Genomic DNA, 52,870 nt, shown 5'->3' on the forward strand with positions numbered 1-52,870 from the left:
GGACAATTCAACAGGTTAGCGCCGACGTCTGAGCCTGGAGGCTTGTGAAGCGCCGCATCTTCGGCCTTCGGCGCATAGTATAACACGCTGTTTTGGCTGGCGTTTATGGGTTTCTTTCCAGGCACTATATAGGCAAATCGACCCGTGCCTGCAACTCGCACCGGGGTCGCGATCAGGGCCGCGACCCGCCGTAGCCTGCACGGGGCCTGCACGCGGGGACGAGGGCATCGAGGGGCCCCGGCGGCGGCGAGACCTCAGGACTTGGGGCAAAGCCCGCGCTCGACGGCAATCACCGCCGCCTCCACGCGCGAGTGCACCTCGAGCTTACGCAGGATCGACTTCACGTGGAGTTTGACGGTCCCGTCGGAAATGCCCAGCTCCCGGGCGATGACCTTGTTGCTCTGCCCGGCGGCCAGGTGGCAGAGAATGTCCATTTCCCGCCGGGTCAGGGTCGAGAAGGACAGCCGGCCCGGGTGCGGTGGGGTGTCCTTCTGGAGGGCCCGGGCCAGGACTCCAGCCATGTCCGGGGCGACCACGGTCCGGCCGCCCACCACGTCGTGAAGGGCGCTGACCAGCTCGTCCGGCTCCATGTCCTTCAGGAGATACCCCTGGGCCCCGCTGCGCAGGCTCTCCACGAGGTCACGCTCCTCGTGGCTGGTCGTCAGCATGACCACGGGGGCCGAGAAGCCGGCGCGCCGCAGTTCGTGGATGGCCGTGAGGCCGTCCATCCCGGGCATGCGCAGGTCGAGGAGGACCACGTCGGGCAACAGCTCGGCGGCCAGGCGGCATCCTTCGTCGCCCGCGCCGACGGCGGCCACCACCTCGATGCCCCTGCGCTGCAGCAGCTCACGCAGCCCGCCGCGAAAGAGCGCGTGGTCGTCGATGATCAGGATTCGCACGTCGGCCCCGAGTCTCCGTCTGCACCAGTCCCAGACACCCCGCGCCCGGCGACCTCTTGGAAGGCGCTGGTCATCGCGCGCGGGCGTTGCTGAAGTTTAGCTCGACCCGCGTCCCCTCCGCCGGCTCGCTTTCCACGCTGAGCTCACCTCCGAGGCGGCGCGCCCGCTCCTGGAGGATGGCGAGCCCGAGGTGCTCACCGGCGTCGGCGGCCTCGACCTCTTCGCCAAACCCCACTCCGTCGTCCTCCACCATCACGTGGTAGTGGCCTTCGGGGTCGCAGCGCAAGAGGATGCGCACGGCGTGGGCGTGGCTGTGCTTGCGGATGTTGGCGAGGCACTCCTGGACGATGCGCACCACCTGCATCTCCTGGCTCGCGGCGAGCTCGGCGTGGGCGCACTCCTTCTGGAAGAACGTGACGATCCCGGTCTCGCGCCGGAACCGCTCCACCAGCCCCTCCAGCGCGGCCAGCAGCCCCCGGCGGTCGATGGGGGCGCGAAACTGCTCCAGCAGCCCCCGCAACTCCGCGTTCGCCTCCTCCAGGCTGTTCTGAATCCGGTCCAGCTCCCGCCGCGCCTGGGCCGTGCTCCCCTGGGCAAGGGTGTCGTCCAGCATTCGCACCTGGAAGCGCAGGCTCGCGAGCGTCTGCGCCAGAGAGTCGTGCAGCTCGTGGGCCAGGAGGTTGCGCTCCTGCATGATGGAGAGGCGCTGGGCCTGGGCGTCGACCCGGACCTTCTCCACGGCCATGCCCAGGTGCCGGCCGATGCTGGTGAGAAGGTCCCGCAGATCGCCCCGCTCGGCGAGCTCCGCCTGCTCCACGAACAGGTCGTAGACCCCGAGCGTCTTGCCGTGGTAACGCAAGGGCACCGAGATGGTGTGCAGCCCCTCGACCATGAGGGGCGGCGGACCATCGGGCAAGGCGGCCTCGCCCCCCTCCTCCCGCGCGATGACGGTGGCCCAGGCCGGGGGACCCCCGGGCGGCGGGGGCTCCCGGGCAGGCCTCTGCTCCGAGAGCCCCACGCTCGCCACCAGGCGCATCTGCCCGTCCTTCTCCAGGAGCCGAACGGTCGCGGCCTGGGCTTTGACCACGTCGATCAGGGTGTGCAGGAAGCGCGTCAGCAGGTCGTTCAGGTCGTTGAACAGGTTGACGCTGGCGGCCACGTCGTAGAGGACTTGCAGCGAGCGGGTCTTCTGCGCCAGCGTTTCCGTGTGGCGGTGGACCTCCTGGTCCATCCGTTCGCTCAGGCGCTGCAGCGCGTCCCCGAGGTCGTTGATGTCCTCGGCGACCCGCTGGAACTCGCCCCCGGCCGGCACCGGGAGGCGCGCGCCGAGGTCTCCCCCGCGCATCCGCCGCGCCCAGTCCCGCAGCTGCGCCAGGGGGCCGAGGAGCTGCCGGTCGACCCTGCGATAGAGCAGCGACACCAGGCCGAGGGCTCCGCCGAGGACCACGAGCTGGGCCACGAAGAGGGGACGCGGCCCCGCCCCGAGCACCAGAGCCCCCGCAGCGCAGGCAAGGCAGAGACCGAGCAGAGCCAGCAGCGCGGCAAGGGGTCGGCACACCGGTCCGCCGAGAAAGCTGACCGGGCGGCCGAGCGCCCGCAGCAGGCATGCGACCCAGCGCTGCAGGGGCGAGCCCGCACCCGCATCGACCAACCCGCAACCGTCGTCCGGGCGCACCGTCTCCTCTAGACGCAGCCAGTCGGCTTCGGCAGTCCGGCGTACTTGCACGCGAGCTTGCCCGGACCGTAGGGGAAGAGCTCGTAGAGGTACTTGCTGTTGCCCTTTTCCGGGCCGAGCTTCTTGCCCACGGCCTTCGTCAGGACCCGCACCGCCGGGGCGATCTGGTACTCCCGGTAGTACTCCCGGAGGAAGTGGATGATCTCCCAGTGGTCCGGGGTGAGGGTGAGATGGTCCTCGGCCGCCATGGCCTCGGCGACCGCAGGCGACCACTCCTGCATGTTGCGAAGGTATCCCTCCTCGTCGGTATCCAGAAGCTTCCCATGGACTTCGATGGGCATGTAGCTCTCTCCCGCTTTTCGTGATGACAGGTCTCGCTCACCTAGACCCAGGCCTGGACCTTGTCGTTCTCCACCGCCAGATCGACGAAACCGCCGTAATCGACGACACCGATGCCTTCGATCAGCGCGCCCTCCTCCAGGCCGCGCGCCTGAAGGTCCGGACCGAGGACGTGGACCCTGAGCCGGCGGGCCGCCTCGCGCATCCTCTCCTCCAGGACCGTGCCTGTAACCGCCGCGTACACGGCGTCCTCCAGGAGCAGCAGCGCACTGCCCGGCTTCGCCAGGCGCAGTGCGCTCTCCAGCGAGCTCTTCTCGAAGGGTGACCGGTTGACGGTATGCAGCATGGCTCCCCCGGTCAGAAGCTGAGGATGACGTCCTGCTGGTCCATCAGTTCCGCGACCTCCTGGGCCCCCAGCACCCGCACGGGGACGAGCAGGTCCCGCTCGCCGAGCCCCCGGGCCTCGAGCGACTCCCGCTCCACGTAGAGCTTGTCCACGTCACAGGTCGCGAGCGCCCCGTAGGCCGGGGAGCAATTCTTCACGCCAATGGCCCGCGTGTCCTGCCCTTTCTTGATCTGGTACACGCCGTCGTCCACGAACAGCACGCTCACGTCCTGATCGAAGGCCGCGGCAATAAGCACGGCATCCAGCGCCTCCAGGGCATAGGCGGTGCCCCAGGGTGCCCGGCGGTTCACGAAGAGGAAGCGCTTGACCGTGCCGACCCCCTGCGTCCCGTCCTCCACGCCCCGACCCTCCTGCGCTCAATCGCCGAAGACCACCAGGCGGTCGGACTCGATGGCCGCCTCGATCAACTGACCGAGGCCCGAGATCCGGAACCGCGGCGCCAGATTGGTCGCGTCCTTGCCGTGCCTTCCGGCCTCGTCGGCGTCGACGATCCCGCGGCGCTGGGCCGCCGCCACGCAGACCACGAGGTCCAGGTCGTAGCGCTCGGCGAGCTCCGACCAGCGTTGCCCCACGTTGCGGTCGTCCTGCGGCGGCGACGCGAGACGGGTCGCGTTGTTCACGCCGTCGTGGAAGAAGAAGACCCGTACCACCTGGTGGCCCTTCTCCAGCACCGCCCGGGTGAATTGGTACGCCGAATCCGAGGCCTGGTGTTGGTACGGACCTTCGTTGACCTGGATCGCGAACTTCATCGGAGCGCCCATGCCTCCAAGAATAGTGAATAATGTCGCATCTGGGCGAGGCCTTCCGGCCCGGCGGCTTCGCGTCCCGTCAATCCCGCATCGGCCGAGAGCGGTGTCTGGGCCGGGAGGGCACGTCCATGAAGGGGAGCGGGCGTCACACCGTCCCGGAGGCCGGCGAGCCGGGTCAGCGGCTCGACAAGTGGCTCTGGGTCGCGCGGTTCTTCAAGACCCGGTCGCTCGCGACCGAGGCGGTCGAGGGCGGGCGGGTGCACGTGGACGGCCTGCGCGCCAAGCCCTCGCGGCTGGTCCGGCCCGGGAGCCGGGTGCGAGTGGGCAAGGGCGACGTGGAGTTGGAGGTCATCGTGGTCAGTCTTGCGACCCAGCGCCGGCCCTTTGCCGAGGCGTCACGGCTCTACGAGGAGACCCCCGCGAGCCGGGAGGCCCGGGAGCGCGCGGCGGCCGAGCGCCGCGCCGCACCGATCCGCGACGCCGGCGCCGGGCGGCCCACCAAGCGCGACCGGCGCCAGTTGGACCGGGTCGCCGGAAAAGGCTGAGGGCACCCGAGGAGGCCATCGATGCGCTCGCCCCTTCACGCGCTGCTCGACGAGCCGGACTTTCCGGAGGGGCAGGTGTGGCGGCGCGCCGGTTTCGGGCCGCGCGACACCATCGTCCACGAGGGCGAACAGGCCAGGGACGTGTTCCTCATCCTCTCGGGCACGGTCGAGGTGAGGGGCACGGTGGAGCTCGAGGACCAGCGCCGCGTCCACCCCGGGTTCTGCGAGCTGCACGCCGGTCAGGTCTTCGGGGAACTGTGCCTGTTCGACGACGAGCCGCGGAGCGCCACCGTCGTGGCGGTGACCGACTGCGAGATCGCCATCGTGGACGGCCAGTCGCTGCTCGCTTATCTGGACCTGCACCCGGCCCAGGGCTACTTCGTCCTGCGCCACATCGTGCAAACGCTGGTGGAGCGCCTGCGCACGGCCAATCGCCGCTTCCTGTCGGTGTTCAGCTGGGGCCTCAAGGCCCACCAGATCGATCGGCACCTGTGACGGGCCGCGGCGGCGGTCGAGCGGGGACGGCGCCGCCGGACCTCGCTCCGAGGCCCGGCAGCCGCGGGCCGGCCAGGGGGTCGGTCCGTGGTAGAATTGAAAGAAATACAGGGCCCAAGGCATGAGCACTCCCCATCGTCCACCGTACCGCACCGAGGACGTGCGCATCGCGTCGATCGACGCGGTCAGCACGCCCGCGGAGGTGCACGCGGAGTGCCCGGGCTCGGAAGCCGCGCTGCGCACGACCTTCGAGGCCCGGCAGGTCATCCGGGAGATCCTCCTCGGGCAGGACGACCGACTGCTGGTGGTGGTAGGGCCCTGTTCGATCCACGACGTGAACGCAGCGCGGGAATACGCCGGGCGGCTGCTGCCGCTACGGGAGAGGCTCGCCGACGCCCTGTACGTCGTCATGCGGGTGTACTTCGAGAAGCCGCGTACGACGGTCGGCTGGAAGGGGCTCATCAACGACCCCGACCTGGACCAGACCTTCCGCATCAACAAGGGGTTGCGCCTCGCCCGTCACCTGCTCGTGGACATCAACGAGAAGGGGATACCGGCGGCCACCGAGTACCTGGACCTGATCACCCCGCAGTACGTGAACGACCTGATCAGCTGGGGCGCCATCGGCGCCCGGACCACGGAGAGCCAGGTCCACCGCGAGCTCGCCTCCGGCCTGTCCTGTCCCGTGGGGTTCAAGAACGGGACCGACGGCAACGTGCGAATCGCCATCGACGCCATCCGCTCCTCCTCCCGGCCCCACCGCTTCCTGTCCTACACCAAGGCAGGGCACTCGGCGATCTTCGCCACGCGGGGCAACGAGGACACCCACATCATCCTGCGCGGCGGGCGCAAACCCAACTACGACAAGGCCGCGGTCGACGACGCCTCCCAGCAGCTGCGCAAGGCCGGCCTGCCCGAACGGGTCATGATCGACTTCAGCCACGCCAACAGCGCGAAGGACCCGCGCCTGCAGATCGCCGTCGCGGAGGACGTCGCCCGCCAGATCGCCGCCGGTGACCGCAGGATCGTCGGCGCCATGATCGAGAGTCACCTCGTGGGGGGGCGTCAGGACGTGGTCCCGGGTCAACCGCTGGTCTACGGCCAGAGCATCACCGACGCCTGCCTGGCCTGGGACGAGACCGTCCCGGTGCTGGAGACCCTGGCCCGGGCGGTGCGCGAGCGCCGCGAGGGCTGAGCGCCAAACCGCCTGCCTACCTGCGCTCGGGGTGGGCGTCCTCGCGCGCCAGCAGGGCGCGCACCGCCTCGCGGGGATCGAGCCCCTCGTAGAGGACGCGGTAGACGGCGTGGCAGATGGGCATCTCGGCGCCGTACCGGCTCGCCACCCGCTCGACCTCCCGCGTCGTCCCGACCCCCTCCACCACCTGGCCGATGGCGGCCTCGGCCTCCTGCACCGAGGCGCCGCGGGCGAGCGTCAGCCCCATGCGCCGGTTGCGCGACTGGTCGTCGGTGCAGGTGAGCACCAAGTCCCCGAGCCCCGCGAGGCCCATGAGGGTCTCGCGCTCCCCGCCCATGGCGACCCCGAGCCGCATCATCTCGGCGAGCCCGCGGGTGATCAGGGCGGCCCGCGTGTTCGCGCCGAAACCGAGGCCGTCCGCGATCCCGGCGGCGATCGCCAGCACGTTCTTGACCGCGCCCCCGACCTCCACGCCCACCAGGTCGTGGCTCACGTAGACCCGGAAGGTGGGGCTGTGCAGGGCCAGCGCGAGGTCCCGGGCGAAGGCTTCGTCGGGCGAGGCGACCGTGAGGGCGGTGGGCAGACTTCGGGCCACCTCCCGCGCAAAGGTGGGGCCCGAGACCACCGCGACCGGGACATCCAGGCCCAGGTGCTCGCCGACCACCTCGTGCAGCGGTCTCGCCGTCTCGGGCTCGAGACCCTTGGTCGCCCAGGCGACCCGCGACCCTGGCCGCAGCGCCGGGCGCACGCGCTCCAGCACCTGACCGAAGAACTGACTCGGTACGACCAGCAGCAGGTCGCCGGCCCGGGCCAGGACCGCGCCGAGGTCGGCCGACAGACCCAGACTCTCCGGAAGGGGCACCCCCGGGAGGAACTCGACGTTCTCCCGGTCGCGGGCGAGACGCCCCATGTGGGCGGGGTCGTGTCCCCACATGTCGGTGGGGACACCGTTGCGGGCGAGGAGGACGGCGAGCGAGGTCCCCCAGGAGCCCGCCCCCAGGACCGCGATGCTCACGGCCTCAGTTCGGCGCGGCAGAGGCTGCCTGGGCCCCCTGCTGGCGCAGGTGCTGCGCGTACAGGGCCTCGAAGTTGACCGGCGCCATGAGGAACTGGGGGAAGCCGCCGCGGGTGACCAGGTCCGACACGGTCTCCCTCAGGTACGGGAACAGCACGTTGGGGCAATAGCTCCCGAGGATCGGGCCCATCTCGGCGTCGCTGAAACCGACGACCACGAAGACCGCGGATTGCTTGACCTCCACCAGGAAGGCGGTCTCCTCGCCCGACTTCACGGTGACGGTCGCCGTCAGCGTGACCTCGTGCTGGTTCGGCCCGACAACGCGGCTCGCGGTCCCCAGGTTCATGCTCACCTCCGGGCGCCACTCCCGGCTGAAGACGTTGGGGGCGTTGGGCGCCTCGAAGGAGATGTCCCTCACATAGATCCGCTGGATGGCCAGTTGCTTCTGGGCCTGTCCGCCAGCGGCGGCCTCTTCCGGTGCTGCCATGGCTCGTGCTCCCGATCGTGTTGGGTTTGAGGTACGCCTTGGGCCTGAGGTGTGCCTTATTTTCCTCGAACCAGCGGCAGGTTGGCGTTCTGCCAGGCCAGCATCCCACCCCGCAGGTTGTAGACCCGGGTGAAGCCCCCTCGCGAGAGGGTCGCGCAGGCCGCCTGCGAGCGGCTCCCCGAGCGGCACCCCACGATGATCGGCCGCTCCCGGTACTTCTGCAGCTTGCCGAGGCTGTCCTTGAGCTGGCCGACGGGGATGTGGACGGAGCTCAGGATGACCCCGTCCTTGACCTCGCTCGGCTCGCGCACGTCCAGCACCACGGCGTCCTCGTGGTTGATCAGGAGAGTCGCCTCGGCGGGCCCGATGGACCGGACTCCCCCCAGGCGGCCCTGCAGCCCGGTCCAGGCCAGAATGGCCAGGATGATGCCAAGGGCCGCGAAGAGGCCCAGGTGATGACTGGCGAACTCCAGCAGTTGCTCCACGGTGGCCGGTGCCTCTTACAGTCCGCCGGCCTGCACGCCGAGCTTGCGCAGGATCATGTCGAGCGGGCAGAACCGCGTGAAGCCGCTCTGGAGGAGATTCAGGCCGATGAACGCGGTGAACCAGAGCCAGTACTGGCTGGCGAAGATCGGGCTGCCCGGCAGCCCGAGGCCGACCGTTAACAGAATCATGAGTCCCGCGACGATCCGCACGATGCGCTCGGTGGTCATCGAATCCTCCCCCGTCCCGTAACGAAGCGCCTGGCCCGGCCCCTGCGGGCGGTCGCCCGGCACGAACATCGCCGACCGGGCATTTCCGGCCGGCGTCCCTACCGGCCGTGAGGATACCCGTGTCGCGCAGGATCGCAAGCCGAGCCACGACTTGCCGCCGGTCACGGGGTGTGGACCGGGAGAGGCCGCGGCACCTGCCGCGCGGCCCTCCCGGCCAGGCCCGTGGTAGGCTGTCGCCCCCTGGACATGCTTTCGGAACGGCAGGGCGGCGTGAATCGAGGGCTCATCGTGGTCGCCGTCGCGGCGGCGGTCCTCGCCACGGCGGAGCTCCCTGGCGCTCCCCCCCCTCCCCCGCCCCCCCCGGCACCCCCGGGACGCGAGGCGCGGGAGGCGGAGCTCGGCGGCGTGCGCCAGCGCATCGAGGAGGTCCGCGGCCGGCTCGAGGAGACGCGCACGGTCCGCGAGGGCCTGCAGGAGGAGCTTCGTGCGGCGGAGCTCGCCGGCTCCCAGCTCGCCATGGAGCTGCGGCAGACCGAGAAGGCCATCGGCGCGGTCCGCGCCCGGACCGATACGCTGGCGCGCGAGCGCGAGGGCCTGGAGAAGGCGCTGGCAGCCCAGCGCCGCCTGCTCGCACGGCTCGTCCGCGCCGACTACGCCGGCGGACGCCACGACTACCTCGCGCTGCTCCTCAACCAGAAAGACCCGTCCCGCCTCTCCCGGATCCTCACCTACCACCGGCAGGTGGAGCGCGCCCGCGCCGCGGAGGTGGAGCGCCTGCGCGCGCAGCTCTCGGCCCTCGCTCAGGTCGAGGACGCCCTCGCCCGGGAGGAGGAGAGCCTGCGGGCGCTCCAGGCCGAGAAGACGGCGGGCCAGAGGGAGCTGGCGGAGCAGCGCCGGGCCCGCCAGGCGGTCCTCGCGCGCCTCGCCGCGGAGCTGCGCGCATCCGGCGCGGAGCTGGAGCGCCTCACCACCAGCGCGAAGCAGCTGGAACGGGTCATCGCGGGCCTGAGCCAGGCGCTCTCGGACATCCCCGAGGGAGCCGGCGAGCGCCGCCGCTTCATCGACTCCCGGGGCAGCCTGCCCTGGCCCGCGAGCGGGAGGGTCCGCGCGGGGTTCGGCGCCCCGCGCGCGGGCGGGCTCACCTGGCAAGGCGTCGTGATCGAGGCCCCGGCCGGCTCGCCGGTGCTCGCCGTTCACCCCGGACGGGTGGCGTTCGCGGACTGGCTGCGCGGCTTCGGGTTGCTGCTCATCGTGGACCACGGCGAGGGATTCATGACGCTCTACGGCCAGAACCAGGGCCTGCTGCGGCAGGCCGGGGACTGGGTGGAGGCGGGAGAGGCCGTGGCCACGGTGGGCGACACCGGGGGCTCGAGCGAGACCGGACTCTACTTCGAGGTCCGGCAGAAGGGCACTCCGCTCAATCCCGCCCTGTGGTGTCGGGGCAATCCCGGCCGCGGCTGAGCGGGCTCCCGCACCGCGCACGTCCCCTTTGACGCTGGGGAGCGGGGGGGTATGCTTCCCATCCTCTCTTGCCGAATGACCGGCGCAGCGGCGCCGTGAGCCACGATGAAAAACGCCATGCGCAATCTGCCGGTCCTGCTCGCGGGTCTCGTTCTCGGCGGGCTTCTGTCGCTCACCCACGGGGTGTCCGCAGAAAAGAAGGAGCCCGCCCAAGCGCTCCCGCTGGAGGACCTGCGGGCCTTCTCCGAGGTGCTGGAGAAGATCAAGAGCGACTACGTCGAGGCGGTCGACGACAAGACACTCATCGCCTCGGCGATCCGCGGCATGCTGACGGGGCTCGACCCCCACTCCACCTACCTGGACCCAGACGAGTACAAGGACCTGCGGGCGGGTACCACCGGCGAGTTCGGCGGACTCGGGATCGAGGTCAGCATGGAGGACGGCTTCGTCAAGGTGGTGACCCCGATCGACGACACGCCGGCCGCGCGCGCGGGGGTGAAGGCGGGTGACCTGATCATCCGGCTGGACGACACGCCGGTGAAGGGCATGACCCTGAACGAGGCCGTGAAGCTCATGCGCGGCAAGCCGGGGACCACCATCACCCTGACCATCATGCGGGAGGGCCTGGAACAGCCATTGAAGATCGCCATCGAGCGTGACGTGATCAAGGTGAAGAGCGTCAAGAGCCGTCTGCTCGAGCCCGGTTACGGCTACGTTCGCATCACCCAGTTCCAGTCCCCCACGGACGACAACCTGCGCGAGGGGATCGACCAGCTCAAGAGCCAGAGCGGCGGCGAGCTCAAGGGCGTGGTGCTCGACCTGCGCAACAATCCGGGCGGCGTCCTGAACGGTGCCGTCGCGGTGGCCGACGCCTTCCTGGAGAAGGGCGTGATCGTCTCGACCCGCGGCCGCGGCAACGAGGCCGAGATGAAGTTCAACGCGAAGCCTGCGGACATCCTCAAGGGCGCCCCGATCGTCGTGCTGGTGAACGGCGGGTCGGCCTCGGCGTCGGAGATCGTCGCCGGCGCGCTGCAGGATCACCGGCGCGCGGTCGTCCTCGGCAGCAAGACCTTCGGCAAGGGCTCCGTGCAGACCATCCTGCCGATGGACAACGGGGCGGCCCTGAAGCTCACCACCGCCCGGTACTACACGCCCTCCGGCCGCTCCATCCAGGCCGAAGGGATCACCCCCGACATCGCCCTCGAGGCCATGAAGTTCGAGAAGGTCGACGAGGGGGTCGAGGCGCTCAAGGAATCCGACCTCTCGCGCCACCTGAGCAACGGCACGGCACCGAAGCCGGCGAAGAAGCCCGAGGGCAAGGACGCGAAGGACGCGAAGGACGCGAAGGACGGGAAGGAGGCCAAGGAGAAGCCGGGCAACCTCGCCCGCGAGGACTACCCGGTGTACGCCGCACTCACCTTGCTCAAGGGCCTCAGCATCCTGAAGGCCCCCCAGGATTGAGTGCCATGTCGGGTTCCCCGAAGGTGCTGGTCCCGCTGGCGCAGGGCTGCGAGGAGCTCGAGGCGGTCACCATCGTCGACCTCCTGCGCCGGGCGGGGGTCACGGTGGTCACGGCGGGGCTCGATCCGGGGCCGGTGCGCGCCAGTCACGGCGTGGTCCTCGTCCCCGACACCGACCTGGACACCGCGCTCGGAGAGGACTACGCCATGGTCGTGCTGCCCGGGGGCCTGCCGGGGACCGACCGCCTGGACCGCGACCCGCGGGTGCGCGCACTGCTGCGGACGATGGCGGACAGCGGGCGCTTCACGGCGGCCATCTGTGCCGCGCCCCGGGTGCTCGCGAGCGCCGGCCTGCTCGCCGGCAAGCAGGCCACCGGCTATCCGGGCGTGCTCGACGCCATCGCTCCCGCGGGCGCCACCCTGAGCGGCGACGCGGTGGTGGCCGACGGGAAGGTGATCACCTCCCGCGGTCCGGGCACGGCGATGGATTTCGCCCTCACCCTGGTGGAGCAGCTCGTCGGCCGGGCGAAGCGCGAGGAGGTCGAGGCCTCCCTCGTCCGGTAGCGCAGGCGGCCTATTCCTCCGACACCGCCACGGCGAGGAGGAACCCGCCGAGGGCGCCGAGGACCCACGTGGCGACCGGGATCCGGCCCCACATGGGGGGCGTGAAACCGTCCAGGCCGTAGATGACGGCGGCCGACACGAGCAGGGCCGCGCCCACGATCGCCAGCACGCTGCGCCGGCTCGCGCGGCGGACCTCCTGGCGCAGCTCCGCGAGCTCCCGCGAGGTCCACTCCACCCGCAGGCGGCCTTCGTTCGCCTGGCGCAGGAGGTCGTAGGCGAGCCCCGGCACCTGGGGCACGATCTCGCCGAGGCGCGGCGCGTTGGCCTGGGCCTGCCGGACCAACCCCCGCACGCCGACCTGCCCGCTCATCCAGCGCTCGAGGAACGGCTTGGCGGTGGACCAGAGGTCCAGGTCCGGGTAGAGCTGCCGGCCGAGCCCCTCGATGTTCAGCAGTGTCTTCTGCAGCAGCACGAGCTGCGGTTGGACCGCCATGTCGAAGCGGCGTGCGGTCTGGAACAGGCGCAGCAGCACCATGCCGAAGGAGATCTCGCGGAAGGGGCGCTCGAAGATCGGCTCGCAGACCGTGCGGATGGCACCCTCGAACTCCTCGACCCGGGTCTCCGGCGGGACCCAGCCCGAGGCCACCTGGACCTCCGCCACCCGCCGGTAGTCCCGGTTGAAGAAGGCGATGAAGTTCTCGGCGAGGTAGCGCTGGTCCCCCGACGACAGGCTCCCCATGATGCCGAAGTCCACGGCCAGGTAACGGGGCGCCTGGGGTGGGCGGTCCCGGTCGACGAAGATGTTCCCGGGGTGCATGTCCGCGTGGAAGAAATTGTCGCGGAACACCTGGGTGAAGAAGATCTCCACCCCCCGCTCCGCCAGCGCCTTCAGGTCCACCCCCGCCGCCTTCAGTGCCGCGAGGTCGCTCACCGGGATCCCCGAGATCCGCTCCATCACGAGGACGTTGCGCCGGCAGAGTGGCCAGAACACCTCCGGCACGTAGAGGAGCTCCGAGCCGGAGAAGTTGCGCCGCACCTGGGAGGCCGAGGCCGCCTCGCGCAGCAGGTCGAGCTCGTCGAAGATGGTCTTGCGGTATTCCTCCACCACCTCGCGGGGACGCAGCCGCCGGGCCTCGGGCCAGTGGCGCTCCGCCAGATCGGCCAGGGTCGCGAGGAGGTCCACGTCCTGGGTGATGACGCGTTCGATGTCGGGCCGCAGGACCTTGACGACCACCTCCCGGCCGTCCGGCAGCCCGGCCCGGTGCACCTGCGCCACCGAGGCGGAGGCCATGGGCGCCTCCTCGAAATACCGGAACACCTGCTCCAGGGGACGGCCATAGGCCTGCTCCACCAGGCGCCGGGCCTCGGGGCCGGGGAACGGCGGGACCTGGTCCTGGAGCTTCGCCAGCTCCTCGGCGAGGTCGTCGGGAAGGAGGTCGCGCCGCGTGGAGAGGATCTGCCCGAACTTCACGTAGATCGGGCCGAGCTCCTCCAGCGCCCTGCGGATACGGACCGCGGGGGGCGGGAGCGCCCCTCGCAGCCAGTAGGACGGCGTGAGGTAGCGCAGGACGCGCACGGGGCGCATCAGCCGGGTGGCGGGCAGCAGCTCGTCGAGCCCGTTGCGCAGCAGGACCCGCTGGGTGCGCCACAGGCGCAGGGCTCGTACTGCCACTACGGCTTCCAGCCGCGATGCACGGCCACGATGCCGCCCGTGTGGTTCAGGTAGTCGCAGTGCACGAAGCCCGCTGTCTCCATCATCCCCTTGAGCGTTTCCTGGTCGGGGTGCATCCGGATGGACTCGGCCAGGTAGCGGTAGCTGTCCGCGTCTCCGGCCACCAGCCGGCCCATCAGCGGCAGTCCGTGCAGGGAGTAGAGGTCGTAGAGCGGGCGCAGGGCAGAGACGGTCACGTGGGAGAACTCGAGCACGAGCAGCCGCCCCCCGGGGCGCAGGACGCGCAGGGTCTCGGCGAGCGCGGCCTCCTTGTGGGTGACGTTGCGCAGGCCGAAGGCCATGGTGACGCAGTCGAAGCTGCCCTCGGCGAAGGGCAGCCGCTCCGCGTTCGCCTGGGCGTAGGTGACGTTCCCCACCAGCCCCCGCCCGTCCAGGCGCTCGCGCCCCACCCCGAGCATCGAGGGGTTGATGTCCGCGACCACCACCGAGCCCTTCCGGCCGACCCGCCCGGCCAGCAGGGCCGCCACGTCCCCTGTCCCGCCCGCCAGGTCGAGGATCCGCTCGCCCTCGTGCACCCCGCTCACGTCGACCGCGAAGCGCTTCCACAGCCGGTGCAGGCCGAAGGACATCAGATCGTTCATCAGGTCGTAGCGAGTCGCCACCGAGTCGAAGACCTGGGCGACCCGGCGGACCTTGTCCTCTTCCGGAACCTTCTCGAACCCGAAATCGGTGGTGCTCACGCGGGACTCCTGCCGCTCACTCGGCCGCCTTGCGCTGGTGCCCCGCGTCCTTCAGGGCGTGCAGGTAGGCCTCCCAGTACGGCTCGTAGTTGCGGCCCAGGTCGTAGAGCGTCTCCCAGGAGTAGATGCCGGTGTCGTGGCCGTCGTCGAAGCGCAGGCAAACCGCGTAGTTCCCCACCGGCTCGACCTCCACGATGTTCACCGACTCCTTGCCCACCTGCAGCGTCTCCTGGCCCGGCCCGTGACCCCGCACCTCCGCCGAGGGGGAGCAGACCCGCAGGTACTCGCAGGGCAGGTGGAAGTGCGAGCCGTCGTCGAAGGCGACCTCCAGCACGCGGGACTTCCGGTGCAGGCTGATCTCGGTCGGGTTGGGGGTCTTGGGGGCCATGGGCTCAGTCTCCGGGGAAAAGCATTGTCCGGGGCCGCCGCGTCCCTGTCACGGACGTCAGAGGATGTAGCGGCTCAGGTCCTCGTTGCCGGCGAGGTCCGCCAGGCAGCGGTCCACGTAGGCGCCGTCGATCACCACCCGCTCACCGGCAAGCTCGGGGGCCCCGTAGGACACCTCCTCCAGGAGCTTCTCCAGCACGGTGTGCAGGCGCCGCGCCCCGATGTTCTCGGTGCGCTCGTTGACCTGCCAGGCCACCTCGGCGATGCGCCGCAGCCCGTCGGGGGTGAACTCGAGCGTGACCCCTTCGGTGGAGAGCAGCGCCGCGTACTGCATCGTGAGCGAGGAGTCGGGCTCGGTCAGGATGCGCACGAAGTCCTCCACCCCGAGGGCATCGAGCTCGACCCGGATGGGCAGGCGGCCCTGGAGCTCCGGGATCAGGTCCGAGGGCTTCGAGAGGTGGAAGGCGCCGGAGGCGATGAACAGGATGTGGTCGGTGCGCACCATCCCGTACCGGGTCGAGACCGTGGAGCCCTCCACGAGCGGCAGGAGGTCGCGCTGGACGCCCTCGCGCGAGACGTCCGGCCCCGCGAGCTCACCCCGGTGGGCGACCTTGTCGATCTCGTCGAGGAACACGATCCCGTTCTGCTCCACGTCCTGCACCGCGCGGGTCTTCAGCTCGTCCTCGTTGACGAGCTTCCCGGCCTCTTCGTCGGTGAGGAGCTTGAAGGCCTCGCGCACCTTGAGCCGCCGCGAGCGGGTGCGCCGCCCGGCGAGATTCTGGAACATGCCCTGGAGCTGACCCGCCATCTCCTCCATCCCGGGCGGCGTCATGATCTCCACGCCGCCGCCGGTGACGGCGAGCTCCACCTCCACCTCCCGCTCGTCCAGCTTCCCCTCGCGCAGCATCTTGCGGAAGCGCTGGCGGGTCGCTGACTCGTCCTCCCCGGCGGGGGCAGAGGGCGCGAAGCCCACGTCGGCGCGCGGGGCGGGCAGGAGCGCGTCCAGCAGGCGGTCCTCCGCGGCGTCCTCGGCACGGTGGCGCACCCTGGCGACGGCGTCCTCGCGGCGCATCTTGATCGCGACGTCGACCAGGTCCCGGATGATCGACTCCACGTCGCGCCCGACGTAGCCCACCTCCGTGAACTTGGTCGCCTCGACCTTGATGAACGGGGCGCCCGCGAGCCGCGCGAGGCGACGCGCAATCTCGGTCTTGCCCACCCCCGTCGGGCCGATCATCAGGATGTTCTTCGGGGTGATCTCGGCGCGCAGCGGCTCGCCGACCTGGGACCGGCGCCAGCGGTTGCGCAGGGCGATCGCCACGGCGCGCTTGGCCTGGTCCTGCCCCACGATGTGCTTGTTGAGCTCGTGGACGATCTCGCGAGGGGTCATCTGGGACATGGGGGAAGGTTGCGACGCGGGCGGGCGGCGGCGAGGGGCCGGGGACGACCACTCAGCCTGCGGTCAGCTCCTCGACGGTGATGTGTTGGTTGGTGTAGATGCAGATGTCCGCGGCCACGGCCAGGGCCTTCTCGACGATGGTCCGGGCGTCCAGCTCGGTGTTCTCCAGCAGCGCCCTCGCGGCGGCCTGGGCGTAGGGTCCGCCGGAGCCGATCGCCATCAGCCCGCCCTCGGGCTCGATCACGTCGCCGGTGCCCGAGAGGATCAGCGAGGCCTGGGCGTCGGCGACCACCAGCAACGCCTCCAGCCGGCGCAGCATGCGGTCGGTGCGCCAGTCCTTCGCCAACTCCACCGCCGCCCGCACCAGGTGCCCCTGGTGCTTCTCGAGCTTGCCCTCGAAACGCTCGAACAGCGTGAAGGCGTCGGCGGTACCTCCCGCGAAGCCGGCCAGGACCCGATCGTGATAGAGCCGCCGGACCTTGCGGGCATTGGCCTTCATCACGGTGTTCCCGAGCGTCACCTGGCCGTCGCCGCCCACGACGACCGTGCCCCCCCGGCGGACCGAGAGGACCGTCGTACCGTGGAAGCTCGTCATGGAACCGTCCTGCGCCACACCGCCATTCTACCCCACCCCGCGCCGGCGCTTCGCCCGGGGGTGGGCCTGGTCGTAGACCCGGGCCAGGTGCTGGAAGTCCAGGTGGGTGTAGACCTGAGTCGTGGAGATGTCCGCGTGGCCGAGCAGCTCCTGCACGGCCCTCAGGTCGCCGCTCGACTCGAGGAGGTGGCTCGCGAACGAGTGGCGCAGGGTGTGCGGGTGGACCGCCGCGCCGAGGCCCTGCCCGCGGGCCCGCCGCTTCACGACGTACTCCACGGCGCGCGCCCCCAGGCGCCGGCCCTTGCGCCCCACGAACAGCGCCGCCTCGTCGGCCGGCGCCAGGCCCCTGCGCACATCGAGCCACCGCCCCAGGGCCTCGCGGGCGAGCCGTCCCACGGGGACGATCCGCTGCTTGCGGCCCTTGCCCAACACGTCGACCGTCCCTTCCTCGAGGTTCAGCCGGTGCAGGTCGAGCCCCACCAGCTCGGCGAGGCGCAGCCCCGAGGAATAGAACAGCTCGAGGATCGCCCGGTCGCGCACGGCCAGCGGGTCGTTGCCGGAGGGCGCCTCCAGCAGGCCCGCCACCTGGTCGGGGTCGAGCGTCTGGGGCAGGCGGCGCGGGGATTTCGGGGCGGCGACGCCCACCGCGGGGTTGCGCCGCGCGGCGCCCTCGCGGATCAGGAACCGGTAGAAGGCCCGGATCGCCGAAAGGGCCCGCTGGATGCTCGGGCCGCTCGCGCCGTTGCGGTGGCGCCAGGCGGCGAACCCCCGCACGTGCTCGTCGTCCAGGGCCTCCCAACCCGGGAGGCCCCGGTCCGCACGGTAGCGCGCCAGGTCCGCGAGATCGCGCCCGTAGGACCCCGCCGTGCGGGGCGAGAGACCCCGCTCCTGCAGGAGGTGGCTTTCGAAACGCGCCGCCCAGGGGTCCCCCCCGGGCACCGGCGCGGCCCGCTCCACCCGTTCCCGGGCGGCCGGCGCGCTCAAGGCAGGGGCACGGCCGAAGCCTCCGCGGCAGAGGCCTCCGCGCCCGATCCTTCCTCCGTGGGCCCGCCCTCGCCGCCGAGAACCTGGTCCGCCGGCAGGACGAGAAAGCGCTGCATCACCTCGCGGGCCACGTCCGCGAGCTGGCGCAGGAAGGTCGTGGCCATGCCGGGCTGGTAGCGGGCCTCGTCGGAGCTCCCGATCGCCAGCACGCCGATGCGGCCTGCGCCTCCGAGCGGCAGCAGCGCCGCGGAGCGCACCCGGTCCCCCACCTCGCCGAACAGCGCCCGCGCCTGCTCAGCCGGCACGCGCCCGCAGAGAGGGGTCCCCATCCCCAGGATCGGAGCGAGGAGCCGGCGGCTGCGCTCGTCGGGCCCCAGGACCTCGGGCAGCGCCGCGTCGGCGGGCTGCGCCGGTGCGGCGAAGAGGCGCACCGCGGCGTGCTCGGCGCCGAAGCTCGCGCGCAGGGCCCGGTACAGGGTCTGCAAGGCCTCCGGCAGCGTGCGGCAGGCGACGAGGTCCAGGGTCAGCCCGTGCACCCGCTCGCTCAGCTGCTCGTTCTCGCGGGCGGTGACCAGCAGGTCCTGGAGCCGGCGCCGGAGCTGGTGACTCTGGTCGCGCAGGACGGTCACCTGGTACTCGATCAGGGACACGGCCCGGCCACAGGGGTGGAGCACCTCCATCTCCCCCACCAGGTCCCCGTGGCGCATGAAGAAATCCGGGTGTTGCCGCAGGTAGTCGGCCACGACCTGCTCGAGCCCCGACACCCCGGCGCCCTCCGTGCTCGCCGCGCTCATAGTTCGACCTCTCCCTCGAAGACCGTCACCGCCGGACCCGTCATCCACACCGGCCCCCCCTTCCCGTCCCAACGGATCCGCAGCCGCCCCCCGGGCAGGTCCACGTCCACGCTCTCCTCGAGCAGCGACCAGCGCCGCCCCGCCGCGACTGCGGCGCACGCCCCGGTGCCGCAGGCGAGGGTCTCACCGGCGCCCCGCTCCCAGACCCGCAGACGGACGTGGCGTGGGTCGACGATCTGCAGGAATCCCGCGTTCACCCGGCGGGGAAAGCGCGGGTGATTCTCGATGCGGGGCCCCAGGGTGCGCACGGGGGCCTCGTCCACGTCCGCCACCCGCAGCACCGCGTGGGGGTTGCCCATGGAGACGGCCCCCACCCGCACTTCCTCCCCGTCCACGTCGAGGAGATACTCGTCCGCGGTCGCCTCGGCGAGGAACGGAAGGGCCCCCGGCTCGAACCGCGGCGGCCCCATGTTGACCGTCACCTCGCCGTCGGCCTCGACCCGCGGGACGATGATCCCGGCCCGCGTCTCGACCCGGATCTCGCTCTTGGAGGTGAGGCCCTTCTCCCGCACGTAACGGGCGAAACAGCGGGCGCCGTTCCCGCACTGCTCCACCTCGCCGCCGTCGGCGTTGAAGATCCGGTAGCCGAAGTCCGCGTCGGCCCCCGAGGGGGGCGTCACGAGCAGGACCTGGTCGCAACCGACCCCGAAGCGGCGGTCGGCGAGCCACCGGATCTGCTCCGGAGTGAGATCCAGCGCACGGCGCGTCGCGTCGAACACGACGAAGTCGTTGCCGAGGCCGTGCATCTTGGTAAAGGAAAGACGCATGCTGCCGTTAGGTTAGCCGTACGTGCCGGGAGTCGAAGCGCGCGGGGTCTCTGGCGCCCCACCGCCGCAGCCCGGTCGAGGAAACCCGTTCCTCCTGGTTTTCAGTTAATTATCGAATACACTTACCACGTTGGTGGAGATGATGGCAAGGGCGCGTCGGCGATGCCGGCTCAGGGTGCCCGGGGCCGCCGAGGAGACGGGGACCGACCAGGACGCGATTGATGTCCCTGCGAGGAAAGCTGGAGATGGCCGGGGTCACCGACGTGGGCCGCAGGCGCGACCACAACGAGGACACTATCGTGACCGACGCGGGCCTCGGCCTTGCCGTCCTGGCGGACGGCATGGGCGGCTACAAGGGGGGCGAGGTCGCCAGCGCCCTGGCCGCGAACGTCCTGATGGAGGAGGTCCGCCGCAAGCTGAGGTGGCAGGAGGTCGCCGCGGTCGACGAGCGGACCGGCTATACCCGCGCCTCGCTCCTCATCCGCGATGCCATCAACCGGGCGAACGACTCCATCTATCGGACCGCCCAGGAGCAGCCCCACTGCCAGGGCATGGGCACGACGCTGGTCTCCCTGCTCTTCTACGACAACCGCCTGAGCGTGGGCCACGTCGGAGACTCGCGGCTGTACCGGGTGCGCGGAGAGGAGATCGAGCAGCTCACCGTGGACCACTCGCTGATGCAGGAGTTGGTCGACCGGGGGTTCTACACGCCCGAGCAGGCGCGCCGCCGCGTGCAGAAGAATCTCGTGACCCGGGCGGTGGGGGTCGACCCGACCGTGACCGCGGACCTGCAGGAAGAGGCGGTCCTGCCGGGGGACATCTACCTCGCCTGCTCCGACGGGCTGTCGGACCTCGTGGAAGATGGCGACATCCACTTAACCCTGACCCAGTACGGTGCTAACCTCTCCGAGGCCGCGCAACGTCTGGTCGAACTGGCCAACGCCAGGGGCGGGACCGACAACGTGTCGGTCATCCTCATACGGGCGCTGCGGCCGTTCCCGGCCCATCACCGTAGCCCATGGCGCATGAAGGTACTCCACTGGTTCACCTGAGGCGTAAGGACGGACCGACCATGACCGCAAAGCTGGTTCTGAGTCTGAACGGTGCGGTACTGCGCGAGTACCCGTTGAACAGGGAGCGCACGACGATCGGCCGGCGCCCCGAGAACGACATCCACATCGACAACCTCGCCGTGAGCGGCCAGCACGCGCTCGTCATCACCATCCTGAACGACTCGTTCCTGGAAGACCTGGGCAGCACCAACGGGACGTACGTCAACGGGAGGCTGGTGAAGAAGCACGCCCTGCAGCACGGCGACACCATCGCCATCGGCAAGCACGAGCTGCGTTACATCAACGAGCAGGCCTCGACGCACGACTCGGACTTCGACAAGACGATGATCATCCGGCCGGGGATGGTGACCCAGCCCGCGGTAGCGTTGCGCGGCGGCGGGGCTGCGGCGGCACTGGCCGAGAGGCCCACGTCCACGATTCACCCCCAGCCGGCAGCGGCCCAGCGGCCAGTCGCAGCGCTGCACACTGAGCCCCCCCCCGCCCCGGCGGCCCCACCTCCCGCGCCCCAGAGCGACGTGCAGCTGCCCCTCGCCCGCGTCCAGGTCCTGAACGGGCCGGCGGTGGGCAAGGAGCTGGAGCTGAAGAAGGCGCTCACGACCCTCGGCAAGCCCGGCGTGCAGGTCGCCGTGATCACGCGCCGCGTGCACGGCTACTTCATCACGCAGGTCGAGGGGCCCGGGCCGCTCGTGAACGGCCAGGCCATCGGGGCCCAGGCCCACCCGCTGCTCGAGAACGACGTCATCGAGCTTGCCGGCGTCAAGATGGAGTTTTCCTTCGTCGACTAGGTTTTCGAGGCCCGGTCACGCCGTCCCTGGCTGACCCGGCTTCCCCGACTCCTTGCGGTGCTCGCAGAGGTCCGCGATCAGGCAGCCCTGGCACTTCGGGTTGCGGGCGGTGCACACGTAGCGCCCGTGCAGGATGAGCCAGTGGTGCGCGCGGCGCAGGTAACGGGGCGGGACCACGGCGAGGAGCCCCTGCTCGACCGCGAGCGGCGTCTTGCCCGGCGCGAGGCCGGTGCGGTTCGCGACCCGGAAGATGTGGGTGTCGACCGCGATGACGGGCTCGCCGAAGGCGGTGTTCAGGATGACGTTGGCGGTCTTGCGGCCGACCCCGGGCAGGGCCTCGAGGTCCGCGCGGTCGCGCGGCACCTCGCCGCCGTGGCGCTCCAGCAGCAGCCGGCAGGCCTCGAAGATGTTGGCGGCCTTGGTGTTGTAGAGGCCGATGGTCTTGACGTATTCCTTCAGACCTTCGAGCCCGAGGGCGCGGACCGCGGCGGGGGTGTTCGCCACCGGGAAGAGCCGCGCGGTGGCCTGGTTCACGCCCTTGTCGGTCGCCTGGGCGGAGAGCACCACCGCCACCAGCAGCTCGAAGGGCGTCGTGTGGCGAAGCTCGCCCTTCGGCTCCGGGCTCGCCGCCTCGAAGCGGGCGAAGACCTCGGCCACCTGGCGAGGGTTCAGCACACCGCGTATCTCCGGGACCAAGGGGCGCCCGGCCGGCGTCCTCAGGCCGTCACGGCGTGGCCCGCCGCGGGGGCGGCAGCCGCCACGCGCGCTGCCCGCCGGCGGTCGATGGCGTTCTTCGCCGCGATCAGGAGACCGAGCCCGATGAAGGCCCCCGGCGGCAGGATGGCCGCGAGGAACCCGGGGTGGTCGGGGAACAGGGTCAGGGTCATCCAGTCGGCCCACCCGCCCAGCATGGCTCCCGCCTGGGCCATCAGGGTCCCCTGCCCCGCGAGCTCCCGCATCGCCCCGAGCACGAAGAGCACCGCGGTGAAGCCCGCGCCCACGGCGAGCCCGTCCACCAGCGAGGGCAGCGGGGGATTGCGCGAGGCGAACGACTCCGCGCGCCCGAGCACGTTGCAGTTCACCACGATGAGCGGGATGAAGATCCCCAGCACCGCGGCAAGGGCGGGGAAGTAGGCCTTCATCAGCAGGTCGATGACGGTGACGACCGCGGCGATGACGAGGACGTAGACCGGAATACGGACCTCGGGCCGGACGAACGGGGCGATCAGGGAGATCACCACGTTCGTCGTGGCCAGCACCGCGAGCGTGGCGACCCCGAGCCCCAGGCCGTTCACCGCCGAGGAAGTCACCGCCAGCGTGGGGCAGAGACCGAGCACGGCCACGAGGGCGGGGTTGTTGGTCCACAGCCCGTCGCGGACGATGGATGCGTACGTCGTGGAGCTCACCTCAACACCTCCGTCGGGCTCCCTCGTTCCTCACGGCGCGGCAGGGCTGGCGCCCGGCGCCGGCGCGAACAGCTCGGCGCGGTGCGCGCCGACGTACTCGAGGGTGTTCTTCACGGCCTTCACCACCGCCCTGGGCGTGATGGTCGCCCCGGTAAACTGGTCGAAGGCGCCGCCGTCCTTCTTCACCTTCCAGCGCTCGGGCGCCGGGTCCGCGAGGGAACGCCCGGTAAAGCGTGTGACCCAACTGGAGCGCCGCTCCTCCACCAGGTCCCCGAGCCCCGGCGTCTCCCGGTGCGCGAGCACGCGCACCCCGGCGAGCGTCCCGTCGTGGTTGACCGCCACCATCAGCTTGATGCTCCCCGCGTAGCCGTCCGGCGCCGAGGGGGTCAGGATGACCGCCACCGGCGCCCCGGCCCGCCGCGCCCGGTAGGCGGGCACCGGCGCCTCGGTGCCCAGCAGCCGGGCGTCGCGGACCTCGATCACGTCCGCCACGGGGTCGTTGTCGTGCGCCTCGGGGCTCACCACCGCGTGCAGGCTGAGCAGCAACGCCTGCCGCTCGACCTCCGCGATCCGCTCCCGGGTCGCGGCGTGGGTGAGCGCGATCAGCAGAACGCCCGCCGCCGCGAACACGGCGAGCACGGCGGCGGCCCGGGTCATCGCTCGCAGGACCACGCCTCACGCCCTCCCGTGACCGAACACCCGCGGCTGGGTGTAGTGGTCGATGGTCGGAACCACGATGTTCATGAGCAGCACGGAAAAGGCCAGCGCGTCCGGGTAGCCGCCCCAGACCCGGATCACGTACTCCAGCACGCCGATACCGCCGGCATAGACGATCCGCCCGAGGGGGGTGGTCGACGCGGTGACCGGATCCGTCGCGATGAAGAAGGCGCCGAGCATGGCCCCCCCCGCGAACATGTGGAAGAGCGGTGAGGCGTAGCGGGCCGGGTCCATGAGGTGGAAGACCAGGGCGATCGCGAACAGCGTGGCCATCATGGTCACGGGGATGTGCCAGGTGATCACCCGCCGGTAGATGAGCCACAGCCCCCCCAGGAGGAACCCGATGCTCCCCCACTCCCAACCCCGGCCGGCGAGGGCCCCGAAGACCGGACTCGTGCTGGCGTCGCCGACGCTCACGCCCGCGCCCAGCTTGACCTTCAGATAGTCGAGCGGGGTCGCCCCCGTCAGGGCGTCGAAGGGCGCGCTCTCGGGGGTACCGGAGAAGATCATCCCGACGCTGTCGAGGAAGCCCACGGGGTGGCCGCTCACGACGTCGGCCGCCGGCCAGACCGTCATGTACTTCGGGAACGACACGAGGAGCAGCACGTAGCCGATCATCGCCGGGTTGAACGGGTTGTAGCCGAGCCCCCCGTACAGGTGCTTGGCGACGACGATGGCGAAGGCCGCCCCGACCGCGGTGACCCACCAGGGCGCGACCGCGGGCAGCGCCACTGCGAGCAGGGCGGCGGTGACCACCGCGCTGCCGTCCCCGAGGAACTGGCCCACGGGCCGGCCGCGCAACACGAGCATGAGCCACTCGCTCGCGAGGGCCACCACCGAGGCGAGGGCGATGTTGACCACCACACCCCAGCCGAAGAACCACACGTACGCCGCGACACCCGGCACGAGCGCGTAGAGCACGTCCAGCATCACCTTCCGCACGCTCGCCTCGCCGTGCCGGTGGGGCGAGCTCGGTGTGATCAGACGTGGGGTCACGACCCTGCCTCCGTATCGGACTCGGCCTTCGCGGCCTGTTTCGCGCGGGCCCGCTCGATCGCCGCCTGGGCCGCGGCGCTCTTCGGGTCTTCGCTCGCGGCGCCCGGCGCTGTCCCCGCGGGCGCCTTCTTCTTCTGCTGCAGGCGCTCCTCACGCTCGCGCTTCTCGGCCTCGAGCCGCTCGACGCGGCGGGCGTGCCGGCTCTTCGCGAGGTCGGCCCGCTGGCGGTCGCGGTCCAGGGACAGGATCTCGCTCTTGGCGAAGCGGAAATACTGCACGAGCGGGATGTGGCTCGGGCAGACGTAGGCGCAGCAGCCGCACTCGATGCAGTCGAAGAGGTTGTATTCCCGGGCCCGGTCGAAGTCCTTCGCGCGGGAGTACCAGTACATCTGCTGGGGCAGGAGGCTCATGGGACAGGCCCGGGAGCAGGACCCGCAACGGATGCACGGCAGCGCCGGCTCGGCCGGGACCGTGGGCACGTCCACCAGCACGCAGTTGCTGGTCTTCACCACCGGCACCGCGTCGTCGTGGAGCGCGAAGCCCATCATCGGGCCGCCCATGACCAGGGCGCGGGCCTGGGCCGGCCTCGGGTCGCACTGGGAGAGCAGGTGCGCGACGGGGGTTCCGATCGCGACCTCCAGATTGCGCGGGCGGCCAACGCCGGGGCCGGTGACGGTGACCACGCGGCTGACGAGGGGCTCGCCCCGCTCCAGCGCCCGGTGCATCGCCGCCACGGTGGCGACGTTCTGCACCACCACACCCACGTCGAGGGGGAGCTTTCCGCTCGGGACCTCGCGGCCCGTGAGGATCCGGACCAACTGCTTCTCGCCGCCCGTCGGGTAGAGCGTCGGGACCAGCTCCACCTCGACCCCGTCGCCGGCCGCCCGGCGCAGTGCCTCGTAGGCCTCGGGCTTGTTGTCCTCGATGCCGATGACGCAGCGCCGCGCCTGCACCGCGTGGCGGGCGATGCGTGCCCCGGCCACCACCTCCTCCGGGCGCTCGCGCATCAGGCGGTCGTCGGACGTGATGTACGGCTCGCACTCGGCGCCGTTCACGATCACGGTGTCGACGACCTTGCCCGGACCGGGGCTGAGCTTGATGAAGGTCGGGAACCCCGCTCCCCCCAGGCCGACGATCCCGGCCTCGCGCACGGCGCTGCGCAGCCGGCTCGGTTCGACGGACTGCCAGTCCGGCAGGGGCACCCGCTCGCCCCACGCGTCCTCGCCGTCCGGCTCGACCACGATGCAGGGCGCGCGTAGTCCCGAGGGGTGCGGCACCGGCCGATCCTCGATCGCCACCACCCGGCCGGAGGTCGAGGCATGGACGGGGACGCTGACGTAGCCGCCCGCCTTCGCGACCACCTGCCCCTTGAGGACCCGGTCTCCCACGCGGACCACCGGTTCCGCAGGCACGCCGATGTGCTGTTGCAGGGGGAAGACTAGCAACTCCGGCAGCGGCGCCGGAGCGATGGGCTCCCCGTTCGACAACTCCTTGAAGCCGGGCGGGTGGATCCCCCCGGGGATTGCGAAGGGCTTCGGGCTCACGCCGCCTCCCGTGCCGGGGCGGGGTAGACCCACTTCCAGGTCCGCAGGTCTTCCGGCACCGTCTCCATGCGGATGCAGGACACCGGGCAGGGATCCACGCAGAGCGCACAGCCCGTGCACTCGGAGCGCAAGACGGTGTGCAGGTGCTTGGCCGAGCCGACGATGGCGTCCACCGGGCAGGTCTGGGCGCAGACCGTGCAGCCCACGCACCAGGGCTCGTCGATCACCGCCACCTGCCGGCCCTTCGGGCCTTCGGCGGCGTCGGCAGACCCGGGGTCGCGCCCCAGGAGGTCGGCCAGCGACTTGACGACGTTGGCGCCGCCGGGGACGCAGAGATTGATCTCCGCCTCGCCCCGCGCGACCGCCTCGGCGTACTGGCGGCAGCCGGGGAGGCCGCACTGCCCGCACTGCATCTGCGGCAGCAGGCCTTCGATCTGTTCCACGACCGGGTCTCCCTCGACCCGGAAGCGCACCGACGAGTAGCCGAGGATGAGGCCGAAGAGGCCTGCAAGCAGCGTCAGGGCGGCGACCGCGGTGATCACGGGCTTAGGTCCTCACCAGTCCGGCGAACCCCATGAAGGCGAGCGACATCAGCCCCGCGGTGACGAGGGCGATGGACACGCCCTGGAAAGGCGCGGGGACGTCCGCTGCCACCAGGCGCTCGCGGATGGCGGCGAACAGGACCAGCACGAGGGAGAAGCCCACCGCAGCCCCGAACCCGTACAGCGCGGAGCCGAACAGGCTGTGCTTCTCCTGCACGTTCAGCAGCGCGACGCCGAGCACGATGCAGTTCGTGGTGATGAGCGGCAGATAGATCCCGAGCAGACGGTAGAGCAGCGGACTCACCTTGTGCACCACCATCTCCGTGAACTGCACGGCCACGGCGATGACGAGGATGAAGGCGATGGTGCGCAGGTAGTCGGCCCCGAGCGGAACCAGCACGAAGGTATCGACGGCGTAGCTCAGAACCGCGGAGAGCGTGATCACGAAGGTCGTCGCGAGGCCCATGCCGAGGGCCGTGTCCACCTTGCGCGACACCCCCATGAAGGGGCAGAGGCCGAGGAACTTGACGAGCACGAAGTTGTTGACCAACACCGTGCCCACGAGGAGGAGGAGGTACTCGCGCATCGTTCAGATACTCCACACGGGCGCAGGCCGGGGGAATACCACGAATGGGCTAGAGAGGCCGCCAAGAAACATAAATCAGGTCCCGGGAATGTAAGGGAATTTTCCGGGGGCACCGGCGCTACTTGACGCGCATCCCCGGCACGGCGCCCTCGTCGGGGGAGAGCAGGAAGATGTCCGCCCCGCCCGGTCCGGCGGCGAGCACCATGCCCTCGGAGACCCCGAAACGCATCTTGCGGGGCGCGAGGTTCGCCACCACCACCGTGAGCCGTCCGACCAGCGCCGCCGCGTCGTAGGCCGACCGGATCCCGGCGAACACCGTGCGGGTCTCCCCGCCCAGGTCGAGCGTCAGGCGGAGCAGCTTGTCCACCCCCTCCACGGTCTCCGCGGCGAGGACCCGCGCGACCCGGAGGTCGACCTTCGCGAATTCCTCGATCCCGATGACGGGGGCCGGGGACTCCCCCGGAGCGCCGCCGGCCGGAGCCGGGGCCGGGGCCGGACTCGCCGCAGTCGCGCGAGCGGGAGCCCCCCCGGGGGCCTGGGCCTGGGCCTGAGCGGGGGCCGGGGCTGGGCGAGGCACCGAAGCAACAGAAGAAGAACCCGGAGCAGCCTGCGGCTTCGAGGCCTCCACCAGCGCGTCGACCCGCTCGCGCTCGACCCTCGTCATCAGCGGGGTGAAGGGCCGCACCCGGTGCCCCAGCAAGGGGCGGTCGAGGTCAGCCCAGGCGAGCGGCGGGACGTCCAGGAACGACTCCACCTTCTCGGCCATGCGGGGCAGCACCGGCTTCAGGTAGGTCGCCAGCACCCGGAAGAGCTCGAGCCCGAGGCTGCAGATCGCCTGCAGGTCGGCCTCCCGGCCGGGCTCCTTCGCCACCTGCCAGGGCTTGCGCTCGTCGATCCAGGCGTTGGCCTGGTCCGCGAGCTGCATCACCTCGCGCATCGCCCGGCCGTACTCACGGGCCTCGAAGAGCTCCGCGATGGCCTCGCCCCGGTTGACAAAGCTGGAGAACAGGCCCGGGTCGGCGAGGCGGTCGGCCAGCCGGCCCTCGAAGCGCTTGCCGATGAACCCCGCGCAGCGCGAGGCGATGTTGACCACCTTGCCCACGAGGTCCGCGTTCACCCGCTGGACGAAGTCCTCCAGGCTGAGGTCGATGTCGTCGATGCCCGCCCCGAGCTTGGCCGCGAAGTAGTAGCGCAGGTACTCCGGGCCCAGGTGGTCGAGGTAGGTGCGGGCGCTGATGAAGGTGCCGCGCGACTTCGACATCTTCTGCCCGTTGACGGTGAGGAAGCCGTGGCAGTAGACGGCGCTCGGCGTGCGGAAGCCCCCGCCCGTGAGCTCGGCGGGCCAGAACAGGGTGTGGAAGTAGGCGATGTCCTTGCCGATGAAGTGGTAGACCTCGGCGGTGCTCCCCGGGGCCCAGAAGGCGTCGAAGTCGAGGTCGGGGCGCCGGTCGCAGAGGTTGCGGAAGCTCGCGAGATAGCCGATCGGGGCGTCGAGCCAGACGTAGAAGTACTTGTCGGGCCTGCCCGGCATCTCGAATCCGAAATAGGGTGCGTCGCGGGTGATGTCCCAGTCCTGCAGCCCGGCCTGGAACCACTCCTCGAGCTTGTGGACGATCTCGGGCTGCAGCGCCCCGCTCCCGGTCCACTCCCGCAGCATCGGCTCGAAGTCCGCGAGCCGCACGAAGTCGTGCTCGGTCGCCCGCTCGACCGGGGTCGCCCCGGACAGGGCCGAGACCGGATTCTTCAGGTCCGTGGGGCTGTAGGTCGCGCCGCACACCTCGCAGCTGTCGCCGTACTGGTCCTGCGCGCCGCAGCGCGGGCACTCGCCGCGGATGAACCGGTCCGGCAGGAACATCTCCTTCACCGGGTCGTAGGCCTGGCGGATGGTGCGGGTGACGATGTGCCCGCCGGCCCGCAGGCCCTCGTAGATCCGGCTCGCGAAGGCCCGGTTCTCCGGCGAGTGCGTCGTGTAGTAATGGTCGAACCCGATGGCGAAGTCGGCGAAATCCGCCCGGTGCTCCGCGCCCACCCGGGCGATCAGCGCCTCGGGAGTCACGCCCTCCTGCTGGGCCTTCAGCATGATCGGGGTGCCGTGCGCGTCGTCCGCGCAGACGTACAGACACTGGTGTCCGCGCATGCGCTGGAAGCGCACCCAGATGTCGGTCTGGATGTACTCGACCAGGTGGCCGATGTGGATGGGGCCGTTGGCGTACGGCAGGGCGCTGGTGACGAGGATGGTGCGTTCGGCGCTGGGCATGGGGCGGCTCCGGAGGCTCGCGACTACGTTACCACCGCGCTCCCCCGCCTGCACCGGGACGCCGCGGCCACGCCCGCCCCGGGGCCCGGGAAGACGGGGCGGCCACCGCCTGGTATAGAATGGCCGGCCAATCGCCACACGACGTGGTTCATCGGCAGCGGCGCGCGGCCCGGGAATGGGTGTCTCCGGGACGCGGGCGCGGCCGGCGCAGAGGCAATCTCGGACAGGCATTCTCGGGAGGCAAGGCCATGCCAGCAGTGACGCGCGAGCAGGTGGAGGGGGCCCTGCGGGAGGTCGTCGACCCCTTCCTCGAAACGGACCTGGTGTCCACCCGGAGCGTGAAGGACATCGAGGTCGCCGACGGCAAGGTGACCGTCCGGGTCGTGCTGGGCTACCCCGCGAAGAGCCACTTCAGCGCCCTCGCCGACCTGGTAAAGGCGCGCGTGGCCGCCCTCCCGGGCGTCTCCTCGGTCGCCGTGGAGGTGACCAGCAAGGTCGTCTCGCACGCCGTGCAGAAGGGCGTGCAGCCGATGAAGAACGTCAGGAACATCATCGCCGTGGCCTCTGGCAAGGGCGGGGTGGGCAAGTCCACGGTCGCCGTCAACCTCGCCCTCGCCCTCTCCCAGGAAGGGGCGCGGGTCGGGATCCTGGACGCGGACATCTACGGCCCCAGCCAGCCGCGCATGCTGGGCATGCACCAGAAGCCCGAGTCGAAGGACGGTCAGAGCCTCGAGCCGATCGTCAGCTACCAGATCCAGTCCATGTCGATCGGCTACCTGATCGACGAGGAGACGCCGATGATCTGGCGCGGCCCGATGGTCACGCAGGCCCTGGAGCAGCTCCTGAAGGACACCAATTGGCGAGATCTGGATTACCTGATCATCGACCTGCCGCCGGGCACCGGTGACATCCAGCTGACGCTCGCGCAGAAAATCCCCGTCTCGGGTGCGGTCATCGTCACCACACCCCAGGACATCGCCCTGCTCGACGCCCGCAAGGGCCTCAAGATGTTCGAGAAGGTGCACGTCCCCGTGCTCGGCGTGGTGGAGAACATGAGCGTCCACATCTGCAGCCACTGCGGCCACGAGGAGCCCATCTTCGGCCAGGGCGGCGGGCTGCGCATGGCCCAGCAGTACGGCGTGGACTTCCTCGGCGGCATTCCGCTCGACTCCCGCATCCGCGAGGACACGGACCTCGGAAGCCCGACCGTGGTCCGCGAGCCCGACGGGCGGGTCGCCCAGATCTACCGCGACATCGCGCGGCGCGCGGCGGCGAAGCTCTCGCTGAAGAGCAGGGACTACACGGTGAAGTTTCCGAGCATCGTCGTGAAGAACGACTGAGGGTCATCCCGAAGCCGCGAGACCCCCTGGCGCAACCGTTTCGGCGAAACAACGAGACATGTCCGTAAAGTCCGACAAGTGGATCCGGCGCATGGCAGCGGAGCACCGGATGATCGAGCCGTTCGAGCCGCACCAGGTGCGCGAGAACGCGACCGGCCGCGTCGTTTCCTACGGCACGTCGAGCTACGGCTACGACATCCGGTGCGCGAACGAATTCAAGATCTTCACCAACATCAATTCCGCCATCGTCGATCCGAAGAACTTCGACTCCAACAGCTTCGTTGACCTGGTCGCGGACGTCTGCATCATCCCGCCCAACTCCTTCGCCCTCGCGCGCACCGTCGAGTACTTCCGCATCCCGAGGAAAGTGCTCACGATCTGTCTCGGCAAGTCCACCTACGCGCGCTGCGGCATCATCGTCAACGTGACCCCGCTCGAGCCGGAGTGGGAAGGGCACGTGACGCTGGAGTTCTCCAACACCACTCCGCTGCCGGCGAAGATCTACGCCAACGAGGGCGTCGCCCAGGTCCTCTTCTTCGAGTCCGACGAGGAGTGCGAGACCTCCTACCGGGACCGGGCCGGCAAGTACCAGGGGCAGCGGGGGGTGACGCTCCCCAGGGCCTGACGCCCGGCCGCCCCCAGAGAGCATCGGCGAATCCCAGCAGAAGCGGATACCACCCCCGACAGCGAGAAGCCCATGAGCGAGCGGATCGACTTCGGCGTCAAGACCGGCGCGCCCGAGCGTATGAAGACCGGCCTCCTCGCCGTGGGGGTGTTCGAGAAGCGCAGGCTCTCGCCGGCGGCCGAGTCCCTGGACGGCGCCTCCCAGGGCTACCTGGCCGACGTCCTCCGCCGGGGCGACCTGGAGGGCAAGGTCGGGCAGACACTGCTGCTGCAGCGCGTCCCGGGGATCAGCGCGGAGCGCGTGCTGCTGGTGGGCTGCGGACGCGAGCGGGACCTGACACCCGCCCCGTTCGCAAGAGCCGCCGCGAGCGCGGCCAGGGCCATCGCCGCCACCGCTGCGAGCGACGCGCTGAGCCTGCTGCCCGGCCTCGCCGTGCGCGACCGGGACCTCGCCTGGAGGGTCCGGGAGACGGTCGTCGCGACCCGCGGCGCCACCTACCGGTTCGACCGGATGAAGAGCGAGAAGGAGGGACCGGCGCGGGCGCTGCGCCGGGTCACGCTGGGGCTCCCCGGGCGCCGGGACCTGCAGGCGGGGCAGCGGGGACTGCGCGAGGGGGTCGCCATCGCCGACGGTGTCGAGCGCGCCCGGGACCTCGCCAATCTGCCCGCCAACGTGTGCACCCCCGCCTTCCTGGCCGAGCAGGCACGGGCCCTCGCCGGGGAGCACCCCGCCTTGCACGTCGAAGTCCTGGACGAACGGGACATGGAGAAGCTCGGCATGGGGGCGCTCCTCGCGGTCGCCCGGGGCTCGCGTCAGCCCCCGCGCCTCATCGTGCTCGAGTACCGCGGCACCGAGAAGAAGGACCGCCCCGTCGTGCTGGTGGGCAAGGGGGTGACCTTCGACGCCGGAGGGATCTCCCTGAAGCCGGGCCAGGGCATGGACGAGATGAAGTTCGACATGAGCGGGGCCGCCGCCGTGCTCGGCGTGCTGCACGCCGTGGCGTCCCTCGCCCTGCCGCTGCGCGTCGTGGGGGTGGTGCCGGCCACCGAGAACCTGCCGGACGGCAACGCCATCAAGCCGGGCGACATCGTCACGAGCCTCTCGGGGCAGACCATCGAGGTGCTCAACACCGACGCCGAGGGCCGTCTCATCCTCTGCGACGCCCTCACGTACGTGGACCGCTACGACCCCGCCGTGGTGATCGACGTCGCGACCCTCACCGGCGCCTGCGTCGTGGCGCTCGGGCGGGTGCCGAGCGGGCTCTTCGCGAACCACCCGCCGCTCGCGCGCGACCTCCTGGCCGCGGGCGAGGTGAGCGGCGACCGGGTGTGGGAACTGCCCCTGTGGGAGGAGTACCGGGAGCTCCTCAAGAGCAACTTCGCCGACGTGGCGAACATCGGGGGTCCCGAGGCGGGCGCAATCACCGCGGCGACCTTCCTCGCCCGATTCACCCGCAAGTATCGCTGGGCACACCTGGACATCGCGGGCACGGCCTGGCTCACCGGCAAGGAGAAGGGCGCCACGGGCCGACCGGTGCCGCTCCTGACCCGGTACCTGCTGGACCGGGCCCCCCGGGGCTGAGGAAACGGGGCGCCGCGTGCCGAGGGTCGACTTCTACGTCGTCGCCGACTCCGCCCCCGGAGCCGCGACCCTGCTGGCCTGCCGCCTGGCCGAGAAGGCCTGGCTCGCGGGCCACCGGGTCTACCTGCACGCGGCCGGCGCGGCCGAGGCGGCGAGAGTGGACGACACCCTCTGGACCTTCCGCCAGGACAGCTTCGTCCCCCACGGGCGATATCCGGAGCAGGCGCGGGAGGGACTGACCGTGCTGGTGGGCTCGGGCGGCGACCCCGAAGGCTTCGGCGACCTCCTGATCAACCTGACCCGGGAGGTGCCGCCCTTCCACGCGCGCTTCGAGCGGGTGCTCGAGATCGTCGCCGCGGACCCGGAGGCCCGGGAGGCCGGCCGCGCGCGATATCGGTTCTACAGCCAGGAAGGGTATCCTCTGCAGAGCCACAACGTATGACGCCTTGCCGGCCGGCGGAGCACCCTGCGCCCCGGTGGCCGGGCGTCGCCGCGGGGTAGACCCCGCAAGGGGCATCCCCGCCGGAGCCCGCAGAGCACCGCACCCTGAGGCACGCAAATGGGAACGGACAATCGCGACAGCTCGACGCAACGGCCGCCGCCTCGGGAGCCCGTGGCGGCCCTGGACGGGGCCCTGGACGCCCTGCAGGGCATGCTCGAGCGCCAGCGCGTGGTCCCTCCGGACTCCGACCCCGAGGGGGCCGACCTCGCCGAGGACCTGCCGGTCCTCGATCAGGTGGTGATCCCGGGGGCGGGCGCCCGGGGCGCGAGACCGGCGCCGCCTCCCGCCCGGGAGCCCGCGCCCGAGCGCCCCTGGCCGACCCCTCCCCCTGCCCTTCCCGCCCACGATGACCTGCTGAAGCGGCTGACGAGCGAGGTCGAGGTCATCATCGAAGAAACCCTCTCCGAGGCACTCGCGCGGTTGCGCAAGGAGATCCGCGCGCGTGTGAAGCAGCACCTGGACATCGTGCTCCCGGAGGTGCTCGAGGAGCTGATGAGCCGGACCCGCCGCGGCCCCTGAACTGGAACCCCATGGACAAGACCTACGACCCCCACGCCATCGAGCAGCGCTGGTACGAAACCTGGGAGGCCCGCGGCCATTTCGCGCCCCGGGGCGAAGGCCCCGCCTACTGCATCCTGATCCCGCCGCCCAACGTGACGGGGACGCTGCACATGGGCCACGCGTTCCAGGACACCATCATGGACGCGCTCGTGCGCTACCACCGGATGCAGGGGCACGCGACCCTCTGGCAGGCGGGCACCGACCACGCGGGGATCGCCACCCAGATGGTGGTGGAGCGTCAGCTGAACGCCGCGGGGCGCACCCGCCACGACCTGGGCCGCGAAGCCTTCCTCGCGCGCGTGTGGGAGTGGCGTGCCCATTCGGGCGGAACGATCACCCGACAGCTGCGGCGCATGGGCGCCTCCCTCGACTGGGAGACCGAGCGCTTCACCATGGACGAGGGCCTCTCGCGGGCGGTGACGGAGGTCTTCGTCCGGCTCTACGAGGAGGGGCTGCTCTACCGCGGCAAGCGGCTCGTCAACTGGGACCCGGTGCTGCACACGGCCGTCTCCGACCTCGAGGTGGTGTCCGAGGAGGAGGAGGGCTCCATGTGGCACATGCGCTATCCGCTCGTGGACGGCTCGGGGCACCTCACGGTCGCCACCACCCGCCCCGAGACGATGCTGGGGGACGCGGCGGTGGCCGTTCACCCCGGCGACGAGCGCTACCGGCACCTGGTCGGCCAGCACGTCGAGCTGCCCCTGACCGGCCGCCACATCCCGATCATCGCCGACGAGTACGTGGACCCGGAGTTCGGTTCCGGGGTGGTGAAGATCACCCCCGCCCACGACTTCAACGACTACCAGGTGTGGCTGCGGCACCGGGACACCACCGCCCTGCGGGAGGTGCCCCAGAACGGCCTCATCAACATCTTCACGGTGGACGCCCGGGTGAAGGGCTCGCCCCTCGAAGACCGGGCCTGGGGGCACCGGGCACCCGACACCGCCGGGGTCGTACCCTCCGACGCCGAGGGCGTGGCCGGCCCGCCCACCGCGGAGCTGATGCCCCCGGCCTACCGAGGGCTCGACCGCTACGAGGCGCGGGCGCGGATCGTGGCCGACCTGGAGGCCCTGGGGCTGCTGGAGAAGATCGAGCCCCACCGGCTCATGGTGCCCCGGGGCGACCGCTCCCATGCGGTCATCGAGCCCTACCTGACCGACCAGTGGTTCGTGAAGGCGGGCCCGCTCGCCGAGGCCGCGGTGCGCGCGGTGGAGGAAGGCCGCATCCGCTTCGTGCCCGAGAACTGGTCCCGGACCTATTACGACTGGATGCGCCACATCCAGGACTGGTGCATCAGCCGCCAGATCTGGTGGGGGCACCGCATCCCGGCCTGGTACGACCACGAGGGCGAGGTCTACGTGGGCCGCAGCGAGGCAGAGGTGCGCGCGACCCACGGGCTCGGCGGGGGCGTGACGCTCACCCAGGACCCGGACGTCCTCGACACCTGGTTCTCCTCGGCGCTCTGGCCCTTCTCCACCCTCGGGTGGCCCGAGTCCACCGAGCGCTTGCGGACCTTCTACCCTACCAGCGTCCTCGTCACGGGCTTCGACATCATCTTCTTCTGGGTGGCCCGGATGATCATGATGGGCCTGAAGTTCATGGGCGACGTTCCGTTCCGCGACGTCTACATCCACGGCCTGGTGCGCGACGCCGAGGGCCAGAAGATGTCGAAGTCCAAGGGCAACGTCCTGGACCCGCTCGACCTCATCGACGGCATCGACCTCGAGACCCTGGTCGCCAAGCGCACCCGGGACCTGATGCAGCCGCAGATGGCGAAGGCCATCGAGAAGGCGACCCGCCAGCAGTTCCCCGACGGGATCCCCGCCTACGGCACCGACGCCCTGCGCTTCACCTTCGCCGCGCTCGCCACCCAGGGGCGCGACGTGCGCTTCGACCTCGGCCGGGTCGCCGGGTACCGCAACTTCTGCAACAAGCTGTGGAACGCGGCGCGCTACGTCCTGATGAACACGGAAGGCCAGGACTGTGGCCAGGACGGCGGCGCCCTCGCCCTGTCCACAGCGGACCGCTGGATCCTGTCCCGGCTGCAGAAGACCGTCCGGGCGGTGCGCGAGGGCTTCGACGGCTACCGCTTCGATCAGGCCGCCCAGGCCCTCTACGAATTCACCTGGAACGAGTACTGCGACTGGTACCTGGAGCTGTCCAAGCCCGTGCTCACCGCGAGCGCGAGCAGCGACGCCGAGCGTCGCGGGACCCGGGGCACGCTGGTGCGGGTGCTCGAGACCCTGCTGCGCCTGGCCCACCCGCTGATGCCCTTCCTGACCGAGGAGGTCTGGCAGCGGGTGGCCCCCCTGGCCGGCGCGGCGCGGGGCGAGACGGACCCCACCGTCATGCTCGCCCCCTATCCCGTCCACGACCCGGCACAGGTCGACGAGGACGCGGAAGCGGAGATGCGCTGGGTGATGGGCGTCATCCTCGGCGTGCGCCGGATCCGGGGCGAGATGAACATCGCGCCCTCGAAGCCGCTGCCCGTCCTGCTGCACCACGGTGGGGACCGGGACCGGACCTACCTGGAGCGCCACCGGCGCTTCGTGGAGAACCTCGCCCGGGTGGAGTCGGTGACCTGGCTCGAGCCGAAGGACGTCGCGCCCGAGTCCGCGACCGCCCTGGTCGGCGAGATGCAGGTGTTGATCCCCCTGGCCGGCCTCATCGACAAGGCGGCGGAGAGCGCCCGGCTCGGCAAGGAGATCGAGCGCCTGCGCCGGGAGTTGGAGCGCGCCGAGGCCAAGCTCGCCAACCCGAGCTTCGTGGACCGCGCGCCGGCCGAGGTGGTCCTGAAGGAGAAGGACCGGGTCACGGAACTGAGGGGATCCATCGAGAAGCTGGAGGGCCAGCTCGCCCGCATCCGCGCGCTCTAGGCGCCGCCCTGCGGGCGGGCGCGACCGCAGGGGGACGATTCATGCGCCGTCCCCCGCGGGGCGTCACTCCTTCAGCTTGATCGTGAGCTGACCGTCGGTGACGCTGATGTGCTCGATGCCCGCGGCGAAGGCGCTCCAGAAGCCCTGGTCGCCGCCGAACTCGCCCACCAGGTCCACGTGCTTCAGGCCGCCCAGCCACGCATTGGGGATGGGCACGCCCCAGAGGCTCACGCCCGTCAGTGCCACCACCGGCTTGTTGCCGGCGTAGCGCAGCTCCAGGCCGGCGTTGAGCTTGAGGGTCTTTCCCCCGAGGACGGGGAACTCCGGGTCCACCGGCACCAGCAGCTTGACGCTCGCCATGTCCTGGGAGAGGTCGATGGCGAGCCGCTGGGCCATGTCGGTGTTGCTGGCGAGCAGCGCGTTCAGCTCCCGGGTGCTGAAGCTGACCTCACGCTTGGCCCCCGCCTCGCTGTAGCGCTCCGGCTCCAGGCGCGCCGGGCCTCCCGCCGTGTCGGCCTTCGGGCCCGCGGGCTTCGGGGCCTTCTCCGCGTTCGTCGCCTTTTCGGCGGCGGGCCGGACCCGGGGGCCGTGCCCTGCGGGGTCCAGCCGGTCCAGCTTCTGGTTCAGCGCCACCTCTTCCCTGGCGCTGAGCTGCACCGGTTTGAACTCCCTCGGGAACACGTAGTGCGTCATGACCCAGACGGTGACCCCGGCGGTCAGGACGACGACGAGGAGGATGAGCAGGACAATCCTGCCCCAGCCCATCCCACCCTCCCGCTCCACGGGTGCCACGGGCGCCGCACGCGCCGGTTGCATCTCCATCGTCCTTTCCTCCGGGCTCACGCCCGGGGGGATGAGCACCCCCCGGGCGCCACGTCGGTTACGCCAGGTTCTTCGCGGCGAAGCCCCAGTTGACGAGCTTGTCCAGGACCGCCTGGACGTAGTCCGCCCGCTTGTTCTGGTAGTCCAGATAGTAGGCGTGCTCCCACACGTCGATGGTGAGGAGCGGCTTCATGCCCTTGGTGGTGGGGTTGTCGGCGTTGCCGGTCTTCACCACGACGAGCTTGCCGCCGTCCATCGCGAGCCAGGCCCAGCCGCTGCCGAACTGGCCGAGCGCGGCCTTCTTCAGCTCGTCCTTGCACGCGGCCACGCTGCCGAACGACGCCTCCATCAGCTTCGCCAACTCCGCGGGGGGCTCACCGCCGCCGCCGGGCTTCAGGCTCATCCAGTAGAAGTCGTGGTTCCAGACCTGGGCCGCGTTGTTGAAGATCGCGACCTTCTCGGCGTTGCCCGCGGTGGCGGCGACAACCTTGGCGAGCGGCTTGTCGGCGAGGTCGGTGCCCGCGACCAGCTTGTTCAGGTTGTCCACGTAGCCCTTGTGGTGCTTGCCGTAGTGGAAGCCGATGGTGTTGGACGAGATCACCGGGTCCAGCGCGTTGTCGGCATAGGGCAGCTTCATCAGGCTGAACGGACCCGCGGCAGGGGCCGTCTGGGCCCGCGCAACGCGCGACAGACCGCCGAGACCCGTGGCGACGGCGAGACCCGCTGCACCGAGCAGGAAGTGGCGGCGGCCGACGGAACGAGACGACTCATCACGGTCGATGGGGCTCATGGTGTGCTCCTTCTCTCCTTGGGGTACCGGCCGGACGCGTGCGGCACCCTCGTGCGCTCCGTGCCCGGGCCTTTTGTGAAACCGCAGAGCATACTCTGCCAATGCCGGGACGGTGGCAAGGCCCCGCGCCGGCTGCCGGAACCGGGCGAAACCCGGCCTGCGGGGGCGCGTTGCCGGAGGCCCCGCGGGTGATACTCTGCCCTGCGCCACCCCACGACGCCCCGGTCCCCGTATCGTGCTCAGCTACCGCCACGCCTTCCACGCCGGCAACCCTGCCGACGTCCTCAAGCACGCCGTCCTGGTCCGCCTGATCGAGTCGCTGGCGGGCAAGGAGACGCCCTTCTTCTACCTGGACACGCACGCCGGGGCGGGGCTCTACGACCTCGAGGACACCCGCGCGAGCAGGCTGCGGGAGTGGCGCGAAGGAGTCGGAAGACTGTGGGACGCGACCACCGTGCCCGCACCCCTCTCCGGCTACCTGCGCCTGGTGCGCGAGGCCCAGACGGACCCGGCCGCACCACGCCCGCGCCGCTACCCCGGCTCGCCCTGGCTCGTCCGCCGGCTGCTGCGCCCGGGCGACCGGATGGTGCTCTGCGAGCTGCACCCCGCCGACCACCCGGCGCTCCGGGAGCGCTTCTCGGGCGATCGGCAGGTCGCCGTCCACCACCGGGACGGCTACGAGGCCTTGAAGGCCTTGCTGCCCCCGGCCGAGCGCCGCGGGCTGGTCCTGCTCGACCCGGCCTACGAGCTCCCCGGCGAGTGGGAACGGGCCGCCGAGGGGCTCGCGAACGCCTGGCGGCGCTGGCCGACGGGCGGGCTCGCGCTCTGGTATCCCCTGCTCGCCCACGGCCCCGAGGTCCGCCTGTACCGGAACGTCGAGGAGGCGGGCCTGCGCAAGGTCCTGCGGGTCGAGCTGCGGGTCCGGCCCGCCGATAGCCCCGCGGGGATGAACGGCGCGGGGCTCCTGCTGGTCAACCCGCCCTGGCGGCTCGACGGGGAGCTCGCCGGTTGGCTGCCGTGGCTCCGCCGGCAGCTCGCACCCCAGGGCCAGGGCGGCGAGTCGGTGGATTGGCTCGTGCCGGAGTGAAGACCGGGCAGGCTCCCGGCGCGGCCGATCAGCGCGCGGCGGCGCGCGCCCAGGACTCGGGCGAGCGGTCCTCGCAGAGCGCGACGGCGAAGCGGAAGGCCGCCTCCAGGTTCGCGCGGGCGGCCTCTCCGATGGGCTCGCCCAGCTCGAATTCGTAGCCCCGGACGGTGAGCAGGTACGTGGGCGGCGCAGGCAAACCCTTCACCTGCTCCCAGACCTGCAGGACCGCCGCCGGCGAGAGGGCGTGGCTCGAGTAGGTGCGGTCCTCCTCCGGCAGCACGCGGGCAAAGGAGAACGGGCCCGGACCCGCCACGCTCGCGTCGATGAAGAGCGCGAGGCCCCGGCCTTCCAGGTCGAGGGCGTGCTCGATCTGAAGCTGGAAATCGGTCTGGGTCTCGATCGTCTCCCAGCCGGGCCGGCGCGCGCGCTCGGCCTCGAGGAGCTCCAGGAGCTCCGGCCCGAGCGCATCGTCTCCCCGGCTGGGGTTGCCGTACCCGAAGATGAGCAGCGCCTCGCTCACACCGCCTCCAGCCGGGCCCGGGCCCGGGCGACCGCGGCCCGCACCTGGGCTGGCGCGGTGCCGCCCACGTGGTCGCGCGCGGCCACCGAGCCCTCCAGCGTCAGCACCTGGAACACGTCGGGCTCGATCGCGGGCGAGAACCCCCGCAGCTCCTCCAGGGTCAGCTCCGCCAGGTCCCGCCCCGTCTCGATGCCGTGGCGCACCGCCTTGCCCACCACCTCGTGGGCGTCCCGGAAGGGCACGCCCCGGCGCACCAGGTAGTCGGCGAGGTCGGTGGCGGTCGCGTAGCCCCGCCGGGCGGCCTCGCGCATCCGGTCGCGCTTGACCCGCATCCCGGGAACCATGTCGGCGAACACCCGAAGCGAGGCCTGCACGGTGTCCACCGAGTCGAAGATCGCCTCCTTGTCCTCCTGGTTGTCCTTGTTGTAGGCGAGGGGCTGGGCCTTCATCAGCGTCAGCAGCGCCATCAGGTGCCCGAACACCCGGCCGGTCTTGCCCCGCACCAGCTCCGGCACGTCCGGGTTCTTCTTCTGGGGCATGATCGAGGAACCGGTGCAGAAGGCGTCGCCGAGGTCCACGAAGTCGAACTGCGCCGAGGACCAGAGCACCAGCTCCTCGGCCATCCGCGACAGGTGCATCATCAGGATCGAGGCGGCGGCGGCGAGCTCCACCACGAAGTCGCGGTCACTCACCGCGTCGAGGGAGTTGGCGCAGACCCCGTCGAAGCCGAGCAGTTGCGCGGTGTACGGCCGGTCCACGGGGAAGGTCGTCCCGGCGAGGGCGGCCGCCCCGAGCGGGGAGCGGTTGAGTCGGCGCCGGGCGTCGGCGAGACGCTCCTCGTCGCGCGCCAGCATCTCATACCAGGCCATCAGGTGGTGCCCGAAGGTCACGGGCTGGGCCGTCTGCAGGTGCGTGAAGCCCGGCATCAGGGTGTCCGCCTCGCGCTCGGCAAGGTCCACGAGGGCCGTCTGCAAGCGGCGCAGCTCGGACACAGTGACGTCCACGGCGTCCCGCAGGTACAGCCGCAGGTCGGTGGCGACCTGGTCGTTGCGCGAGCGCGCCGTGTGCAGCTTCTTGCCGGTCGCACCGATGCGCGCGGTGAGGGCCGACTCCACGTGCATGTGGACGTCTTCGAGGGCCGTGGACCAGGCGAGGCGCCCGGCCTCGATGTCCGCGCGCACGGCCTCGAGCCCCGCGACGATCGACTGGCACTCGGCTTCCGTCAGCACGCCCACCCGCGCGAGCATGCGCGCGTGGGCGATGGACCCGGCGATGTCCTGCCGGTACATTCGCCGATCGAAGTCCACTGAAGCGGTGAAGGCCTCGACGAAGGCGTCGGTCGGGGCGGTGAAACGCCCGCCCCAGGGCTTTTTGTCCTGACCCTCGGCCGGCATGGCGGGGCTCCTGGCGCAGTCTGCGCGGGGCCCAGAGTATACCTCGCGACCCGGGCCAGCCCATGGGACCCAGCGCACCCCGCAGCCAGCACACCCCCTTCCTCCCCGATTTCTGCGACATCCGGGCCGTCTTCGCCGTCGTCCTGACCGGCGAGCTGCTGGCGCTCGTGCTGGCGCTGATGAGCGTCCCGGCACTCGAGTTCTGGCCGGTGCTGGGGAGCACGTCGCTCTTCGTGCAGTGGGTCGGCCTGAGCGCCGCCGCGCTGCTCTGCGCCGGGGGCCGGCTCCTCGCGCGGCTCCGGCCGGCGGCCGCGTCCTTCGCGGTCCTCGGGCTCGTGGTGGGGCTCACCGCGGCGCTCAGCCTGGTCTCGGTCTGGCTGCTCGACGAGGGGCGGCAGGCACCCCGTCTGGGTGGCGAGGCCTGGGCCTTCCTCGCCCGCAACGTCGCCGTCGGCGGGCTGGTGGGCGCCGTGACCCTGCGTTATCTCTACGTCCAGCACCAGTGGCGTCTGAACCTGGCGCGGGAGGCGAGTGCCCGCGTGCAGGCCCTGCAGTCCCGGATCCGGCCGCACTTCCTGTTCAACAGCATGAACACCATCGCGAGCCTGACCCGCACCGACCCCGCCCTGGCCGAGCGGGTGGTCGAGGACCTGGCCGAGCTGTTCCGCGTGAGCCTCGGCGACACCCGGACGCCGGCGACCCTGGAACGGGAGTTGGAGGTGTCGCGGCGCTACCTGGAGATCGAGGCGCTGCGCCTCGGGGATCGACTCCAGACCCGCTGGGAGGTGGCCGGCCTGCCGGGCGGCGCCCTCCTGCCTCCCCTCACGGTGCAGCCCCTTCTCGAGAACGCCGTGTCCCACGGCATCGAGCCCTCCCCTGCAGGGGGCCTGGTGCGCATCACGGGGCGGGTCGTGGACGGCGTGGTGGAAGTCCGGGTGGAGAACCCCCTGCCGCCCCCCGGCGCCCAGGAGCGCGGGGGCAACCGCATCGCCCAGGACAACGTCCGCCAACGGCTGGAGGCCTTCTTCGGCCGGGCAGCGGGGCTCGAGGCGGGCCCCGCGGGCGGACGCTACGTCGCCACACTGCGCTTCCCCCGGCGGGAGCGGGCGCCGTGAAGGTCCTCATCGTCGACGACGAGCCGCTCGCCCGGGCCCGCCTTGCAGCGCTGGTGGCCGAGATCGCAGGCGCGACGGTGGTGGGCGAGGCGGCCGACGGGCTGCAGGCGCTCGAGCTGGCCCAGGCGAGCGGGCCGGAGGTCGTGCTGCTCGACGTGCGGATGCCCGGGATGGACGGGGTCGAGACCGCCCGGCACCTGGCGCGCCTGCCCTGCCCTCCCGCGGTGGTCTTCACCACGGCCTACGAGGTGCACGCGCTCTCCGCCTTCGAGGTCCGGGCGGTCGACTACCTGCTGAAGCCCATCCGGCGCGAGCGGCTGGCCGAGGCGCTGCTGCGCGCGCGCCTGCTCGCCCCCCAGCGGGCCGAGGCGCTCACCGCGGGGCCCGGGGAAGCCCGAACCCACGTGAGCGCCACGCACCAGGGCCGCCTTCGCCTGGTCCCCGTCACCGAGGTGCGCTACCTGGTGGCCGATCAGAAGTACGTCACGGCAGGCTTTCCGGGCGGCGAGCTGCTGCTCGAGGAATCGCTGCGCCAGCTCGAGACCGAGCTCGGGGCGAGATTCCTGCGGGTGCACCGCAACGCGCTCGTCGCGCCCGCCCACGCCGAGGCCCTCGAGCGGGGCGACGACGGCCTCTTCCACGTTCGGCTCCGGGGCGTGGGGCTCGCCCCGGCCGTCAGCCGGCGCCTGCTGGCCGGGGTGCGCGAGCGGCTACGGGGACGGTGAGCAACGATCCTCGTCCCCGGGCGACGAGCGGCTCACGAGCGCGCCTCCGGCCTTCCTCAGCGGCCCGCGAGGTCGCCCCAGCAGGCCTGGAGGGCGGCGAGTGCCGCCACCACCGCGGTCTCCGTGCGCAGGATGCGCGGCCCCAGGCGCAGCGGGGTGAAGCCCCAGTGGGCCGCCAGCGCGAGCTCCGCGGGTGCGAGCCCCCCCTCGGGCCCGATGAGCAGCGTCACGGTACCCTGGGGGCGCGGCAGGTCGCTCAGGGCCGCCTCGGCCACCGGCGAGAGCACCAGGCGCGCCCCCGAGCCCGCCGCGCCGAGCCAGTCGGCGACTCCGGCCACCTCCCCCAGGCGGGGCAGGCGGTTGCGGCCGCACTGCTCGCAGGCGCTGGCCATCACCCGGTGCCAGTGGGCTCGCCTCGACAGGGCCCTCTCCGCGTCGAGCTGCACCACGCAGCGCTCGGTGACGAGCGGCACGACCTCTGCGACGCCGAGCTCCACCGCCTTCTGGAGCCCGAAGTCCATCCGCTCGCCCCGGGAGATGCCGAGCCCGAGGGTCACGGCGAGCGGGGATTCGCTCTCGCGCGCGCGGTGCTCGCCCACCTCCACCACGAAATGCCCGCGGCTGCCCTCGCCCACCCGGGCCTCCCACTCCCCGCCGCGGCCGTTGAACAGCGTGACGGGGTCCCCGCTGCGCAGGCGCAGGACCCGGCCCACGTAGTTCGCCGCCTCGGGCGGCAGCCCGATCACGCGCCCGGGCGAGAGGTCCCCGTCGAGGAAGAGGCGGCTGACTCGCAATTCAGGTGTCTCCGATCCGGTCGCTCCGATCCGGTCGCTCCGGCCAACCGCGCGCCCGGGCAAACGAGCCGGCCGACCACGCGTCCGCCCGCCGCGTCAGTCCGCCGTGGCGCGCTCGATACCCTCGCGGGCCACCTCCGCGAGCCGGTGGATCTGCTCGGGCGTGATGACGTAGGGCGGCATGAAATAGACGACGTCGCCGAGGGGCCGCAGCAGGACCCCTCGGCCGAGGGCGTGGCGGTAGACCCGCAGCCCGCGGCGCTCCTGCCACGCGTACGACTCCCGGGTCCTGCGGTCCCGCACCAGCTCCACGGCGAGGATCATCCCGTGCTGGCGCACCTCGCCCACGTGGGGGTGCTCCGCGAGGGGCGCGGCCGCCCGGGCCATCTCCCGGGAGAGCTCCTGGTTGCGCGCGCACACGTCGTCCTGCTCGAAGATGTCCAGGCTCGCCAGGGCCGCGCGGCAGCCGAGCGCGTTGCCGGTGTAGCTGTGTGAGTGCAGAAACGCCCGCAGCGTCGCGTAATCGTCGTAGAACGCCTGGTAGACGCGCTCGGTCGTGAGCGTGGCGGCGAGCGGCAGGTACCCGGCGGTGAGTCCCTTCGAGAGGCACAGGAAATCCGGCGAGATGCCCGCCTGCTCGCACGCGAACAGCGTGCCGGTGCGCCCGAACCCGACCGCCACCTCGTCGGCGATCAGGTGCACACGGTAGCGGTCACACAGCTCGCGCAGCAGGCGCAGGTAGATCGGGTCGTACATGCGCATGAAGCCCGCGCACTGTACGAGCGGCTCCACGATGACCGCGCACACCTCGCCGGCGTGCCGCTCCAGCGTCTCGCGCATCGGCTCCAGCATCCGGCGCGAGTGCTCCGCGCAGGACTCTCCCGCCGCACGGTGCCAGCAGTCCGGGGAAGGCACCGTCAGAACCCCCATCAGCAGGGGCTCGTAGGTCGTCTTGTAGAGCGACACGTCCCCCGCGGCGAGGGCACCCAGGGTCTCGCCGTGGTAGCTGTTCGTGAGATTGACGAAGCGGGTGCGGCCCGGCTCGCCGGCGTTGCGCCAGTAGTGAAAGCTCATCTTGAGCGCGATCTCGACCGCGGTCGAACCGTTGTCCGAGAAGAAACAGCGGTCGAGTCCGGGCGGGGTCAGCGCCACCAGTCGCTCGGCCAGCTCCAGTGCGGGCGCGTGCGTGAAGCCCGCGAGGATGACGTGCTCGAGCTCGTCCAGCTGCGCCTTGAGGGCCGCGTTGATGCGCGGGTTGGCGTGCCCGAACAGGTTGACCCACCAGGAGCTGATCGCGTCGAGGTAGCGGTTCCCGTCGAAGTCCTCGAGCCACACGCCCTCGCCCCGCCGGATGGGGATGGGCGGCGACGCCTCGTGGTCCTTCATCTGGGTGCAGGGGTGCCAGAGGACCGCGAGGTCGCGGGCCACCAGGTCTGCGTTGCGGGTCGGGCGCGCGGTCACGGGAGGGAGACGACCCGCCGGGTCCACGGGCTCGCGGGCGACGCTCAGCTTCTTGCCAGCAGGGCCGCGAAGAGCCGGTCCTCGAGCTCGAAGCGCACGGCCAGCGTCTCGCCGACCCGCGAGAGGTCCTCCGACAGTCCGCCGGCGAGCTTTTCGGGCGTCAGGACTTCGTAGCGGTCGTTGAATTCGACCACCTCCTCGGTGATCGCCGAGAGCCGCGGGAACACCTCCTCGGCGACTGCGCGCACGCCCGCGCGCCGCTCACCGCCGTCGGCGATGCGGGTGCAGAGCTCGAAGTGGACGACGGCCACGTAGTCGACCAGCAACTGGCAGAACTTGCGCAGGAGGCTGCGCACCGGCTTGTCCGGGTGGTAGGGCTCGAGGCCCGCGACCTCGCAGAAGGCGACCAGGAGGTCCTGACGCTCCGCGAGGAGCTTCTGCACCAGATCCCGGGTGTGTCCCCGGCGCTCGACGAACTCGATGGGGCCACGCGACTGCGACTGCGCCCCTGGCTGTGTCTGCGTCTGCATCGGTCTCGACCCGCTCCGGCGAGATCGCTCGCCGGGCGATAGGTAAACACTTTCCACGCGTCCCTGGCAAGCGGGACCGGCGCAACGGCCGGTCTTCCCGGTCAGGGCGAGACCGTGGCCGGCAGGAACCGCAGCTCGGTGTTCAGCCGACCTTCGAACCAGGCCTCCACGTCCACGCGGCAGTCCGCGTCCCGGACCGTGAATCCCGGCTGCGGCTCGGGCTTCGAGCCGGCGAAGCGCAGCTGGTCGCAGGGATAACGCACGGTCATCGTGACCCGCATGGGGTAGTAGCCGTCGAGGAACCGGCGCATGTAAGGCCCGTTGTGCAGGGTGTAGGCGCCGTCCTCTTCAGCGCTGAATGCCCGACTCTCGGCGTTCACGCAGAGCTCGGCGCCCCGCTGCACCCCCTGCAGTTGCAGGGAAGGGCCCTCGACCCACGCGCGCTCGATCCCGCTGGAGCTCGCCACGCTCACGCCGCGGATGCGCCCGGGGGCATACACCACCTCCGCGCGCGGCACGGCGTCCAGGTTCTCGTGGCACTGCGCGAGACGCACCCACCCCTCGCGCAGGCTCTCGGGGCCGATGACGATGTCGTTGTGGTGATGGTGCACCGCCTTCGCGGGCGGCTCGGCGAGGAAGGAGAGCTTCCCCTCGTTGACCCCGACGGTGCTCGCCTCGAGCTCGTCGTCGAAGCCCGCGGACTCCGAGCCCACCGCAGCGGGCACGGCGAGCGCCGCGAGGAGGAACCCCACGCCGGCCGCGCCCAGCCACCCTTGTCCTTGATCGCCCCGTCCCATTACAGTCCTCTCCCCGCTCACCGCACCACGAGCACAGACCCCGACCGGGGCCCGGACCCGCGCCTTGACCACGTCGACGAACACCCGCCCCGACGCCCCGCTGGTCGACTGGACCGAGGTCCGCACCGTCCTGCTCGACATGGACGGCACCCTGCTCGACCTGCACTTCGACAACACATTCTGGCTCGAGCACGTCCCTTTGCGCTACGCGCAGCGCCACGGGGTCGACCTCGAGGAGGCGCGGGTGCACCTCCTCGGCCGCTACCGCGAGGTCGAGGGGACGATGCAGTGGTACTGCGTGGACTACTGGACGGACGAGCTCGGGCTCGACATCGTGGACCTGAAGCGCGAACTGGAGCACCTCATCGGCGTACAGCCCCACGCCGTGGAGTTCCTGGAGCGCGTGCGCGAGAGCGGCCGGCGGCTCGTGCTGGTCACCAATGCGCACGCCCGGAGCCTCGCGCTGAAGCTCGAGCGGACCGACATCGGGCCGCACTTCGACGTGATCGTGTGCGCCCACGACCTCGGCCTGCCCAAGGAGAGCACGGCCTTCTGGGACCTGCTGATCGAGCGGGAGCCTTTCGACCCGGCCACGACGCTGCTTGTGGACGACAGCCTCTCGGTGCTCCGGGCGGCCCGGGCCTGGGGCCTGCGGCGCCTGCTGGCCGTCCACCGCCCCGACAGCCGCGCCCCGCGGCGCGAGGTAGGCGAGTTCCCGGCCATCGAGAGCTTCCGGGACATCATGCCGCCCCGCTAGCGGCGCCCCCCTCGGCCCCAAGGCGCACCAGCACCAGGTCCCGGACGCCGTGGCCCAACCGCCGCCCGCGCCGCTCGAAGCGGGTCACCGGCCGCTCTCCCGGCCCTTCGGCGAAGCACCCGGCGCCGGCAGGGTTCACGAGGAGCGGCTCGGCGTCCGTCACCTGGAGCATCCCGAGGGCGTAGTCCTCCCAGTCGGTCGCCAGGTGCAGCGTCCCCCCCGGACGCAGGGCACGCGCCCACAGCGCCACGAGCGCCGGTTGCACCAGGCGGCGCTTCTGGTGGCGCTTCTTCGGCCAGGGGTCCGGGAACCAGACGTACACGGCGTCGAGCGAGGACTCGGGGATCCTCTCCTCGAACGCCGCGACCGCGTCGCCCCGCAGCACCCGCACGTTCTCGAGGCCTCGGGCGGCCAGGCCGGCGAGCAGGCGCCCGACCCCCGGGGGGTACACGTCGATGCCGAGGAACCCGCGCTCCGGGTGTGCGGCTGCGAGTTGGAGCAGGGCCTCACCGTTGCCGAACCCCACCTCCACCGCCAGCGGGAGACTGCGGCCGAAGAGCGACGCGGCGTCCAGCCGGCCGCCGTCCTCGACGCCGAAGCGCGGCCAGAGCTCGTCGATGGCCCGACGCTGGGCATCGGTCATCCTGCCCGCCCGCACCACGTAGCTGCGGACGCTCCTGAGATGCGCATCCGGTCGAGGGACCGGGTCCTCGGCTTCGGTTACCATGGTGGTGTGTGGTGTCGGAGTAGAGGGTTGTGGGGACGTCGCCCCCCGGAGCAGGGAGGCGGCGTGGGCTCTTGCCCTATAATCCCACGGACAATGGTGCGCTAGGGCCCGCGGAAGCGTCCCCGTGAGCAGAATACCCCCGATGGTCGTCGTCGTGGACGACAGCGCCGCGGCCATCTCCCAGTACGAGGCGAGCGTGCGCAGCCTGGAGGTGGACATCCAGGCGTTCCGCTGTGCGGACGATGCCTACGCGTACCTGCGCGAGAACTCGGCCGACCTGTTGTTCCTCGACATCGTGATGCCGGAGAAGGACGGCTTCACCCTGCTCAGGGAGCTGCGGGCGCTTCCCGGGCAGCCTGAGCTTCCCGTCGTCGTCGTCACGTCCAAGGACTACGCTCAGGATCGAGCGCTCGCGCGCGAGCTCGGGGCACGGGAGTTCCTGCTGAAACCTCTGCGCTCCCGGGAGATCCGTTCCCTCATCGAGCGATACACCGGCGCGCAGTTGCGCCCCATGTCCGAAGACGGCGACCCATGAGCCCCTGCTATCTGCGCTTCTGGGGAGTCCGCGGCTCCTATCCCGCGCCCTTCGCGACGCACATGCGCACCGGGGGCAACACCTCCTGCGTGGAGATCCGCTGCGCGGACCACGTCCTTATCGTCGACGCGGGCACCGGCATCATCCCCCTCGGCGCACGCCTCCTCGAGCAGGACGCCGTGCGCGAGGTGGCCATCCTGGTGACGCACTACCACTGGGACCACATCTCGGGGCTGCCCTTCTTCGAGCCTGCGTTCACCCCCTCGTGGACCCTGCGCTTCTTCGGTCCGGGCAATACCGAGATGGAGGTCGCCGAGGCCCTGTCCGAGCAGATGCGCGCCCCCTATTTCCCCGTCGAGACCGAGACCTGGCTCGCCGACGTGCACTACCTGCACGCGAAGAACGGGACGATCGAGCACGGCCCGATCCGGGTGACCCCGTTCAACGTCCACCACCCCGGGACCACCTTCGGCTACCGGATCGAGGTCGCCGGGCGCACGCTGGTCTACGTCTCCGACAACGAGCTGCTGTTCCTCGACGAGCCCATCGACCGGCGCCTGCAGGAGAGCGATCTCGACACCGGCGAGCACGAACTGCTGCTCGCAATGAAGAAAGAGGCGAAGCGGGCGTCGCTGCAGCCCTTCCTCGACGCGGACATCCTGATCCACGACTCGCAGTACACGCGCGAGGACTACGCGCGCAAGCGCGGCTGGGGACACTCCTGTTACGTCGACACGGTGAGCTGCGCCATCGACGCGCGCGTGGGCCAGCTCTATCTCTACCACCTGGACCCGAGCTACCCCGACGCGCAGGTCGACGCGCTGCACCGCGAGGCGCAGGAGATCATCCGCCGGCGGGGCTCCCCCCTGCGCTGCGAGGTCGCTCGCGAAGGGCTGCTGATCCCGCTCTAGAAGAAGGTCCCCTCGATGGGGCTCGACGCGCTGGCGAAGCGCTTCTTCGGCATGCGACCCGCGAGGAACGCCTCGCGTCCCGCCTCGATGGCCTTGCACATGGCGGAGGCCATCAGGACCGGGTTCTTCGCCGCCGCGATGGCGGTGTTCATCAGGACGCCGTCGCAGCCCAGCTCCATCGCGATGGCCGCGTCCGAGGCCGTGCCGACGCCGGCGTCCACCAGCACGGGGACCTTCGCGTTCTCGACGATGGTCAGGATGTTGTAGGGGTTGCGGATCCCGAGCCCGGAGCCGATGGGTGCGGCGAGCGGCATCACGGCGACGCAGCCGAGCTCCTCGAAGCGCCGGGCCAGGATCGGGTCGTCGTTCGTGTAGACCATCACCTGGAACCCCTCGCGGACGAGGACCTCCGCCGCCGCCAGGGTCTGCACCACGTCCGGGAATAGCGTCTTCGGGTCGCCCAGCACCTCGAGCTTGACCAGGCTGTGCCCGTCGAGCATCTCGCGCGCGAGCCGGCAGGTACGCACCGCCGTCTCCGCGTCGTAGCAGCCTGCGGTGTTGGGCAGGATCGTGTAGCGGTCCGGGGGCAGCACGTCGAGCAGGTTCGGCTCACCGGCGATCTGGCCGATGTTCGTGCGCCGCACCGCCACCGTCACGATCTCCGCGCCGCTCGCCTCCACGGCGAGGCGGGTCTCCTCCAGGTCCCGGTACTTTCCCGTGCCGACCAGCAGGCGCGAGCGGTAGGTACGGCCCGCGACGACGAGGGGGTCCGCGGAGGGGTCGAGGGGGGAAGCAGCAGGTGTCGGGCTCATGGTCGGTCCGTCGCAGGCAGGGAGTGGGAAATGGGCTCGGAGGAAATCTTCGTCAGGGCTCAGCCGCCGCCGATGGCGTGAACGATCTCCACGCGGTCGCCGGCGAGCAACACTCGCCGCTGGTGTTCGCCGCGGGGAACGATCTCCGCGTTCACCTCGACGGCGACCCGGCGCCCCCCGAGGTCCAGCGTGTCCAGGAGCTCCGCGAGCGTGGCGCCCTCCCGGAGCGTGATCGGCGTGCCGTTCAGCATCAACTCCATGGCAGCAGGCTACGGAGCGCCCCCCCGGCGGTCAACCTCGAGAGGGGCTCGCGCTCGATCACTCGATGCGCAACACGAGCTCGTAGCTCGTGGGAGCTCGCACGCTCGACTTCTGGACGAAGAAGTCGGTCTCCCCCTCGCGCCAGCGTCCGGGGCGCGCAGAGAGGATCGCCTTGCCGACCGCCTCTGGCAGGTCCTGCCCGGTCGCCGCACGGGCGAGCGTCTTCGCGTGCTCGAGGAACAGCCGGTGTGCCCGCTGGACCTCGCTCCCCGAGACCACCTGCAGCTCCAGCACCAGCGCGGAGACCGCCTCGGCGGTCCCCTCGGCCGTGTAGCGCACCCGGTGCCGCACCGGGTCGCCGGCCGGTAGGTCGCGCCTGAGGCTCCAGCAATAGAACTGCTCCTCGCGGAACGGACGGTAGTCATTCGCGGCGGGGAGACCCGCCTCCGCCAGATACGAGCAGGCCGCCTCGGGCGCCAGGGCGAGCCCTGCGCCCCGCGCGGGGGTCGTCACCGCGACCAGGCAGAGACCGGTCACCAGCAGTCGTCGAAGCACGGCGCACCTCCAGGTTCCGGGGCCGAACCCCTCGGCAGTGGATCCAGTGTACCGGGGGAGCGGGCCGGGAGACCACCGCCCGGGGCACGGTTCCCCGGCTCCGGGGACCAGGGACCAGGGACCAGGGACCAGGGACCAGGGACCAGGGACCAGGGACCAGGGACCAGGACGTTCTGGCATCCCGGCGAACGGTTGGCTAGACTATTGGCTCGCCCGAAGCGGGTGTGGTTCAATGGTAGAACCTCAGCTTCCCAAGCTGATGACGTGGGTTCGATTCCCATCACCCGCTCCACTGTATCAATCTGCGGACTTCCGCAGAAGTCCAAGAGAGTCTGCAAGTCGTTGCCGCACAAAGACTTTTCCTCTCTTTGATGTTCTGCCGTAGTCCACTGCGATCCGCCTACAGCCGGGACTTTTAAGTCCACAAACAAGTCCATTTTTGCGGGCGCGGCTGATTCCGGATTGTTGATGGAGGGGCGAGGTCGACGTGACCAGCATCTGGTTCCTGACTCATGTTCAGGAGCAAGAGCATGGCACTCTCAGACCTGGCCGTTCGACAGGCCAAGGCAACAGGCAAGGCATACACCCTCCCTGACTTGGATGGCCTCTCCCTGGCCGTCACCGCTGCAGGGGGCAGGACTTGGCACTTCCGCTACTACTGGGCGGGCAAGCAGAAGCGGATGTCGCTCGGCACCTACCCGGAGGTGACGCTTCGCGAGGCCCGCAGCCTACGCGACGAAGCGCGCGCCCTGCTGGCCAAAGGCACCAATCCTCGCGTTCACCGCAAGCAGAAGCGCACTGCTGTCCGGCTCGCCGACGAAAACACCTTCGAGGCGGTGTATCGCAAGTGGCTCAAGCATCGCGGGCTCAGCCTCAAGGAAGGCCGGCAGACGACCCTCTCGATACTTCCGCGCATCTTCGACAAGGATGTGCTGCCCACCTTGGGCAAACGGTCGATCTATGAGATCAAGCGTCCCGACCTCTTGGAGGTGATCGCCAAGATCGAGAAGCGCAGGGCGCTCTCCGTCGCCGAGAAAGTCAGGACGTGGTTCAACCAACTGTTCCGTTACGCGCTGGTGATCGTGCCGGGCCTGGAGCAGAACCCGGCCTCCGATCTCGATGTGGTGGCGCTGCCGCTGCCACCTGTCAACCACAACCCGTTCCTGCGCATGGCCGAGCTGCCGAAGCTGTTGCAGCGGCTGCGCAGCTATCGCGGCAGGCGGCAGACCCAGCTCGGGCTGCGGCTGTTGCTGCTGACCGGCGTGCGAACCGGCGAGCTGCGACAGGCGACGCCGGATCAATTCGATCTGGACCGTGGGCTGTGGATCATCCCGCCCGACGTCGTGAAGCAACTCCAGTTGGATATGCGCAAGAAGCGGCAGCAGCCAAAGGACATCCCGCCCTACATCGTGCCGCTGTCGATTCAGGCCATGGAGATCGTCCGGCACCTGCTGGATGAGTTCAAGCCGGCCCAGCGCCACCTGT

The 52,870-nt window shown here is 70.9% G+C and carries 59 protein-coding genes and 1 tRNA gene; 22 read left to right on the top strand and 38 right to left on the bottom strand.

Annotated elements, in window-relative coordinates; translation table 11 throughout:
- Positions 1 to 254: 254 nt before the first annotated feature.
- The 6 genes from KA217_09660 to tusD form a co-directional block, all read right to left on the bottom strand.
- On the bottom strand, positions 255 to 899 hold the full coding sequence (locus KA217_09660) for a response regulator (protein MBP7712712.1): 645 nt from the start codon (positions 897 to 899) through the stop codon (positions 255 to 257).
- A gap of 70 nt (positions 900 to 969) precedes the next feature.
- On the bottom strand, positions 970 to 2,625 hold the full coding sequence (locus KA217_09665) for a HAMP domain-containing protein (protein MBP7712713.1): 1,656 nt from the start codon (positions 2,623 to 2,625) through the stop codon (positions 970 to 972).
- The gene (locus tag KA217_09670) at positions 2,583 to 2,915 is read right to left on the bottom strand and encodes a TusE/DsrC/DsvC family sulfur relay protein (protein ID MBP7712714.1); all 333 of its coding nucleotides are present in this window, start codon (positions 2,913 to 2,915) and stop codon (positions 2,583 to 2,585) included. The genes KA217_09665 and KA217_09670 overlap by 43 nt, the downstream gene beginning before the upstream one ends.
- 41 nt (positions 2,916 to 2,956) lie before the next feature.
- Positions 2,957 to 3,259: a sulfurtransferase complex subunit TusB gene (gene tusB / locus KA217_09675; protein MBP7712715.1), complete on the bottom strand. Its 303-nt coding sequence runs from the start codon at positions 3,257 to 3,259 to the stop codon at positions 2,957 to 2,959.
- An 11-nt stretch (positions 3,260 to 3,270) separates the two neighbouring features.
- On the bottom strand, positions 3,271 to 3,657 hold the full coding sequence (gene tusC, locus KA217_09680; protein ID MBP7712716.1) for a sulfurtransferase complex subunit TusC: 387 nt from the start codon (positions 3,655 to 3,657) through the stop codon (positions 3,271 to 3,273).
- Positions 3,658 to 3,675: 18 nt separating this feature from the next.
- A complete protein-coding gene (gene tusD / locus KA217_09685; protein ID MBP7712717.1) occupies positions 3,676 to 4,068 on the bottom strand; it encodes a sulfurtransferase complex subunit TusD in 393 nt (130 codons plus the stop codon).
- 128 nt (positions 4,069 to 4,196) lie between these two features.
- Between tusD and KA217_09690 the strand changes: the two genes are divergently transcribed.
- The 3 genes from KA217_09690 to KA217_09700 all read left to right on the top strand — a co-directional run bounded on the left by KA217_09690 (position 4,197) and on the right by KA217_09700 (position 6,303).
- Positions 4,197 to 4,613: a hypothetical protein gene (locus KA217_09690; protein ID MBP7712718.1), complete on the top strand. Its 417-nt coding sequence runs from the start codon at positions 4,197 to 4,199 to the stop codon at positions 4,611 to 4,613.
- 21 nt (positions 4,614 to 4,634) lie between these two features.
- A complete protein-coding gene (locus tag KA217_09695; protein MBP7712719.1) occupies positions 4,635 to 5,108 on the top strand; it encodes a cyclic nucleotide-binding domain-containing protein in 474 nt (157 codons plus the stop codon).
- A gap of 121 nt (positions 5,109 to 5,229) precedes the next feature.
- Positions 5,230 to 6,303, top strand: coding sequence for a 3-deoxy-7-phosphoheptulonate synthase (locus tag KA217_09700; protein MBP7712720.1), 1,074 nt, complete (start codon positions 5,230 to 5,232; stop codon positions 6,301 to 6,303).
- A 16-nt stretch (positions 6,304 to 6,319) separates the two neighbouring features.
- Here KA217_09700 and KA217_09705 read toward each other — a convergent pair whose 3' ends face one another.
- The 4 genes from KA217_09705 to KA217_09720 are packed head-to-tail and all read right to left on the bottom strand — an operon-like array spanning position 6,320 to position 8,518.
- Entirely contained in the window at positions 6,320 to 7,339 is a 1,020-nt protein-coding gene (locus KA217_09705; GenBank protein MBP7712721.1) for an NAD(P)-dependent glycerol-3-phosphate dehydrogenase, read from the bottom strand.
- Entirely contained in the window at positions 7,323 to 7,805 is a 483-nt protein-coding gene (gene secB, locus KA217_09710) for a protein-export chaperone SecB (protein MBP7712722.1), read from the bottom strand. The genes KA217_09705 and secB overlap by 17 nt, the downstream gene beginning before the upstream one ends.
- A 56-nt stretch (positions 7,806 to 7,861) precedes the next feature.
- Entirely contained in the window at positions 7,862 to 8,281 is a 420-nt protein-coding gene (locus tag KA217_09715; GenBank protein MBP7712723.1) for a rhodanese-like domain-containing protein, read from the bottom strand.
- Between the two features lie 24 nt (positions 8,282 to 8,305).
- Positions 8,306 to 8,518 carry a DUF2892 domain-containing protein gene (locus KA217_09720; GenBank protein ID MBP7712724.1) on the bottom strand — a complete coding sequence of 71 codons (213 nt, stop codon included), beginning with the start codon at positions 8,516 to 8,518 and terminating at the stop codon, positions 8,306 to 8,308.
- 270 nt (positions 8,519 to 8,788) lie between these two features.
- On the opposite strand from KA217_09720, the gene KA217_09725 reads away from it, so the two are divergent.
- The 3 genes from KA217_09725 to KA217_09735 all read left to right on the top strand — a co-directional run bounded on the left by KA217_09725 (position 8,789) and on the right by KA217_09735 (position 12,003).
- Positions 8,789 to 9,979: a peptidoglycan DD-metalloendopeptidase family protein gene (locus KA217_09725; GenBank protein ID MBP7712725.1), complete on the top strand. Its 1,191-nt coding sequence runs from the start codon at positions 8,789 to 8,791 to the stop codon at positions 9,977 to 9,979.
- 105 nt (positions 9,980 to 10,084) lie between these two features.
- Positions 10,085 to 11,440: a S41 family peptidase gene (locus KA217_09730; GenBank protein MBP7712726.1), complete on the top strand. Its 1,356-nt coding sequence runs from the start codon at positions 10,085 to 10,087 to the stop codon at positions 11,438 to 11,440.
- Between the two features lie 5 nt (positions 11,441 to 11,445).
- Positions 11,446 to 12,003: a DJ-1/PfpI family protein gene (locus KA217_09735; protein ID MBP7712727.1), complete on the top strand. Its 558-nt coding sequence runs from the start codon at positions 11,446 to 11,448 to the stop codon at positions 12,001 to 12,003.
- A 10-nt stretch (positions 12,004 to 12,013) separates the two neighbouring features.
- Here KA217_09735 and ubiB read toward each other — a convergent pair whose 3' ends face one another.
- The 8 genes from ubiB to dapF are packed head-to-tail and all read right to left on the bottom strand — an operon-like array spanning position 12,014 to position 19,401.
- Entirely contained in the window at positions 12,014 to 13,675 is a 1,662-nt protein-coding gene (ubiB, locus tag KA217_09740; protein MBP7712728.1) for a ubiquinone biosynthesis regulatory protein kinase UbiB, read from the bottom strand.
- The gene (ubiE, locus tag KA217_09745) at positions 13,675 to 14,415 is read right to left on the bottom strand and encodes a bifunctional demethylmenaquinone methyltransferase/2-methoxy-6-polyprenyl-1,4-benzoquinol methylase UbiE (protein MBP7712729.1); all 741 of its coding nucleotides are present in this window, start codon (positions 14,413 to 14,415) and stop codon (positions 13,675 to 13,677) included. Before ubiE ends, ubiB begins: the two co-directional genes overlap by 1 nt.
- 16 nt (positions 14,416 to 14,431) lie before the next feature.
- Positions 14,432 to 14,803 (bottom strand): DUF971 domain-containing protein, encoded by a 372-nt coding sequence (locus KA217_09750; protein MBP7712730.1) that lies wholly within the window; start codon positions 14,801 to 14,803, stop codon positions 14,432 to 14,434.
- Between the two features lie 57 nt (positions 14,804 to 14,860).
- Positions 14,861 to 16,201: an ATP-dependent protease ATPase subunit HslU gene (hslU, locus tag KA217_09755; GenBank protein ID MBP7712731.1), complete on the bottom strand. Its 1,341-nt coding sequence runs from the start codon at positions 16,199 to 16,201 to the stop codon at positions 14,861 to 14,863.
- A 52-nt stretch (positions 16,202 to 16,253) separates the two neighbouring features.
- Positions 16,254 to 16,796 carry an ATP-dependent protease subunit HslV gene (gene hslV / locus KA217_09760; GenBank protein MBP7712732.1) on the bottom strand — a complete coding sequence of 181 codons (543 nt, stop codon included), beginning with the start codon at positions 16,794 to 16,796 and terminating at the stop codon, positions 16,254 to 16,256.
- Positions 16,797 to 16,823: 27 nt separating this feature from the next.
- A complete protein-coding gene (gene xerC, locus KA217_09765; protein ID MBP7712733.1) occupies positions 16,824 to 17,735 on the bottom strand; it encodes a tyrosine recombinase XerC in 912 nt (303 codons plus the stop codon).
- 41 nt (positions 17,736 to 17,776) lie between these two features.
- Positions 17,777 to 18,574 carry a DUF484 family protein gene (locus tag KA217_09770; GenBank protein ID MBP7712734.1) on the bottom strand — a complete coding sequence of 266 codons (798 nt, stop codon included), beginning with the start codon at positions 18,572 to 18,574 and terminating at the stop codon, positions 17,777 to 17,779.
- The gene (dapF, locus tag KA217_09775; protein ID MBP7712735.1) at positions 18,571 to 19,401 is read right to left on the bottom strand and encodes a diaminopimelate epimerase; all 831 of its coding nucleotides are present in this window, start codon (positions 19,399 to 19,401) and stop codon (positions 18,571 to 18,573) included. The genes KA217_09770 and dapF overlap by 4 nt, the downstream gene beginning before the upstream one ends.
- A 245-nt stretch (positions 19,402 to 19,646) precedes the next feature.
- Between dapF and KA217_09780 the strand changes: the two genes are divergently transcribed.
- Both KA217_09780 and KA217_09785 read left to right on the top strand, forming a co-directional pair.
- The gene (locus tag KA217_09780) at positions 19,647 to 20,453 is read left to right on the top strand and encodes a Stp1/IreP family PP2C-type Ser/Thr phosphatase (GenBank protein MBP7712736.1); all 807 of its coding nucleotides are present in this window, start codon (positions 19,647 to 19,649) and stop codon (positions 20,451 to 20,453) included.
- Between the two features lie 20 nt (positions 20,454 to 20,473).
- On the top strand, positions 20,474 to 21,259 hold the full coding sequence (locus KA217_09785) for an FHA domain-containing protein (protein ID MBP7712737.1): 786 nt from the start codon (positions 20,474 to 20,476) through the stop codon (positions 21,257 to 21,259).
- A gap of 15 nt (positions 21,260 to 21,274) precedes the next feature.
- Here the strand turns inward: KA217_09785 and nth are convergent, their stop codons facing one another.
- The 8 genes from nth to metG all read right to left on the bottom strand — a co-directional run bounded on the left by nth (position 21,275) and on the right by metG (position 29,307).
- Complete coding sequence (nth, locus tag KA217_09790; GenBank protein ID MBP7712738.1) at positions 21,275 to 21,931, bottom strand: endonuclease III; 657 nt, start codon at positions 21,929 to 21,931, stop codon at positions 21,275 to 21,277.
- Positions 21,932 to 21,975: 44 nt separating this feature from the next.
- Entirely contained in the window at positions 21,976 to 22,665 is a 690-nt protein-coding gene (locus KA217_09795; protein ID MBP7712739.1) for an electron transport complex subunit E, read from the bottom strand.
- 30 nt (positions 22,666 to 22,695) lie between these two features.
- Entirely contained in the window at positions 22,696 to 23,322 is a 627-nt protein-coding gene (gene rsxG / locus KA217_09800) for an electron transport complex subunit RsxG (protein MBP7712740.1), read from the bottom strand.
- 18 nt (positions 23,323 to 23,340) lie between these two features.
- The gene (gene rsxD / locus KA217_09805) at positions 23,341 to 24,366 is read right to left on the bottom strand and encodes an electron transport complex subunit RsxD (protein ID MBP7712741.1); all 1,026 of its coding nucleotides are present in this window, start codon (positions 24,364 to 24,366) and stop codon (positions 23,341 to 23,343) included.
- Between the two features lie 8 nt (positions 24,367 to 24,374).
- Complete coding sequence (rsxC, locus tag KA217_09810) at positions 24,375 to 25,922, bottom strand: electron transport complex subunit RsxC (protein ID MBP7712742.1); 1,548 nt, start codon at positions 25,920 to 25,922, stop codon at positions 24,375 to 24,377.
- Complete coding sequence (rsxB, locus tag KA217_09815) at positions 25,919 to 26,464, bottom strand: electron transport complex subunit RsxB (GenBank protein MBP7712743.1); 546 nt, start codon at positions 26,462 to 26,464, stop codon at positions 25,919 to 25,921. The genes rsxC and rsxB overlap by 4 nt, the downstream gene beginning before the upstream one ends.
- 4 nt (positions 26,465 to 26,468) lie before the next feature.
- Positions 26,469 to 27,050 (bottom strand): electron transport complex subunit RsxA, encoded by a 582-nt coding sequence (gene rsxA, locus KA217_09820; GenBank protein ID MBP7712744.1) that lies wholly within the window; start codon positions 27,048 to 27,050, stop codon positions 26,469 to 26,471.
- Between the two features lie 118 nt (positions 27,051 to 27,168).
- A complete protein-coding gene (gene metG, locus KA217_09825) occupies positions 27,169 to 29,307 on the bottom strand; it encodes a methionine--tRNA ligase (GenBank protein ID MBP7712745.1) in 2,139 nt (712 codons plus the stop codon).
- A gap of 248 nt (positions 29,308 to 29,555) precedes the next feature.
- Between metG and apbC the strand changes: the two genes are divergently transcribed.
- The 6 genes from apbC (at position 29,556) to KA217_09855 (ending at position 36,792) form a co-directional block, all read left to right on the top strand.
- A complete protein-coding gene (gene apbC / locus KA217_09830; protein ID MBP7712746.1) occupies positions 29,556 to 30,647 on the top strand; it encodes an iron-sulfur cluster carrier protein ApbC in 1,092 nt (363 codons plus the stop codon).
- A gap of 58 nt (positions 30,648 to 30,705) precedes the next feature.
- Positions 30,706 to 31,272, top strand: a complete 567-nt coding sequence (locus KA217_09835) for a dCTP deaminase (GenBank protein ID MBP7712747.1) — start codon at positions 30,706 to 30,708, stop codon at positions 31,270 to 31,272.
- 84 nt (positions 31,273 to 31,356) lie between these two features.
- Positions 31,357 to 32,853 carry a leucyl aminopeptidase gene (locus tag KA217_09840; GenBank protein ID MBP7712748.1) on the top strand — a complete coding sequence of 499 codons (1,497 nt, stop codon included), beginning with the start codon at positions 31,357 to 31,359 and terminating at the stop codon, positions 32,851 to 32,853.
- Positions 32,854 to 32,869: 16 nt separating this feature from the next.
- Positions 32,870 to 33,295 (top strand): DNA polymerase III subunit chi, encoded by a 426-nt coding sequence (locus KA217_09845; GenBank protein ID MBP7712749.1) that lies wholly within the window; start codon positions 32,870 to 32,872, stop codon positions 33,293 to 33,295.
- 117 nt (positions 33,296 to 33,412) lie between these two features.
- Positions 33,413 to 33,874: a hypothetical protein gene (locus tag KA217_09850; GenBank protein ID MBP7712750.1), complete on the top strand. Its 462-nt coding sequence runs from the start codon at positions 33,413 to 33,415 to the stop codon at positions 33,872 to 33,874.
- Positions 33,875 to 33,885: 11 nt separating this feature from the next.
- Complete coding sequence (locus KA217_09855) at positions 33,886 to 36,792, top strand: valine--tRNA ligase (protein MBP7712751.1); 2,907 nt, start codon at positions 33,886 to 33,888, stop codon at positions 36,790 to 36,792.
- Positions 36,793 to 36,855: 63 nt separating this feature from the next.
- On the opposite strand, the gene KA217_09860 is transcribed toward KA217_09855, so the two are convergent.
- Both KA217_09860 and KA217_09865 read right to left on the bottom strand, forming a co-directional pair.
- On the bottom strand, positions 36,856 to 37,557 hold the full coding sequence (locus tag KA217_09860) for an arginine N-succinyltransferase (protein MBP7712752.1): 702 nt from the start codon (positions 37,555 to 37,557) through the stop codon (positions 36,856 to 36,858).
- Positions 37,558 to 37,672: 115 nt separating this feature from the next.
- Positions 37,673 to 38,404 (bottom strand): superoxide dismutase, encoded by a 732-nt coding sequence (locus KA217_09865; protein ID MBP7712753.1) that lies wholly within the window; start codon positions 38,402 to 38,404, stop codon positions 37,673 to 37,675.
- A 235-nt stretch (positions 38,405 to 38,639) separates the two neighbouring features.
- Here KA217_09865 and KA217_09870 point away from each other — a divergent pair, with 235 nt between their 5' ends.
- Positions 38,640 to 39,491 (top strand): 23S rRNA (adenine(2030)-N(6))-methyltransferase RlmJ, encoded by an 852-nt coding sequence (locus KA217_09870; protein ID MBP7712754.1) that lies wholly within the window; start codon positions 38,640 to 38,642, stop codon positions 39,489 to 39,491.
- Positions 39,492 to 39,519: 28 nt separating this feature from the next.
- Here KA217_09870 and KA217_09875 read toward each other — a convergent pair whose 3' ends face one another.
- Both KA217_09875 and argH read right to left on the bottom strand, forming a co-directional pair.
- Positions 39,520 to 40,011, bottom strand: a complete 492-nt coding sequence (locus KA217_09875; GenBank protein MBP7712755.1) for a hydrogenase maturation protease — start codon at positions 40,009 to 40,011, stop codon at positions 39,520 to 39,522.
- Positions 40,008 to 41,405 (bottom strand): argininosuccinate lyase, encoded by a 1,398-nt coding sequence (argH, locus tag KA217_09880; protein ID MBP7712756.1) that lies wholly within the window; start codon positions 41,403 to 41,405, stop codon positions 40,008 to 40,010. The genes KA217_09875 and argH overlap by 4 nt, the downstream gene beginning before the upstream one ends.
- Positions 41,406 to 41,467: 62 nt before the next feature.
- Between argH and KA217_09885 the strand changes: the two genes are divergently transcribed.
- Positions 41,468 to 42,520 carry a histidine kinase gene (locus tag KA217_09885; GenBank protein ID MBP7712757.1) on the top strand — a complete coding sequence of 351 codons (1,053 nt, stop codon included), beginning with the start codon at positions 41,468 to 41,470 and terminating at the stop codon, positions 42,518 to 42,520.
- On the top strand, positions 42,517 to 43,245 hold the full coding sequence (locus KA217_09890) for a response regulator transcription factor (protein ID MBP7712758.1): 729 nt from the start codon (positions 42,517 to 42,519) through the stop codon (positions 43,243 to 43,245). Before KA217_09885 ends, KA217_09890 begins: the two co-directional genes overlap by 4 nt.
- A gap of 56 nt (positions 43,246 to 43,301) precedes the next feature.
- On the opposite strand, the gene KA217_09895 is transcribed toward KA217_09890, so the two are convergent.
- From KA217_09895 to KA217_09910, 4 genes are all read right to left on the bottom strand, one after another.
- Positions 43,302 to 44,039, bottom strand: a complete 738-nt coding sequence (locus KA217_09895; protein MBP7712759.1) for a 16S rRNA (uracil(1498)-N(3))-methyltransferase — start codon at positions 44,037 to 44,039, stop codon at positions 43,302 to 43,304.
- Between the two features lie 96 nt (positions 44,040 to 44,135).
- Positions 44,136 to 45,500: an adenosylmethionine--8-amino-7-oxononanoate transaminase gene (locus tag KA217_09900; GenBank protein ID MBP7712760.1), complete on the bottom strand. Its 1,365-nt coding sequence runs from the start codon at positions 45,498 to 45,500 to the stop codon at positions 44,136 to 44,138.
- 44 nt (positions 45,501 to 45,544) lie between these two features.
- Positions 45,545 to 46,030, bottom strand: a complete 486-nt coding sequence (locus KA217_09905; protein MBP7712761.1) for an Rsd/AlgQ family anti-sigma factor — start codon at positions 46,028 to 46,030, stop codon at positions 45,545 to 45,547.
- 101 nt (positions 46,031 to 46,131) lie between these two features.
- On the bottom strand, positions 46,132 to 46,827 hold the full coding sequence (locus KA217_09910; protein ID MBP7712762.1) for a hypothetical protein: 696 nt from the start codon (positions 46,825 to 46,827) through the stop codon (positions 46,132 to 46,134).
- Positions 46,828 to 46,927: 100 nt separating this feature from the next.
- Between KA217_09910 and yrfG the strand changes: the two genes are divergently transcribed.
- Positions 46,928 to 47,584, top strand: coding sequence for a GMP/IMP nucleotidase (gene yrfG, locus KA217_09915; GenBank protein ID MBP7712763.1), 657 nt, complete (start codon positions 46,928 to 46,930; stop codon positions 47,582 to 47,584).
- Here the strand turns inward: yrfG and trmB are convergent.
- Positions 47,568 to 48,311, bottom strand: a complete 744-nt coding sequence (gene trmB / locus KA217_09920) for a tRNA (guanosine(46)-N7)-methyltransferase TrmB (GenBank protein MBP7712764.1) — start codon at positions 48,309 to 48,311, stop codon at positions 47,568 to 47,570. The two genes, yrfG and trmB, sit on opposite strands and share 17 nt — an antisense overlap.
- A 124-nt stretch (positions 48,312 to 48,435) precedes the next feature.
- On the opposite strand from trmB, the gene KA217_09925 reads away from it, so the two are divergent.
- Together KA217_09925 and KA217_09930 are read left to right on the top strand one after the other, a co-directional pair.
- Positions 48,436 to 48,846: a response regulator gene (locus tag KA217_09925; protein MBP7712765.1), complete on the top strand. Its 411-nt coding sequence runs from the start codon at positions 48,436 to 48,438 to the stop codon at positions 48,844 to 48,846.
- Positions 48,843 to 49,757 (top strand): MBL fold metallo-hydrolase, encoded by a 915-nt coding sequence (locus tag KA217_09930; GenBank protein MBP7712766.1) that lies wholly within the window; start codon positions 48,843 to 48,845, stop codon positions 49,755 to 49,757. Before KA217_09925 ends, KA217_09930 begins: the two co-directional genes overlap by 4 nt.
- Here KA217_09930 and KA217_09935 read toward each other — a convergent pair.
- The 3 genes from KA217_09935 to KA217_09945 are packed head-to-tail and all read right to left on the bottom strand — an operon-like array spanning position 49,754 to position 51,385.
- Positions 49,754 to 50,569 (bottom strand): thiazole synthase, encoded by an 816-nt coding sequence (locus tag KA217_09935; protein ID MBP7712767.1) that lies wholly within the window; start codon positions 50,567 to 50,569, stop codon positions 49,754 to 49,756. The genes KA217_09930 and KA217_09935 overlap by 4 nt on opposite strands.
- A 59-nt stretch (positions 50,570 to 50,628) precedes the next feature.
- Positions 50,629 to 50,829 (bottom strand): sulfur carrier protein ThiS, encoded by a 201-nt coding sequence (gene thiS, locus KA217_09940; protein MBP7712768.1) that lies wholly within the window; start codon positions 50,827 to 50,829, stop codon positions 50,629 to 50,631.
- A gap of 58 nt (positions 50,830 to 50,887) precedes the next feature.
- On the bottom strand, positions 50,888 to 51,385 hold the full coding sequence (locus KA217_09945) for a hypothetical protein (protein ID MBP7712769.1): 498 nt from the start codon (positions 51,383 to 51,385) through the stop codon (positions 50,888 to 50,890).
- 218 nt (positions 51,386 to 51,603) lie between these two features.
- On the opposite strand from KA217_09945, the gene KA217_09950 reads away from it, so the two are divergent.
- Both KA217_09950 and KA217_09955 read left to right on the top strand, forming a co-directional pair.
- Positions 51,604 to 51,677: transfer RNA gene (locus KA217_09950), tRNA-Gly, on the top strand.
- Positions 51,678 to 51,915: 238 nt separating this feature from the next.
- A partial coding sequence (locus KA217_09955; protein ID MBP7712770.1) for an integrase arm-type DNA-binding domain-containing protein occupies positions 51,916 to 52,870 on the top strand: 955 nt, incomplete at its 3' end.

The organism is Gammaproteobacteria bacterium (genome assembly GCA_017999615.1).
In the GTDB taxonomy this organism is placed as follows: domain Bacteria; phylum Pseudomonadota; class Gammaproteobacteria; order JAABTG01; family JAABTG01; genus JAGNLM01.

Bases quoted from the DNA above. Each gene is read 5' to 3' on its own strand.
- KA217_09780 (MBP7712736.1), top strand. From the start codon at position 19,647: ATGGCCGGGGTCACCGACGTGGGCCGCAGGCGCGACCACAACGAGGAC.
- KA217_09730 (MBP7712726.1), top strand. From the start codon at position 10,085: ATGAAAAACGCCATGCGCAATCTGCCGGTCCTGCTCGCGGGTCTCGTT.
- rsxG (MBP7712740.1), bottom strand. From the start codon at position 23,322: ATGACCCGGGCCGCCGCCGTGCTCGCCGTGTTCGCGGCGGCGGGCGTT.
- rsxA (MBP7712744.1), bottom strand. From the start codon at position 27,050: ATGCGCGAGTACCTCCTCCTCCTCGTGGGCACGGTGTTGGTCAACAAC.
- tusB (MBP7712715.1), bottom strand. From the start codon at position 3,259: ATGCTGCATACCGTCAACCGGTCACCCTTCGAGAAGAGCTCGCTGGAG.
- KA217_09905 (MBP7712761.1), bottom strand. From the start codon at position 46,030: ATGCAGACGCAGACACAGCCAGGGGCGCAGTCGCAGTCGCGTGGCCCC.
- KA217_09750 (MBP7712730.1), bottom strand. From the start codon at position 14,803: ATGGCCCCCAAGACCCCCAACCCGACCGAGATCAGCCTGCACCGGAAG.
- KA217_09695 (MBP7712719.1), top strand. From the start codon at position 4,635: ATGCGCTCGCCCCTTCACGCGCTGCTCGACGAGCCGGACTTTCCGGAG.
- KA217_09690 (MBP7712718.1), top strand. From the start codon at position 4,197: ATGAAGGGGAGCGGGCGTCACACCGTCCCGGAGGCCGGCGAGCCGGGT.
- KA217_09935 (MBP7712767.1), bottom strand. From the start codon at position 50,569: ATGAGCCCGACACCTGCTGCTTCCCCCCTCGACCCCTCCGCGGACCCC.
- KA217_09735 (MBP7712727.1), top strand. From the start codon at position 11,446: ATGTCGGGTTCCCCGAAGGTGCTGGTCCCGCTGGCGCAGGGCTGCGAG.
- KA217_09700 (MBP7712720.1), top strand. From the start codon at position 5,230: ATGAGCACTCCCCATCGTCCACCGTACCGCACCGAGGACGTGCGCATC.
- KA217_09910 (MBP7712762.1), bottom strand. From the start codon at position 46,827: ATGGGACGGGGCGATCAAGGACAAGGGTGGCTGGGCGCGGCCGGCGTG.
- KA217_09930 (MBP7712766.1), top strand. From the start codon at position 48,843: ATGAGCCCCTGCTATCTGCGCTTCTGGGGAGTCCGCGGCTCCTATCCC.
- secB (MBP7712722.1), bottom strand. From the start codon at position 7,805: ATGGCAGCACCGGAAGAGGCCGCCGCTGGCGGACAGGCCCAGAAGCAA.
- KA217_09850 (MBP7712750.1), top strand. From the start codon at position 33,413: ATGGGAACGGACAATCGCGACAGCTCGACGCAACGGCCGCCGCCTCGG.
- KA217_09720 (MBP7712724.1), bottom strand. From the start codon at position 8,518: ATGACCACCGAGCGCATCGTGCGGATCGTCGCGGGACTCATGATTCTG.
- hslV (MBP7712732.1), bottom strand. From the start codon at position 16,796: ATGACGAGCTTCCACGGTACGACGGTCCTCTCGGTCCGCCGGGGGGGC.
- KA217_09835 (MBP7712747.1), top strand. From the start codon at position 30,706: ATGTCCGTAAAGTCCGACAAGTGGATCCGGCGCATGGCAGCGGAGCAC.
- KA217_09855 (MBP7712751.1), top strand. From the start codon at position 33,886: ATGGACAAGACCTACGACCCCCACGCCATCGAGCAGCGCTGGTACGAA.
- KA217_09885 (MBP7712757.1), top strand. From the start codon at position 41,468: ATGGGACCCAGCGCACCCCGCAGCCAGCACACCCCCTTCCTCCCCGAT.
- argH (MBP7712756.1), bottom strand. From the start codon at position 41,405: ATGCCGGCCGAGGGTCAGGACAAAAAGCCCTGGGGCGGGCGTTTCACC.
- KA217_09865 (MBP7712753.1), bottom strand. From the start codon at position 38,404: ATGAGCCCCATCGACCGTGATGAGTCGTCTCGTTCCGTCGGCCGCCGC.
- apbC (MBP7712746.1), top strand. From the start codon at position 29,556: ATGCCAGCAGTGACGCGCGAGCAGGTGGAGGGGGCCCTGCGGGAGGTC.
- metG (MBP7712745.1), bottom strand. From the start codon at position 29,307: ATGCCCAGCGCCGAACGCACCATCCTCGTCACCAGCGCCCTGCCGTAC.
- KA217_09860 (MBP7712752.1), bottom strand. From the start codon at position 37,557: ATGGGCTGGGGCAGGATTGTCCTGCTCATCCTCCTCGTCGTCGTCCTG.
- KA217_09785 (MBP7712737.1), top strand. From the start codon at position 20,474: ATGACCGCAAAGCTGGTTCTGAGTCTGAACGGTGCGGTACTGCGCGAG.
- KA217_09770 (MBP7712734.1), bottom strand. From the start codon at position 18,574: ATGAGCGCGGCGAGCACGGAGGGCGCCGGGGTGTCGGGGCTCGAGCAG.
- trmB (MBP7712764.1), bottom strand. From the start codon at position 48,311: ATGGTAACCGAAGCCGAGGACCCGGTCCCTCGACCGGATGCGCATCTC.
- hslU (MBP7712731.1), bottom strand. From the start codon at position 16,201: ATGTCCCAGATGACCCCTCGCGAGATCGTCCACGAGCTCAACAAGCAC.
- dapF (MBP7712735.1), bottom strand. From the start codon at position 19,401: ATGCGTCTTTCCTTTACCAAGATGCACGGCCTCGGCAACGACTTCGTC.
- tusD (MBP7712717.1), bottom strand. From the start codon at position 4,068: ATGAAGTTCGCGATCCAGGTCAACGAAGGTCCGTACCAACACCAGGCC.
- KA217_09670 (MBP7712714.1), bottom strand. From the start codon at position 2,915: ATGCCCATCGAAGTCCATGGGAAGCTTCTGGATACCGACGAGGAGGGA.
- thiS (MBP7712768.1), bottom strand. From the start codon at position 50,829: ATGGAGTTGATGCTGAACGGCACGCCGATCACGCTCCGGGAGGGCGCC.